Source organism: Brachybacterium sp. FME24, from assembly GCF_014897705.1.
In the GTDB taxonomy this organism is placed as follows: domain Bacteria; phylum Actinomycetota; class Actinomycetes; order Actinomycetales; family Dermabacteraceae; genus Brachybacterium.
In genome coordinates this window covers 1-50,409 of record NZ_JABUXV010000026.1, presented here as the reverse complement: position 1 = coordinate 50,409, position 50,409 = coordinate 1, and the positions used below count along the sequence as shown (strand labels likewise).

Here is a 50,409-nt window from a genome sequence, read left to right as displayed (position 1 = left end):
CCCTTGTCATCTCGACTCACCGCCTCGCGGCGGGACAACCTCCCTGGACATCACACTTAGCCACCGGCGCACGGTCCACGGGCGTCCAAAATCGGCTGAGGGGGGAACTGAAGTCACCACATCGGGAATTGCTACTGGCAGGTGTGGCGCGAGGATGGGGAGCACGTGGTCCTCTTTCTCGACCCCCGCGGAGTAGCCGTCGGCGCTCGGTAGGCGCGCGCAGTGGGTGTCCTGGATCCGGAAGGTGCGGTTGTCCCAGCCCTGGCGCGCCACAGGCGTCACTGGCAATCCCGCAAGCGCAGGCACGTGGCGGGCGATGAGTTCGGTGACCAGATCAGCGGTGATGTCAGGCATGCAGGCTCCCTCGACGGCGATGCTTTCTCTCTGCTCACGGGCCGAGTGGGCAGCACCCACTCGAGTATGCCTAGGTCGGTTTCTTCCAGTCCACGCGTTTTCTCGCCCGCGGGCGGCGCCGCGAGTTCCTGTACTGACCTAGAGCGTGTCTCCTAAGCTCGTGCCCGCTTGTGCGTGATTCTGGATAGATGAGCCGACGAAGCGTGTTGTCCGACGCCCAGTGGGAAACGATCCAGCCGCTGCTACCTGCCCAACAACCCTGGTCAGGGCGTCCGAGGCGGGATCACCGGCAGGTCGTCGAGGGAATCATCTATCGCTACCGCTGCGGGATCGCCTGGCGAGACCTCCCCGAGGATTTCGGGCCCTGGCAAACAGTGTGGAAGCGGCACCGTGCCTGGGCCGAGGACGGTGTCTGGGATCAGGTCCTCGACGCTCTCCTGGTGCGCGCCGACGACGAGGGGAAGCTGGACTGGTCAGTCGCGGTCGACTCCACGATCTGCCGCGCTCACCAGCACGGCACGAACCTCGAGCGCACCACAGGGGGCACTGTGGAACCACAAGAATCTCCGCGCTGAGCCGGCGGATCACGCGCTGGGCCGCTCTCGCGGCGGGCTCTCGACCAAGATCCACCAGCTCGTCGACGGCCACGGCCTGCCGCTGGTGATCCTCTGTGGCCCCGGCCAGGGCGGCGATTCACCGATGTTCGGCCCGCTACTGGACGCCCTCTCGGTGGACCGTCCTGGTCCCGGCCGTCCCCGCACCCGACCGGACATGCTGCGCGGCGACAAGGCCTACTCCTCCCGCGCCACCCGTTCCACCCTCCGTCGTCGCGGGATCAAGTGCGTGATCCCAGAGCCGCGTGACCAGCAGAAGCACCGCCGCAACCGGGGCTCACACGGCGGCCGTCCAGTCGGGCTGGACGCCGAGGCCTACCGCGGCCGCAACGTCATCGAACGCGGCTACAGCGACGTCAAGCAGTGGCGCGGACTGGCCACCCGCTACGACAAACTCGCCCTGACCTACCGCGCAGGAACAGTCCTGAGAGCCACGATCCAGTGGCTCAACCACCTGCTTTAGAGACATGCCCTAGAGGTGCAGGGGAAAGCGCACAAGCTCCTCGGCAGCGTCCTCCGACCACCAGGTGAGCGTCACCTCGTCTGCTGTCGAGCTGATTGGAAGCGACTCCCGGACACCCTCTTCGTCGGCGCTGGTGAGGCCTGCACCGATCGAAAGGTGAGGGACGATCTCGTCGAACGCCCCGTCGTACGGAGGCCACTTCGGGAAGGTGGCGGCGAGCATGTGCGTGAGTCGGACGAAGTGACCGGCTGGCTCCGGTGCCAGGTAGGTGAGCTCGCTGCCGAAGCGGCCCATCGTGGAGAGTTTAAAGTCGAAGGCTCGAACCTGTGCTAGCAGGTCGCGGAGGGTGTCGACGAGGTCCTCGTTGACGTCGCGCCGATCGACGAACGGCCCGAGCAACGTGATGTGCGGGCACACGGGCGGGCGCTCGAGGCGTTGAGTGATCGACTCAAGCTCTGGTACCGGGACCTGGATGACAGTGTGCGCCACGCCCACCATTGTGCCGGCACGCCTGACAAGTCGGCGAGAAACCTGACACGCGCTGGCCAAGAAAATGAGAACTGGCCAAGTGGCGCGAGAACCTGCAACAACCGTGTCGTCCGTCACAGCATGCCATGGCGGGAATGAACCTGGCCCGGCCAAGGTTGAGTGAGGTGTACTCAAGTTCGGACCCTCTAGATTGACAACGATCGCGACGGGTTTTCTACTTGAGTGCGTACAGCTCAAGTTTTGCCGTCGGCCGCAGTGGTCGGCAGCGCATGAACCCGTTGCGGCGCATCCGCCGCAGAAAGGCAGGCACCCATGTCCCGTGTCGTCGGAATCGACCTCGGTACCACAAACTCCGCCGTCGCCGTCCTCGAAGGCGGTCAGCCCACGGTCATCGCGAATGCCGAGGGTTCCCGTACCACCCCGTCGGTCGTGGCCTTCTCCAAGCAGGGCGAGGTCCTCGTCGGCGAGGTCGCCAAGCGTCAGGCAGTCACCAACGTCGATCGCACCATCTCCTCCGTCAAGCGCCACATGGGCACCGACTGGAGCCAGGAGCTCGACGAGAAGAAGTACACCGCGCAGGAGATCTCGGCCCGCGTCCTCGGCAAGCTCAAGAAGGATGCTGAGTCCTACCTGGGCGAGGCCGTGACCGATGCGGTCATCACCGTCCCTGCGTACTTCAGCGACTCCGAGCGCCAGGCCACGAAGGACGCCGGCACCATCGCCGGCCTCAACGTGCTGCGCATCATCAACGAGCCCACCGCCGCGGCTCTCGCCTACGGCCTGGAGAAGGGCAAGAACGACGAGCAGATCCTGGTCTTCGACCTCGGCGGCGGCACCTTCGACGTCTCCCTGCTCGAGGTGAGCAAGGACGACGAAGGTTCGACCATCCAGGTCCAGGCCACCGCCGGTGACAACCGCCTCGGCGGCGACGACTGGGACCAGAAGCTCGTCGACTGGCTGACCACTCAGGTCAAGAACAAGGACGGGGTGGACCTCTCCAAGGACCGCATCGCCCTGCAGCGCCTCAAGGAGGCTGCCGAGCAGGCGAAGAAGGAGCTGTCCTCCTCGACCTCCACCACCATCTCGCTGCAGTACCTGTCGATGACGGAGAACGGCCCGCTGCACCTGGACGAGAAGCTCACCCGGGCCCAGTTCGAGGACATGACCTCGGATCTGCTCGAGCGCACCAAGGCTCCGTTCCACCAGGTCATCAAGGACGCCGGCATCTCCGTCTCGGAGATCGACCACGTCGTGATGGTGGGCGGCTCGACCCGCATGCCGTCCGTCACCGAGGTCGTCAAGGCCCTGACCGGCGGCAAGGAGCCCAACAAGAGCGTCAACCCCGATGAGGTCGTCGCCGTGGGCGCCGCGCTGCAGGCAGCCGTCATCAAGGGCGAGCGCAAGGACGTCCTGCTCATGGACGTCACCCCGCTCTCCCTCGGCATCGAGACCAAGGGCGGCGTGATGACCAAGCTCATCGAGCGCAACGCGGCCATCCCCACCAAGACCTCCGAGGTGTTCTCCACCGCAGAGGACAACCAGCCCTCCGTGGCGATCCAGGTGTTCCAGGGCGAGCGCCAGTTCACCCGGGACAACAAGCTGCTGGGCACCTTCGAGCTGACCGGCATCGCGCCGGCCCCGCGCGGCATCCCGCAGGTCGAGGTCACCTTCGACATCGACTCCAACGGCATCGTCCACGTCACCGCCAAGGACCGCGGCACCGGCAACGAGCAGTCGATCCAGATCACCGGCGGTTCCGCGCTGTCCGATGAGGACATCGACCGCATGGTGAAGGATGCCGAGGCCCACGCGACCGAGGACGAGGAGCGTCGCAAGAACGCCGACGCCCGCAACACCCTCGAGCAGCTCGTCTACCAGGGCGAGAAGCTGCTCAAGGACAACGCGGACAAGATCCAGGACGCGGACCGCACCAAGGCCGAGGACGCCATCAAGGAGTCCAAGGAGGAGCTGGCCAAGGAGGATGCCTCCACGGAGGATCTCGAGGCCAAGCGCGACACCCTGAACGAGGCCCTGCAGGCCGTCGGCACCGCGATCTACTCGCAGGCCGAGGGCGCTGAGGGTGCTGAGGGCACGGATGGCGAGGCGGCGGCAGACGCGAGCGCATCGTCGGATGATGACGACGTGGTCGACGCCGAGGTCGTGGATGAGGACGAGGAGAAGAAGTGATGTCCGAGGGTCAGAGCACTCCGGACGACGCACCGGGACCTGAGGAAGAGCCCGGGTTCTCCTTCACCGACAAGCGCAGGGTGAACCCGGAGGACGGCAGTGTCCGTCCCTCTGGGGGTACCCCGGCGAGCGAGGGCCAGGGCTCTGCCGAGCCCGTCGATCCCATCGATGCCGAGGCCGCGAAGCTCTATGAGCAGGCGGCACAGGCCGAGGACGGGGCCGGCGGCTCCGCTCCGGCGGACGCCGGGCGGGTCGCCGAGCTGGAGGGCAAGGTCACCGAGCTCTCCGAGCAGCTCAAGCGCGAGCAGGCGGAGTACGTCAACTCGCGTCGGCGCATCGAGTCCGCGGCCGAGGTCAACACTCAGGCAGCGGTCGGTCGCGTCCTCGCCTCGCTGATCGGGGTCCTGGACGACGTCGAACTGGGCCGCCAGCACGGCGACATCGCCGAGGGAACCCCGTTCCACTCGATCGCCCAGAAGCTCGAAGAGGTCCTCAGCTCGCATGGGCTGAAGCGGTTCGCCGCCGTCGGCGAGGAGTTCGATCCGAACATCCACGAGGCGCTCATGCACGAGGACGCGGACGATGTCGCGACCGCGACCATCTCGCTGGTCATCCAGCCGGGATATGCGGTCAACGATCGGGTGCTGCGCCCGGCACGGGTCGGGACCCGCGGCCCGGCCTGATCGGCTGACCGACAACACCCAGACGGCGGCGTGGGGCCTGCTGGCCGAGAACCGGCCGGCAGGCCCCACGACCGTCCACTCCCAGAACACACGACGAAGAACCTGACGCTCCCGGAAGGAGACGCTCATGTCCTCACAGGACTGGCTCGACAAGGACTTCTACGCGGTCCTCGGCGTCTCGAAGGACGCGAGCGCGCCGGAGATCAAGAAGGCCTACCGCACCCAGGCCCGGAAGTACCACCCCGATCACCACCCCGGTGACCGCAAGGCCGAGGAGCGGTTCAAGGAGATCGGTGAGGCGTACTCGGTGCTCAACGACGAGGAGCAGCGCAAGCAGTACGACGCGATCCGGGCGATGGGCTCCGGCGGGGCACGCTTCGCCGCGGGCCAGGGCGGCGCCGGCGGTGCCGGCTTCGAGGACGTCTTCTCCTCCATGTTCGGCGGCCAGGGCGGCGGCTTCCCCGGGCCAGCGCCCGGTCGCGGCGGGCCCGGCGGCGCGGGCAATCCTGACCTCGACGACATCATGCGCATGTTCGGCGGCCAGGGCGGAGCAGGCCCTGCCGGCTTCCAGAGCAACGGGGGCGGCCGCGCCCCCGCGAAGGGCTCCGATATCTCCGCGCGCACCCGTATCAGTTTCCGGGACGCGGCGCTCGGCACCGAGATCCGCCTGACCGTCGACGGTCGTGGCCTCACCACCCGCATCCCCGCCGGCGTGCACGACGGGCAGAAGATCCGCCTGCGCGGCAAGGGCCGCCCCGGACAGGGCTCGGCGCCCGCCGGCGACCTGCTGCTGACCCTCGACGTCGACGAGCATCCCGTGTGGACCAGCGACGGCGCGAACCTGCGCCTGACCGTCCCGGTGTCCTTCGACGAGGCCGTGCTCGGGTGTACCGTCCCGGTGCCGCTGCTGGACGGCGGCTCCGTGAGCGTGAAGGTCCCGCCCGGCACGCCGTCGGGCCGAACCCTGCGCGTGCGCGGCAAGGGCCTGACCACGAAGAAGACCACCGGTGACCTCCTGGTCACCGTGCAGGTCGCGGTTCCCACCCATGTCGAGGGCGCCGCGAAGCAGGCAGTCGAGGACCTGCGCGAGGCCCTGGCCGAGGAGGATCCGCGCGACGGACTCGCCGAGGCCGCGGCCGGCTGAGCGCGGGGGCGCCCGCGCAGTGGCACAGTAGGAACGGCAGAACCGGAAAGGTCAGCAACGCCCGCAGGGTGAGCAGCGTCTGCAGGAAGGAGCGCTCGGTATGGCATCCCCGTATCGCTTCGACGAGCGCGCTCCCGCGTACGTGATCTCCGTGGCAGCGGAGCTCTCCGGGATGCATCCGCAGACTCTGCGCCAGTACGACCGGATCGGGCTCGTCTCCCCGCAGCGCACCCGCGGCCGGGGCCGGCGTTACAGCGCCCGTGATGTGGCGAGGCTCCGGGAGATCCAGCGGCTCTCCCAGGATCACGGCATCAACCTCGCCGGTATCAAGCGGATCTTCGAGCTGCAGGATGAGGTCGCCGTCCTCTCCGACCAGCTCGAGAACGTGCGCGAGAGCCTCGAGTCCATGACCCCGGCTCAGCGGCGCGTGTTCTCCGCGGACCGGGACGGGGAGATCAGCGCTCTGCGTCGGGGCGAGCGCCCTCAACGTCGCGGCGGGGGAGCGCTCGTGCTGTGGCGCCCCCAGCGCCGGCGGTGAGCCGGCGCGAGCGCCGGTGCGGCTGGACCCCGGTGAGCCGATAGATCTCCTGCAGCCGCTGTGCGACCTGGTCGAGGTCCACATCCTCGGCGGCGAGCCGCCCGGCAGCGGTGAGATCCTCCAGGTCACCTGCGAGCAGGGCCGAGAGCCGGGTCACGACATCCGCCGCGAACCCGGGGCCGGCGCCGGCGACCTGGTGCGTGAGCACGCCGTCGGGCATCCGGTCCCGGTACAGCGGAATCGCTCGCACCAGAGCCGGCACCTCGCAGGCCAGGGCCTCCCAGAGCACGATCCCCTCGGTCTCCTCCTGGGTGAGGAAGCAGAAGGCGTCCGCTCCGCAGTAGGCCTCGCGGAGCATCTCGGCGGAGATGTATCCCGGGAACAGAGCGTTCGCAGGGGCAGTGGCCAGAGCGCGCTGGACGTCGGCGGTCAGCAGACGCGAGTCGGTGCGGCCGTACCAGACGAAGGTCACCTCAGGCATGCGTCGGGCGACCTCCACCCAGTCCAGGATGCCCTTGCGCACGAGCTGCATCCCCACGCTGAGGACGACTGTGGAGTCCGCGTCGATCCCCAGGGACTCCCGAAGTCGCGGGCGAGCACCGGGATCGGGGCGGAAGAACGAGGTGTCCACCCCGTTGGAGAGCACGTGGATGCGCCGGGAGATCCCGTACTTGGGCGCCGAGACCAGTTCGCGTGAATACTCACTGGGGGTGACCACGGCGTCGCCGAGCCGGTACAGATGGGCGATCCAGCGACGGAACACGGGAGCGAGGCGGTTTGAGCCGGGGAAGGAGTCCCGGAAGTCGTCCTCCGTGGAATGCGCCCACACCAGGACCGGCCTGCGCCACAGTCGTGCCCAGCGCGCCAGCAGCGGGGTGTCGGGGAACGGCGTGTTCAGATGCACCACGTCGAAGGGTCGCAGCGGATTGGTGACCACCCGGTGCCCCAGCGAACGCACCGCGGACTCCTGATGACGGATCGCCGCGCCGATGCCCGATTCCTGCGCGAGCCCGGCGAGCCCACGGGGCATCAGCACCCGCAGCGGTTCTCGGGGGCCGACGTCCCGGCGCGGATGACGGCCGGGCAGGACGGTGTGCACCGCGCGATCGAGCCGGCGTGCGGCCCGGTCCCAGGGTCGGCGGGGGCGCCGTACGGCGCGGGTCTTCATGAGCATGATGGTCCTTCGTTCACCAGGGCAGGAATCGCAGCACGATGGCGCTGACGCCGAGTCCGTACGCGATCAGGGCCCAGGGCTTGCACAGCAGAATGATCAGGACGTACGTGCGCCAGCGCATGCGCGTGGTTCCGGCGATGTAGCACAGCAGGTCGTCGGGCGCGACGGGCAGGGCGATCGCCACGGCGAAGGCACGGGAGAAATGGGAGTTCCGGGTCCAGCCCAGGAACTTCTCCACCGTTCTGGGGCGGAAGATCCGCTCGATCAGGGCGAGGCCGACGTGGCGGGCGATCAGGAAGTTCAGCAACGAGCCGCTGCACACGGCGACGTAGTTGTAGATCGTGCCGTCGACGGCCCCGAACAGGACCGGGCCGGCGATGACCAGCAGACCGCCGGGCACGATCGGGAAGATCACCGAGGCGGTGGAGACGATCAGGAAGGCGAACGGCCCCCAGGCACCCAGGGAATCGATGAAGGCCTGCAGGTTCGCGAGCGACTGCAGGACGCCGGTCTCCAGGCCCCACCACACCAGGCCGATGCTGATCGCCAGGCCCAGCAAGGGGGACAGCTGGGCTGCCATGCGCACCGGATCGCGGGGAGCACGAACAGCGGGGACGACCGGCGCTTCCGCCCGACGGGCCGGGGACTCCGGTCGAACAGGTCGGGGGCCGCCGTGGAGGCCGGTGTGCTCGAGCGTGGAGCTCGAGGGGCGCAGCGGCAGGGTCTGGACGGGCACCGGCTGAGTGGTGGTGCTCATGCGGGCACTGCCAGTCGCGAGATGATCCGCGGGGTGCGGCGCAGGCGCGCCTGCTGGTACACGTCCAGCACTGCCTTGCCGAACTGGGGTGATCCGCAGGTCGCTGCGGCGTGATCGACGGCGGCCTGTGACATCTCGGCGCGCCGCGCGGAGTCGTCCAGCAGCGCCCCGAGCTGGTCGGTGAACTCGTCGGGGGTCTCGATCTGCCACCCGGTGCGGCCGTCGACGACGACGCCGTCGAGCGAGGGATCCCGGCGGCACAGCAGCGGCAGCCCGCTCGCAAGGGCCTCGATGAAGGTCAAGCCCTGCGTCTCGCTGCGGGAGGCGCTGACGAACACGTCGCCGATGCGGTACCAGCGCTGCACCTCCGCAGGGTCGACGACGCCGGCGAAACGGACGCGGTCGGCGATGCCGAGGGCCCGGGTACGGGCCTCGAGCTCCTCGCGGTACGGGCCGTCACCGACCAGCACCAGCACTGTGTCCTCCCGATCCGCGGCTGCGACCTGGTCGAGCACCTCGTCGAGGTTCTTCTCCTTGGCCAGGCGGGACACGGATATCAGGACCTTCTGGTCCGGGGTGATGTCGAGGCTCGCCCGCAGGGCGGCGACGTCGGCCCGCTCGGCCGGCGACCGGGAAGGGCGGAACCGCTGCAGGTCCAATCCGGTGGGGATGACATGGAGGGGCCGGCGCACTCCGTACCCGGTGAGCAGGTTCGCGACCTTGGTGGTCGGCACGACGACCGCGTCGGTGCCCTCGAGCACCCGGCGGGAGAAGGTCGCGACCACCTTCCTGCCGACGGTGCGGCTCGGGGAGTAGTAGTGCGTGTAGTCCTCGTAGATCGTGTGGTACGTGTGCACCAGCGGCACCGCCAGGGTGCGAGCGATCCGGCGGGCCCAGACGTGGGTGGAGAATTCGCACTGGGAATGGATGACATCCGGCCGCCAGTCCAGGATCTCGCGCAGCACGCGCCGACTGGCCGGCATGCCGATCCGGGCACGGTCGTAGAGCATCGCCGCGGAGACCGAGCCGATGCGGTAGACGCCCGGCTCGCTGCGGGTGCGGATCCCCTGGGAGAGCGTGAGCACGCGGACATCGCAGCCCAGTGCGATGAGCTCACGGCGCAGGGTCGCGACGGAGGCCACGACGCCGTTGACGACCGGTTCCCACCAGTCGGTGGTCAGCAGCACCCGCAGTGGGCGCTGCTCGGCGGAGGTCCGTTCGGCGGGGCGCATCGGAATCACGTTCACCCCTCGAGCCTCGCACCCGGTGACGCCATCGGCGTCCTCCGAGCGGATGAACGGGGTCAGACTACGGTCTGATCTTTTCCCCGCCCGCTCACTGTGGGTCCTCGTGTTGCTCATGTTTTGAGCCTACGACCGCCGCTCAACAGGCACGACGGGGCGCGCCCGACCTGTCGCGGAGTGTTTCCCCCTAGTGTTTCAGGGATTTACCTGATAGGGAGCAGGGAACGCGTGCTGGTGGGGCCCGCCTCGAGAGACCCCTCCCGGCTCAGAAGCCGTCGGCCGACGGGCGCGGATAGTGCTGCAGGAACTTCTTGACCTGGTTGATCGTCGCGGCGATGACATAGGCGCGGCGCTTGGCGCCCTCGACCTCGTAGGACAGGGGGTGCACGGTGCGCCGGCGACCGATCTCCTGCACCCGGGCACGAAGGTCCGGGTCGATGATGTAGCGGCGCAGCAGCATCCACGGCACGATCGAGTAGAGGATCTCCTCGCGCGGCACCATGCGGGTCAGCTCACGGTCCTCGATGAAGTCCGCGACCACGGGATCGGCGACATTGGCACCGGCCGCGGTCATGTAGTAGTTGTTGCGCCCGATACGGGGGTTGACCTCGAAGAATTTCGCCACGCCGTCGCGCGGGTCGATCTTCACATCGAAGTTCGCGTAGCCGCGGTACCCGGTGTGCTCGAGGAAGAGCACGGACTGCTCGAACACCTCGGGCAGATCGGTGGTGAACATCGCCGCAGGATTGCCCAGCGCCCCGGGGGTGTGCTCCTCCAGCAGCACCTGCGCGCCGCCCAGCAGCGTGACCTTCCCGGCAGTGTCCACGTACGCGGTCACCGACAGCATCGAGGTGTCGTCGCCCGGGATCATCTCCTGGACCACGAAGCGGTCCCGGTAGCCGGCCGTCGTCAACCGCTCCACCAGGTCCACCAGCTGCGCGCGGTCCGCGATCTCGAAGACCTTGCGCTTTCCGGGGAAGGAGACCGCGTTGTACGCCGAGGAGCGCGAGGCCTTCGCGACCAGCGGCCAGCCCAAGTGCTCGAGATCGGGCACCTCGGGGGCGTCGCCGCCGGCGAAGTCCAGGACGACGGTGCGCGGGGTGGGCACTCCGATCTCGAGGCAGGTCTCGGAGAAGGTCGCCTTATCGGCGACGGCCCGGAGCACATCGTCATCCAGCAGCGGGAGATGGAAGAGCTCGCCGAGCTGCTCGCGGTGCGCGGCCAGCAGAGCCACCAGGAAGTCCGCGTTGGCCAGCAGCACCGGACGGGTGCCGCCGGGGCGGGACGCCTTGTCGGCGCCGACCTTCAGCAGCGCCTGGATCATCTCGTCCTCGGTCGCGGCCATGCCGAGCTCGACCGTGCGCAGGATCTGCGAATCCGCGACGGGACCGGCGACCTTGCGCGTCACCACCGTGGCGATCGTCCCGTAGCGCTCGTGGAAGGCGCGCGCGAGTGCGTAGATCCCGATGTCACCGCCCAGCAGCACCAGATCGACCCCGGGGGTGGGAGCAGCAGCGAAGGGGTGGGCGGGGGTATCGGGCATCAGGGCAGGGTCCTTCCCAGGATCAGAAGCCGGTGTCGGTGGGGCGCGGGTAGACAGCGCGGTACTTGCGGACGAAGTTCAGCCCGGAGACGACGGAGTACGCCCGCATCCACAGACCTTCAGGACCGTACCGGAACGGATTGCGCAGCGAGGTGCGCGCCACGCGCCGGATCCGTGCGTGCAGCGCCGGGTCCCGCAGGTAGCGCAGCACCAGGCGCACCGGCAGGATCGAGTACAGGATCGGGGCGGTGACCACGACCTGGTCGAGGTCCCGGCCGTGGATGCGGTCCTCGACGACGTGGCGGGCCACCGATTCACCGGTGGCGGTGACGTAGTAGTTGTTGCGGCCGATGCGCGGGTTGATCTCGAAGAAGGCCTCGCGGCCGGTGCGCGGGTCGATCTTCACATCGAAGTTCGCGAAGCCCACGTAGTCCACCGCGTCGAGGAACCGTTCGGCGGCGGCGGTGAGCGTGGGGAAATCACCGGTGACCATCGCGGCGGGGCGGCCCAGGGCGTCGGGGGTGTGCTCGCCCAGCAGCACCTGGGCCGCGCACAGCAGGGTGACCTTCCCGCGGCTGGAGCGGTAGGCGGTGATCGACCGCTCGGCGGTGTCGTCGCCCTCGATCAGCTCCTGGAACAGGAAGCGCCCCGTGAAGCCGGATTCCCGCAACCGGCGCACGAGGTCCTGCTGCTGCTGCGCGGACTCCAGGAAGAACACCTTCTTCTTCCCGGGGAACTGCACGTGGTGGTATTCGGCGGTGTTGGCGGCCTTGCCGACGACGGGGTAGGTCCACGGCAGCTCGTCGGCGCCGTTCCAGTCGCTCTCGTGAGTCCGGGAGAAGTCGACGATCACCGTGGGCACAGTGCCGATGCCGAGCTCCTGGCAGATCTCGGCGAACTCGGCCTTGTCGGCGAGGCGGGCCAGAAGCCGGCCGTCCACCTGGGCCAGGAGGTAGTGCTCCTCGAGCTCCTCGCGGAAGCGGTCGATGAACTCGATCAGCGAATCCGCATTGGTCAGCAGCAGCGCCGGGCGACCCGTCGGGCGCCGGGCGGCCAGCTCGAGCAGCGCGTCGCGCATGTCCTCGTCGCTCGCGTCGGCGCCGAGGACCTCCAGATCGGTGGTCACGGAGTGCTCGTTCATGGCCACCGGGACCCGCACGACAGTGGTGGCCCGCATCCCGTACTGCTGGTGGAAGGCGATGGTGAGGTTCAGGGAATTCAGTCCGGCCCCGAGCACGACGACGTCGAACCCGGGATCGGCCGGCGAGGAGGGCGAGGGCATGCCGTGATCCTAGCGGCGACGGGCCGGACGATCGCGGCGCCACGGGGACGCCGCGATCGACCGTGACCGGTCAGACGTCGCGCAACCAGAGGGCGCCGTCGGCCGGGAGGGTGCCGGTGGCCGCGGCCGAGGAGCTCACGAGCTCCTCGGCGCCGGCCAGGCGGTGACCGGCCGGCAGGGAGACGTCCGTCTCGGAGGTGTTCACCAGGACGGTCAGATCGCCGCGCCTCACGCCGAGCACGCCGTCGGGCAGGCCGGGTTCGAAGGTGACGGGCTCCTCGGGGCGCCCCAGCCCCAGCTCCCGCCGCAGCCGCAGGGCGGTGCGATACATCTCCAGGGTCGACCCCTCCACTCCCTCCTGGGCATCGGCCGCGAGCGCGCCGAACTCGGCAGGTTGGGGCAGCCAGCTCTTCCCGGTGCGGGAGAAGCCGAAGGCCGGCGCGTCCTGCTGCCACGGCAGGGGGACCCGGCACCCGTCGCGGCCAGGGACTCCGGCGCGCAGATGGGAGGGATCCTCGCGCAGCTCGTCGGGGATCTCGCGAACCTCCGGCAGTCCGAGCTCCTCACCCTGGTACAGGTAGGCGGCGCCGGGCAGGGACAGCATCAGCAGGGTCGCGGCGCGCGCCCGGCGCAGACCCAGCTCGGCGTCGGGCACCTCATCGCGGCGCAGGCCCTCGCCGAAGCGGTGATCCGGGGGGAAACCGTAGCGGGAGGCGTGGCGCACCACGTCGTGATTGGAGAGCACCCAGGTGGTGGGTGCGCCGACGGCGTCGGCCAGGGCCAGGGGCTCCTCGATCGCTGCCCGCATGGTGTCCACGCCCCAGCGGGCCTGGAGGAATCCGAAGTTGAAGGACTGGTGCGCTTCCTCGCGGCCGATGTACAGCGGCAGCCGGTGCTCGGGGATCCATGCCTCGAGCACCATCATCCGATCGCCCTCGTACGCGTCCAGGATGGGTCGCCACTGCCGATAGATGTCCAGCACGCCGTCATTGTCGAAGTAGATCGGCACCTCGCCTTCGGGGATGTCGAGCAGCCCGTCGGCGTTCACGGTCGCATCCGGCAGGCCCTCGGGCTTGACCATGCCGTGGGCGACGTCGACCCGGAAGCCGTCGGCCCCGCGGTCCAACCAGAAGCGCAGCACGTCCTGGAACAGCGCGTGCACCCGCGGGTTCTCCCAGTTCCAGTCCGGCTGGCTGGTGTCGAAGATGTGCAGGTACCACTGCCCGGGGGCGCCGTCCGCCTCGGTGATCCGGGTCCAGGCCGGGCCGTGGAAGATCGAGGTCCAGTTGTTCGGCGGCAGCTCGCCGTTCTCGCCCCGGCCCTCGGCGAACATGTACATATCCCGCTCCGGGGAGCCGGGGGCGGCGGCCAGCGCCTGCTGGAACAGCACATGGTCGCTCGAGGAGTGGTTGGGCACGATGTCGACGACGACCTTCAGCCCCAGCTCGTGGGCGCGCGCGATCATCTCGTCGGCGTCGGCCAGGGACCCGAAGCGGGGGTCGACGTCGGTGTAGTCGGCGACGTCATAGCCGCCGTCGTGCTGCGGGGAGGTGTAGAAGGGCGAGAGCCAGATCGCGTCGACGCCGAGGTCGCGCAGGTAGGGCAGGTGCGCGGTGACTCCGGGGAGGTCGCCCATGCCGTCGCCGTCCGCGTCGGCGAAGGAGCGGGGGTACACCTGGTAGACCACGGCGTCGCGCCACCACTGCTGGGATGCCGCCTCATCGGCCGTGCGGGTGTGCGCGTGCGTGGTCGTGCTGGGCGCGGGGGTCGAGATCGGGGAGGTCATGCAGGTCCTTCCGAGGGTGCTGTGCTGGTGGGTCGGATGCCGTGCTCCGGCCGGGCGCTGCAGGTGCAGGCGCTCCCGGGTGGGCTGCGGCGGGGTCGAGGGGCGGTCGGGTTCAGGGCGAGGGGACGTCAGAGGCGGTGCGGACGACCTTGATCAAGGTCGCCCCGGCATGGGCGGCCGAGAGCTCGAGCGAGCGCCCCAGCCGGCGGGCCCGGGCGCCGCCCTCCTGATGGAGGACCTCGACGGACGCCGGAGGTTCCGCGGACCCCGCGGGGAAGCCCGGCAGGGCCGCGAGGTCCAGCGTGAGCTCCGCATGGGCGTCCCGAGCGAGATGCACGATCACCTCCCCCTCCGGGTGGGTCCGGGCGAACACGAGGGCGTCAGGGCCGATGGACAACCATCGCAGACCACCGCGGCGCAGGGCCACTTCCCGCCGGCGCAGGCCCAGCAGGGCGCGGGTCGCCGCGAGGATCGCGAGGTCGATGCGCTCGCCGTCGGCCTCCTCGATCGCGGGCCACGGCATCGGCGTGCGGGAGTGCTCGCCGTTGGTGCCGACGGCCCCGAGCTCGTCCCCCGCGAACACGGTCGGCACTCCGGGCAGCGTGGCCAGGGCGGCGATCGCCGTCAGCTGCCGGCCCCGGGAGCCGACGACCGTGCGGGTGCGGGGCGTGTCATGGCTGGACAGCTGGTTCTGGGAATGGGTGCGCGCCTCCCAGGACATCTGCGCGTTGTAGTCGCGCAGGGTGCGGGAGATGACGGTGCCGCTCAGCCGGGGCAGCGTCATGGGGAGGCCGAGCCAGTTGAGGTCGCTGCCCGGGTCGGCGAGCCACGCCCACAGGGGACGGGTGAAGCCCGCGTAGTTCATGGTTCCGTGCCAGCCGTCCCCGGCGAGATCACCGGTGGCGTCATGGCCGTGCTCGGCGATCAGCCAGGTGTCCCGGCCGGTCTCGGCGGAGACCTCGCGCTGGGTGGAGCGGATCTCCTGCGCCACCTCGTGGGTGAGGTCCACCGCGCCATGGCGGCCGGTCATGTTCGCCACGTCGATCCGCCAGCCGTCGGCGAGGACGGGGCCGGCGAGGTACCGGCCGACGACGCTGCCTGCGCCGCGGGTGAGCCGCTCACGGAGCACGGCGCCGCGCTGGTCGAGCTTGGGCAGGGTCGGCACATCGAGCCAGCAGACGTATCGATCAGGATGCTCGTCGAAGAGGTAGAAGCCCGCCTCGGGGGAGTCAGGATCGGCCTGGGCGGCGCGGAACCACTCGTGGGTGTCGCCGGTGTGGTTCGTGGTCAGATCCAGCACGAGTCGCATCCCGCGGGCGTGGAGAGCGCCGGAGAGCCGTACCAGGGCCTCGTCGCCTCCCAGCAGGGGATCCACGGCGTCGAAGGTCGAGGCGTCGTAGCGGTGCACCGACCCGGCCGGGAACACGGGGGTGAGATAGACGGTGTCCGCGCCGAGGGACGCGATGTGGTCCAGCCGGTCGATCACCCCGTCCAGGTCGCCACCGTAGAACTGCTGCCCGGTGATGATCCCCTGCGTCGCGGGTTCGTCCTCCCAGGCCATCGGGATCGCCCACTGAGGGAGCTCCTGCGGGGCGGGACGGCCGAGGTCATCCAGCGGCGTCCTCGCGCTGCGGGAGAAGCGGTCGGGGAAGACCTGGTAGACGATCGCATCGTCCACCCAGTCCGGGGCGGCCTCATGGACCACGAGCCGGAAGTCGGTCGCATCGGACACGTCCCAGGGGATCAGCCCGGCCGCGGTGAGCCAGGCATAGGCGGGGACCGGAGCGCCCGTCGCGGTCACGGCGCCGTCCGCGGCGAGCACGCAGAAGCGGTAGCCCACGACGGGGTTCGAGACGCTCAGCGTCGTCTCCCACCAGGCCCCGGCCGCCTCGCAGGCGGCGAGGGTGAGCCGGGCGGTGCGGATCTCTCCATCGACCACCGTGCGCAGGGCGAGGACGTCGGCCGGATAGGAGTCCGGCACCCACACCCGCAGCAGGACCGCGTCCCCGATCCGGCGGGGCCGGGCCGGGACGTGGAGCGGACCGCTGTCGTGGTGGGGCTGTTCGAGCAGCGGCACCCCCGAGGCGTCGACGGGCGCAGGCAGGGCGGTGGTCAGCGCGGCGGTGCGAGCGGCAGACGCAGCGGCATTCACAGGAGCAGTCATGGAGGCGGGATCAGCCCTTCACGGCGCCGGCGGTGGAGCCGCCGACGATGTAGCGCTGGAGGAACTGGTACAGGATGATCACCGGGATCATGATCATCACGGACCCGGCGGCGAAGACGCCCAGGTTGTTCGACCGGTCGCCCTGGAGCAGCCCGTACAGGCCCACCGCGAGCGTCTTCTTGTCGTCGGCGGTCAGGAAGATCGAGCCGAGCAGGAACTCGCTGAGCACGCCGACCAGGGCGAGCAGCACCGTGGTGGCGAGGATCGGGGTGAGCGTGGGCAGCAGGATCTTCGTGAAGACCTGCCAGTGGCTGCAGCCGTCGATGATCGCCGCCTCGTCGAGCTCCTTGGGCACCGTGTCGAAGAATCCCTTGATCAGCCAGACCTGTCCCAGCGAGCCGCCGAGGAGCACCACGATGTAGCCCGGCAGAGAGTTCAGGCCCAGCACGGGGATGACCTGCCCGAGGTCGGAGATCATGGTGTACACGGCGATCATCGCGAGGATGGCCGGGAACATCATCACCAGCAGCAGGGACAGCAGCCCGATCCGACGGCCGGCGAAGCGGAAGCGGCTGAACACATAGGCCGCGAGCGTGGACAGGAACACCTGGGTCACGGCGACGACGCCGCAGACGATGAGGGTGTTGAGGTACCACTGCAGGAACGGTCCGCGGGATCCGCTGATCAGCGCCTCGTAGTGGACCAGGCTGAACGCCTTGGGCAGCAGCCCCGAGGAGGACACGGTCCCCAGCGGGTTCAGCGAGGCGGAGACCACGAACAGGATCGGGAAGACGGCGAAGGCCATGGCTGCGAGGCCGACCAGATGGCGCCAGCCGATCTCGGCCATCCAGCGGCGCGGGGACATCCGGCGCGGGATGGCGACCGGGGCGAGGGGCGCGGTGGGGATACGGGGCGTGGTGGAGGTGCTCATCGCAGGTCTCCTCTCAGTTGACGTCTTCGAGGACGTTGGTGAACCGGAACTGGATCGCCGCGAGCACGCCGGTGAGCGCGAACAGGGCGACGGAGACCGCCGAGGCGAAGCCGAAGTCGGCCCCGGATCCGCCGAAGGCGATGCGGTAGATCATCGAGATCAGGATGTCGGTCCCGCCGCGGGTGTATTCGCCCGGGAGGAACGGACCGCCCTCGGTGAGCAGCTGGATGGCGTTGAAGTTGTTGAAGTTGAAGGCGAAGGACGCCACCAGCAGCGGGGCCACCGCCACCATGAGCAGCGGGGTCACCACCTTGAGCGTGGTCTGCAGCCGGCTGGCACCGTCCATCCGGGCGGCCTCCGTGACGTCGTTCGGGATCGCCTGCAGGGCGCCGGTGGAGACGATGAACATATAGGGGAAGCCCATCCACAGGTTCGTCAGCAGCACGGCGGCCTTGGCGAGCGTGGGGTCGCCCATCCAGTCCAGGTTCAGGCCCAGCGTCTCGTTGATCAGGCCGAAGTCACGGTTGTAGAAGTTCGACCACACCAGCAGGGAGATGAAGCCGGGGACCGCGTAGGGCATCAGAAGCACGGAGCGGTAGAGGCGGCGGCCGCGCATCCGCTCGTCGTTGAGCACCAGGGCGAGGGCGAAGCCCACCACGAAGGTCAGCAGCACCGAGCCGAGGGCGAAGACCAGGGTCCACACGAAGGCCGCGCCGAACTGCTTCGCGATGCCCGCGTCGGTGAACAGGCGCTCGTAGTTGCTCGCCCCGACGCTCTGCAGCCAGGACTGGCTGAAGGCGCGCTTGCCGTCCGCGTCCACGAAGTACTCGGTGTCCCCGACCTTCCCGACGGTGAACTCGTCGCCGGTCAGGGAGTCGGTGAGCGTGTCGGTGGCGTCGTCATAGCTGAGCATCGTGGTGCCCTCGAAGGCCTGGTTCGCGCCCTGGACCCGCACCGCGGAGGTGTCCGAGATCGGGACGGCGAAAGCCTGCAGCGCATCATAGGCGGCGTTCACCTCGCGGGCGTCGAGGATCGTGTAGCCCTCGGCCTCGGTGACGAAGCCGGAGGTCACCGTGACCTCATCGGCGGAGATCTCCTGCACCGGCGCCGTCTCGTCGCCCCGATAGACCGTGCCGGTCTCGGGGTCCACGAGGAAGAGGGTGAAGGGACCCTCGACCGGGTCTCCCTGAGTGGCGACGGCCAGGTTGTACCAGGTGGAGTCCTCGGTCTGCTGCACGGAGTTCGCGACGATCGAGTCGACCGCCTGCTCCTTCGTGCCGCGCGTGCCGTCACCGAAGTTCGTGAAGGAGTACCCGATCGTGAGGATGATCGGGGTGATCAGGAAGACCACGAGGAAGAAGGTGCCCGGGAAGAGGTACTTGCCGGGCACGAAGCGCTTCGTCGAGTACAGGACGAAGATCGCGACCGTGGCCAGGACCATGACGGTCAGCCACATCCACTGCTTCAGCTCGATCATGAGCGGCACGGTGAAGGCGGCCACGGCGAGCACGGCACCGAGGAACAGCACACGCACCACGATCGCGGGGATCGTGGTGGTGCGCTCTCGGTGCGCAGGCGCGTGGGTGGAGGACATGGCGACGCTGCCTTTCGGGGATCAGGGCGGGGGAGAGGGCCGGGCACGAGGCCGCGGCGGGCCCGGCTGCGCCGGGCAGGGACGTGCACGGACGTGCAGATGCGCTGGGAGGGGCAGCGCGCGGGCGGGGTGCGGCGCGTGCGCGCCGACCCCGCCCGAGGGTGTCGGGATCAGCCGCTGATCTGGCCGGTGATCTCCTCGCCTGCGGAGACCATCGTGGACTCCGGATCCGCGCCGCCGACGATGTTCGCCTGCGCCTGGCCCAGCGGCTGCCAGATGGCGGCCATCTCCGGGATGGCGGGCATCGGGTCGCCGTCGGCGGCGAGCTCCGCGATCTTCACGATCTCGGGAAAGTCCTCGGCGAGCTTCTTCTGCAGCTCGAGGCTCACCGGCGGCAGCTCGTTCTTGGGGAACATCTGCTCGACGATGTCCGGGGAGGAGGCCACAGCGGTGGCGAACTGCTGCGCGAACGCCGGGTTCTTGCCGCCGGCGGCGACGTAGAAGGCGTTGACACCGGCGAAGGGGACCGCCGGATCCAGGCCCTCGAAGCCGGGGACGGCACTCATCGCATAGTCGATCTCCGCGGTGCGGATGTCCTCGAGCGCCCAGGGCCCGGAGACCAGGTAGGCCGCCTTGCCGTCGGTGAACAGGGAGATCGCGTTGTCGCCGGTGATGGATGTGGACAGCACGCCGCTCTCACCGAGCTCCTTGAGCTTCTCGCCGGCGGTGATCGAGCCCTCCTGGCCCACGCCCACGTCGGAGGGATCGAGGTTGCCTTCGGAGTCCTTGCCGAAGAGGTAACCGCCCGCGGAGGTGTAGAAGGCCTCCATGTGGTAGGCGTCGCCCTGCTCGCCGACGGGGAGCGCGAGCACGTTGTCGGCGCCACCGGCCGTGGCCGCCTCGACCATCTCCTCGACGGTCTTCGGCTCGGGAGCATCGGTGAGCGCCTTGTTGGCGAACAGCACCAGGGTCTCCACCGCGTAGGGAACGCCGTAGGTCTGGCCGTCGTAGGTCACGGCCTCGATCCCGATGGGAGCGATGTCCTCGGTCGCGTTGCCCGGCAGCTGCACGGGGGAGATGGAGCCGTTCTGCACCAGGTTCCCGATCCAGTCGTGGGCCGCGAGGATCATGTCGGGGCCGTTGCCCGCCTGGTTCGCGGTGACGAAGTTGCCCTGCAGATCGTCGGCGACGATCTGCACCGCGACGGTGAGGCCGTTGGCCTCGCCCCACGCGGCGGCGGGCTCCTCCAGGGAGACGGCCTTCTCCTCGTCGGTCCAGATCACGAGGTCGGCGTCGGCTCGAGCGGGGGCCGCGCCTTCCTCGGCGCCACCGGCATCCGAGGCGCCGCCGGCGTCGCTGGCACCGCCTCCGCCGGTCTCGTCCCCGCCGCCGCAGGCGGCGAGCAGGGCGGTGCCGGCGGCGACGCCGCTGAGGGCGAGGAAACTCTGTCGACGGATCTGCACGTCTTCTCCTTTGAATCGTGGAGCGACCGGCGTTCGATGGCGGTGCTCGATGGGGCAACAGTAGAGCAGGAAGCCCCTCCTGTGCAAGAATGCGCAAGAACTTGCAGGTATCGATTCGGCCACGGCCGGCGGCGCCGCCCTCGCCCACCCTCTGGAAGGATGTGTGGCATGACACGACTCATCGACATCGCCCGGAGCGCCGGGGTCAGCGAGGCGACGGTCTCCCGCGTGCTCAACGGCAAAGCAGGGGTCAACGGGGCCACGCGCAGCACGGTCCTGGAGGCGGCGCGACAGCTGGGCCGCGACCTGGGTCCACGTGCGCTCTCCTCGGGCCCACTGGTCGGTGTGCTCGTGCCGGACCTCGACAACCAGGTGTTCGCCGCCTGGGCGGAGCGGCTCGAGGCCGAGCTGTTCGAGCGTGGGGCGTCCACTCTGGTGGGTCTGCGAGCCCGCACCGTGGAACGCGAGCGAGAGATCTTGCAGAGGCTCTTGCACAGCGATGTCGACGCGATCATCGTCGTCTCCGGGCATCATGCGCAGCAGCGCGGCCCGATCGAGCACTACCGCGAGATCACGGCGGCCGGTACTCCGCTCGTGCTCATCAACGGGGTGCGGGACGATCTCGATGCCGCGTTCCTCTCGACGGACGACGAGCATGCGATGCGGCTGACCCTCACCCATCTGCAGGACCTCGGGCATCGTCGGATCGGACTCGCCGTGGGCGATGAGCACACCTGGCCGGTGCGGTCCAAGCTCGGAGTCTTCGAGGAGGTCGCTGCCTCGTCGCTCGAGGGGGAGTGGCCGGTCTCCTTCACCGACTTCTCCTACGCCGGCGGGTATGAGGCCGCGCGCGACCTCATCGCCCACGACGTCACCGCCATCGTCTGCGGATCCGACGTGATGGCCGCCGGGGCGCTCGAGGGTGTGCGCTCACAGGGTCTGTCCGTGCCGGAGGACATCTCCGTGGTCGGCTACGACGACGTGTTCTGGGCCGGGCTCACGGATCCGCCCCTGACCACGGTCCGCCAGGCGGTGAACTCCATCGCCCGCGCCGCCGTGCGCGCTGCGCTCGGCGGCGGCGAAGAGTCCCGTCGACCCGCACGGACCGAGGTCGTCGTGCGGCCCCAGCTGATCGTGCGCGGGTCCACCGCGGCCGCGCCGGAGGGCTCTGCGGGGTGAGGGCGCACAGGCCGCTAGCATGGTGGGGTGAACGATGAGACCCTCGCCCCCAGCAGCTATGACACCTCCCAGCGACGCAGCGACGCGCTCTGGTCCAGGATCGAGAAGGATCCTTCGGGTCTGCGCATGCTCACCGGCGACCGTCCCACCGGGGCCCTGCATATCGGCCATTACTTCGGCTCCCTGCGCAACCGGGTGCGGCTGCAGGACCTCGGAGTCGAGTCCTGGGTGCTGGTCGCCGACTACCAGGTGATCACCGATCGCGACGTCGTGGGTGACATCAAGGGGTCCGTGCGCGAGCTGCTGACCGATTACCTCGCCATCGGCCTGGACCCGGAGCGCTCGACGTTCTTCGCGCACTCCGCCGTCCCGGCCCTGAACCAGCTGATGCTGCCGTTCCTGTCGCTGGTCACCCAGCCGGAGCTCGAGCGCAACCCGACCGTGAAGGCGGAGCTCGCCGCGGCCGGCAAGTCCGCCATGGGCGGCCTGCTGCTGACCTATCCCGTCCACCAGGCCGCGGACATCCTGTTCTGCGGCGGCAACGTGGTGCCCGTGGGTCGTGACCAGCTGCCTCACATCGAGCAGACCCGCGTCATCGCCCGTCGTTTCAACGAACGCTATGCCGGCGGTGAGCAGGTCTTCACGGAGCCCGACGCCCTGCTCTCCGAGGCGCCCACGATCCTGGGCCTGGACGGCGAGCACAAGATGAGCAAGTCCCGCGGGAACACCGTGATGCTGCGGATGGACGAGGCCGAGACCGTCAAGAAGATCAAGAAGGCCAAGACGGACTCCGAGCGCGTGATCACCTACGATCCCGAGAACCGCCCGGAGGTCGCGAACCTGCTGACCATCGCCTCGCAGTGCGTGGGGCGCACGCCGGAGGAGCTCGCCGAGGAGATCGGCGACAAGGGGTCCGGCACCCTCAAGATCATGACCGCCGACGTGCTCAACGAGCACCTCGCGCCGATCCGTGCCCGCCGCCGTGAGCTCGAGCAGGATCCCGAGCACCTCTTCTCCGTGCTCCGCGCCGGCAACGAGCGGGCCAACGAGGTCGCCGAGAAGACCCTCGCCCGCGTGCGTGAGGTCATGGGGATGGTGTACTGAGCGCCTGAGCGCCTGAGCGCCTGAGCGCCTGAGCGCCTGAGCGCCTGAGCGCCTGAGCGCCTGAGCGCCTGAGCGCCTGAGCGCCTGATCGGGACCGGCCGGAGCAGCTCAGGACCGGCCGGAACAGCTCAGAACCGGCTCGAGCTGCCCGCTCCGGAGAAGCCGCCCGAGCTCGCCGAGTAGCCCGAGGTGCTGCCGCCCGAGCTCGACGGATTCCGGTGGGCCTCCAGGTCGCTGTCGGCCTCGGCGTGCCAGGTGGAGTACCACAGCAGCGGGCTGAGGTGCCAGAAGCCGCCCGAGCCGCTCGAGCCGCTCGAGCCGCCCGAGCCGCCGGAGGCCGCCGCGTTCAGCGCATGGCGACGTCCCCGCACGGAGCGGTAGCCCTGCTCCTCGTGCTCCAGGTCGGCGTCCCAGGAGGCGTCCCGCATCACCTCGGCCTCCTCGTCGTCGGCGGCGAGATGCGAGATCCGCAGTCGTTGCAGTGCGGCGACCGCCGCGGACAGCTCCGTGGTGAGGGTGTCCAGACGACGCAGGGCGCTGTCGGGGTCGATCTGATCCGCCTCGAGCTGCGAGGTCAGCGTCTGCATCTCCTGGGCGACGTCTCCGCCCATCTCGCGCAGGTCGGCCGCGGCGGCGGCCTCCTCGGGGGAGACGTCCTCCCCGTCCTCCAGCGCGGAGTCGATCGAGTCGATCGAGTCCTGCAGCGGGGCCAGCTCACGCTCCCAGGCCGCACGCCAGTCGCCGAGGCGGTGGAGCAGATCGTTCGTGCCGATGATGTCGTCGTCGATGTCGTCGAGATAGACCACGACGTTCTCGAAGTCCCGGGACAGCGTGCGCTCGGGACCCTTAAGGCCCCACGCCCAGCTGCGTTCCTGCGGCGTCGGGAGCTGCGTGCGCAGCTGCGTCGCCTCGTCGATCTTCGTGCTGTACGTCTCATGGTCGGCGAGCGCCGCCTGCGCGTAGACGGACTCGGCGGGGAGCGAGCGCGCCGCCGCATCGGTCAGCCGACGTCTGGCCAGGACGTCCTCGAGGCGGGGGAGGGACTCGTCGACGCGACGGCGCGCCGCGCGGCGCAGGCCGATGAACGACAGGGCGGTGACGGCGGCGCCGCCGAGGGCGACGAGACCGACCACGAGCGTCGCGGGGTGCTGCCACCAGGGGCGATCCAGCAGGTCGGCGTACTTGTCGACCCCTGCCTGGAGCGAGCCCTCCCAGTCGCCGTCGGCCGCGTCATCACGCATCGCGTCCTGCACGGCCTCGAAGCCGTCGTCATCGAGCTTCACGTCCTCCCCGGCGTAGGTGCCCACGAAACGGTTCTCGGGATCCAGGGCGATGATCACCGTGCCGTCGGCCCAGTGGTCGCCGTCCGGCGCGAGCAGCTCGGGGGCCGCGTCCCGCGCGTGGGCGAGCACGGCATCGTTCAGCGCTGTGTCCTGGGACTCCTCGAAGCCGTAGTCCGTCACGTCGAGGACCAGCACCGCGAGATCCACCTCGCGGCGGAAGTCGACCTCCGCGAGCCGGCCCTCGAGGATCTCGGGATCGACGGTGCCCGTGGTGTCGGTGTCCGTGACGGAGACGGAGCGCGGGGTCTCGGCGATCGCTGGGGCGGGAAGCAGCACGAGCAGTGACAGCAGCGCGACGAGGGCGAAGGCTGCGAGCGCGGTCAGCGGCGATGTCGAACGGTCCGGCGTGGCGGCGGCGGGGACGGCGGTCGAGAAAGGCATGGGGCGAGACTAGAGGGGGCGAGCTCGCGAGCTCGTCGACCTTGGTCGATGCGCGCGTGTCGGAACGGTGGGACCTTGGGAGAGCGCGAGTCGGCACCGTGTCGAGGCGAGCCGAGGGGATCCGTAGGGAGCAGCGCAGCGGTCCGTGGGTCCGGGAGGTCCCGGAGGATCCCGCAGGATGTCCGCAGATGTCGGGCGTCCCAGCATCGCGATGCTCTGCCCAGTTATGCTCTGTCCAAGCGCACCTTTGGGTTATGTCGCGCGTGACCCGTCCACCGAGGAGGAACACATGGCTGTCTACGAGAACATCTCCGAACTGATCGGCGGCACGCCGCTGGTGAAGCTCAACCACCTGGGCGACGACGTGAAGGCCACCGTGCTGGCCAAGCTCGAGTTCTACAACCCCGCCAACTCGGTCAAGGACCGCATCGGCGCGGCCATGATCGATGCCGCGGAGAAGTCCGGCGAGCTCCAGGCCGGCGGCACCATCGTCGAGGCGACGAGCGGCAACACCGGCATCGCGCTCGCGATGGTGGGCAGCTCCCGCGGATACAAGGTCATCCTCACGATGCCCGAGTCGATGTCCAAGGAGCGGCGAATGCTGCTGCGCGCCTTCGGCGCCGAGCTGGTGCTCACCGAGGCGGCCAAGGGCATGAAGGGTGCCGTGGAGAAGGCCGAGGAGATCGCCGCCGAGAACGGCGCGGTCCAGGTCAAGCAGTTCGACAACCCCGCGAACCTCGAGGTGCACCGTCGCACCACCGCCGAGGAGATCTGGAAGGACACCGAGGGCTCGGTCGACGCGCTGGTCTCCGGCATCGGCACCGGTGGCACGATCTCCGGTGTGGGACAGGTCCTCAAGGAGCGCAAGGGTGAGGTGAAGGTCTTCGCCGTCGAGCCGCAGGAGTCCGCGATCCTCAACGGCGGTGCTCCCGGCCCCCACAAGATCCAGGGCCTCGGCGCGAACTTCGTGCCCAGCGTGCTGGACCGCGAGGTCTACGACGAGGTCGTCGACATCGACGCCGAGACCTCGATGGAGCGTGCTCGCAACGTGGCTCGCACCGAGGGTCTCCTGGTCGGCATCTCCTCCGGCGCCGCGATCGAGGCCGCCGCGCGCATCGGTGCCCGCGAGGAGTTCGCCGGGAAGACGATCGTGGTGATCGTGCCGGACTTCGGCGAGCGCTACCTCTCCACCCCGCTGTTCGCCGAGTACGCGGATTGAGCACCTCGGAATCTCGCAGCGCGCGTCCGGAGCAGGGCTCGTCGCGGGGCCTCCGGCCCCTGGCACGAGGCCTGACGGACCGCGTGATGGGCGCCGTCGCGACCGTCCGGGAGGACGTCGCGGCGGCGCGCCGTCGTGACCCCGCGGCGACCGACGACCTCTCGGTGGTGCTCACTTCCCCGGGGCTGCATGCGATCTGGACCTATCGCGTGGCGAACCGGCTGTGGGAACGGGGAGCGCGGCTGCCCGCCCGCATCATCGCGCAGGGTGCCCGCTCGGTCACCGGGGTCGAGATCCATCCGGGGGCGACCATCGGCCGCCGCTTCTTCATCGACCACGGCATGGGCGTCGTCATCGGCGAGACCTCCGAGGTCGGCGACGACGTGATGCTCTACCACGGGGTCACGCTCGGAGGGCGCTCCATGGAGCGGACCAAACGTCACCCCACGGTCGAGGACGGCGTGACGATCGGCGCCGGGGCCCGCGTGATCGGCCCCGTCGTGATCGGACAGGGCGCCCAGATCGGCGCCAACGCCGTGGTGGTGCGGGACGTCCCCGACGGGGCCACCGCCGTCGGCGTCCCGGCGAAGGTGCGCGCCGGCGCCGCCCACCCCGAGCACCAGGTGGATCCCGCGATCTGGATCTGACCCGGCTGCTGGATCAGAACGGGTCGAGGAAGGAGCTCCGCCCGACCTGGTTCAGCGTGCGCTCCCAGTCCGGGAGCACCTCGTGGGCGTCCTCGGCGATGATGTGGTCGAAGATCGCCCGCAGGGCCGGATCCGGCGGCGGGTCGATGTCGATCAGCACGGTCGTGGCCCCGTGGGCCTTCGCCGTCGGAGCGAGCTGGGCGGCGGGGAAGACCACGCCGCTGGTCCCGACGGCCACGAACAGATCGGCTCGCCGCGCCAGCCGCACCGCGAGCTCGAGCGCGTCCGCCGGCAGGTTCTCGTCGAACAGCACCACATCGGGGCGCGTGGGCTCCCCGCAGTCCGGGCAGGCCGCCGGGACCCCGTGATCCTCCGCGCGGCTCCCGGCGCCGGGCACGACGGTGGCCCGCCATCGGCACTCCGGGCCCAGGCATACGGCCTGCAGGGCGCTCCCGTGCAGCTCGGCGACGACCTCGCTGCCGGCGGCCTGGTGGAGCCCGTCGATGTTCTGGGTGATCACCGGGGCACCGAGGCGCGCGATCGCCCGGTGTCCCGGGGTCGGGCCGTGGTCCAGGGCGATCCGCGCCATGCGCCCCCAGACGGACCACAGCATCGGCAACGAGCCGGGCAGCAGCTCGGCATGCATCGCCTGCTCCGTCTCCGGCTCCATCGCCCAGAGCCCGTCCGGGCCGCGGAAGGTGCCGAGGCCGGTGCGGGCGCTGAGTCCGGAGCCGGTGAGGAACACGATCTCCCCGTGCTCCTCACCGGGGCAGACGCGGGCGTGGCCGCCCGCCGTCACCACTCCTCGTGCTCCCGCGAGTCCCAGGCGGCCTCCTCGCCGAGGTCCAGCGTCGCGAGCAGCTCCCGGTCGGCGTCGTCGAGCGCGACGTGGTCCAGGGAGGCGTTGTCGAGCTGGCGCTGCGGATCGCCGGACTTCGGGATCACGACGATGCCCTGATCGATGGTCCAGCGCAGGGTCACCTGGCTGGTGGTGGCACCGTGCTTGTCGGCCACCTTGCGCAGCGCGTACTGGGTGCTCAGCCCGTCGCGGCCGCCGAGCGGTCCCCACGCCTCGGTGACGATCCCGTGCTCGCGGTGGAAGGCGATCGCCTCGTGCCGCTGCAGGGCGGGGGAGAGCTGGATCTGGTTGACCTCGGGCCACACCCCGGTGGCGTCGACGAGCTCCTGGATCTGCTCGGGACGGAAGTTCGAGACGCCGATGTGCAGCGCCTTCCCCTGCTCCTTGAGGTCGATCAGCGTGCGCCAGGTGTCCAGCGCGAGGCCGCGGGAGGGGTTGGGCCAGTGGATCAGCACGAGCGCGGCACGCTCGAGGCCGAGCCGGCGCAGGGACTCCAGGTAGCCGGTGCGGGCCGCTTCGCGTCCCTGGTCGTCGCCGGCGATCTTCGTGGTCACCAGGACCTCGTCGACGTCGACGCCGCTGCGGCGCACCGCCTCGCCCACGGCGGTCTCGTTGCCGTACTGGGCGGCGGTGTCCAGCAAACGGTAGCCGGCTCGGATCGCGGTCGCGATCGCCTCGGCGCCGTCGGGACCCTTCAGACCACCGGTGCCGAAACCGATCAGCGGGAAGGCCGTGCCGTCGGCGAGCGACGTGCTGGGAAGGGAGAGCGTGGTCATGGAGACCTCCTGCAGGAACGGAAGCGGACACCACCAGCGTAGTCACCGCCGGCCCGGAGCGGGCGAAGGAGCCTGCCCGGAGCGCGCGCAGGGGCGGGCCGGAGCGGGCCGGAACTGGCTGAAAGGTCTGTTAGCGTGCATCCACCTGACGTCTCGACGAGGAGAGTCCGCATGACCGATACGCCGCCCCGGTATCACGGGGTGCACGATGAGATCTCTCCGCTGCGGAGGGTGATCGTGCACCGACCGGGACCCGAGCTGGAACGGCTCACCCCGGACAGCCGGGAGGATCTCCTCTTCGACGAGGTGCTCTGGCGTGACCGGGCAGAGGCGCAGCACTCCGAGTTCACCGCCCTGCTCACCGGCGAGGGTGTCGAGGTGCTCGAGCTGACCCAGCTGGTGACCGACCTGCTGGAGGACGCCGACGTCCGCTCCCGGCTGCTGGACCGCGCGCTGGACCCCGCGGCGCTGGGCGACATCGCCGCGCAGGACCTCCGCGAGGCGATCGCCGACCTCCCGGCGGCCCAGCTGGTCGACATCATGATCGCCGGGATCACCGTCTCCGAGCTCCGTCGGCTCGGGGTCGCGCCCCGGTCGATCTCCCTGCAGCACGTGCCGGGGGAGCACCTCGTGCTCGACCCCCTGCCCAACCATCTCTTCACCCGCGACTCCTCCGCCTGGATCGGCGACGTCGTCTCGGTGAGCCCCATGCGGCGATCGGCCCGACGACGAGAGAGCCTGCACCTCGAGGCGATCTACCGGTATCACCCCGCGTTCGCCGGGGCCTCCGCGCCGCGTCGGATCCTGGGGCCGGGCGCGGGCGGTGCGGCCACCGTCGAGGGCGGGGACGTGATGCTGCTGTCGCCGCGCGTGCTCGCCGTGGGGCTGTCCGAGCGCACCACCGCGGTGGGCGTCGAGCGCCTGGCAGCGGATCTCCTCGAGGACGGCACGGTGGACACGGTGATCGCCATCGCTCTCCCGCATCAGCGCTCGATGATGCATCTGGACACAGTGACCACGGTCGTCGACCAGGAGTCGATGCTGAGATACGGGCCCCTGGGGTCGCTCGAGACCTTCGAGATCCAGCGGCGCGGCGGCCGTCTGGTGTCGCGGGCGCGCGCGGCCGGTGAGATGGACGAGGTGCTCGCGCGCGGGCTCGGCGTCGAGTCGTTGCGCGTGCTGAGCGCACCCCTGGATGCCTATGCGGCGGCGCGCGAGCAGTGGGACGACGGCTGCAACGTGCTGGCGATCGCACCGGGGAAGGTCGTCGCCTACGAGCGGGCCGCGGCGACCAACGAGTACCTGCGGGCCCAGGGGATCGAGGTGCTCGAGTTCACCGGGGACGAGCTGGGCCGCGGCCGTGGCGGGCCGCGATGCATGAGCTGTCCGGTCGCCCGCGGCTGATCGGGCTGCGGACCGGCCCGCGCGGTCGGTGGCTCAGCGCCGGGTGGGTGGCGGCGGGTCCGCTTCGGTCTGCAGCTCCAGCGCCTGCTCCGGCAGCGGATCACGGAGCGAACGCTCCAGCAGCAGCTGCTGCGAGCCGAACTCCTCGAGCCCCTTGCGCACGGTGAAGCCGAGCTTGCGCAGCAGGGCGACGCTGCGCTTGTTCCGGGTCTGGCTGATCGCGATCACGTGATCGTCCTCGAGGGCATGGCGCGCCCAGGAGAGCAGCGCGATGCAGGACTCCGCGGCGTACCCCTGCCCGGTCCATTCCGGGAGCAGGGCGTAGGAGAGCTCGAGCTCCCCGCGGTCGTAGTCCAGGGTGATCGACCCGATCATCGTGTCGTCCTCATGGCGGACGAGGGCCCAGCGGCCCCACGTGAGATCCAGCGGCGAGAGCTCCAGCGCCTGCCGCGACGCGTAGTCCACGGCACCGCCGAGGTACTCCCGGGTCACAGGATCGGTGAGCAGACGGATCACCGCCTCGCGGTCGCCGTCGCCCGGCGGGCGGATCATCAGCCGAGGGCTGGGGATCCGGACCGGCCATTCGCTCGTGCCTTCCTTCGTCACGGGTCCACCGTACAAGGTCCGGGTGCTGCGTCCTTCGTTTTCCTGGCCAGTTGCACGGGGTTTCCGTGCAGATGTCCGCGGGTGCCACGAGGCGCGGGGAGCAACGGTATGGTGACTTCTGCGGCACGCCGAGGTGACGCACCCTGTCGGCTCACGAGCACGTGCCGTGTGACGCAGCCGGGCGGTGATCCCGCCCCGTGACGAGAAGGAGCATGATGGTCGAGCAGGCTCTGCGCAGCACCATGCTGGAGACGGTCCACGAGTCGCTCGGAGCGACGTTCACCGATTTCGCGGGCTGGCGCATGCCGGTCCGCTACGACTCGGATCTCGCCGAGCACGCGGCGGTCCGGGAGCGTGCGGGGCTCTTCGATCTCAGCCACATGGGCGAGATCCATCTGCGCGGCCCGCAGGCGGCCGACGCCCTCGACCATGCGCTCGCCGGGAAGCTGTCGGCGATGTCCGTCGGACGCGCGAAGTACTCGCTGCTGCTGACGCAGGACGGCGGCGTGATCGACGACGTCATCACCTATCGCCTGGCCGAGGACCACTTCATCGTGGTCGCCAACGCCTCCAACGCGGAGGTCGACGCCCAGGAGCTCACGACGCGTGCCGCCGGCTTCGACGCGGAGGTCGACGACGCCTCGGACCGCACCGCCCTGATCGCCGTGCAGGGCCCGGCCAGCGAGGAGATCCTGCTGCGCGCCCTGACCACCGGTGACAGCGGTGTCGAGGGCATCGGCGCCGAGGATCTCCGGGAGATGAAGAACTACCGCTTCGCCGAGGGCACCTACCGCGGGGAGCAGCTGCTGATCGCCCGCACCGGCTACACCGGGGAGGACGGCTTCGAGCTGTACGTCCCCGACGAGCTCGCCGCAGTCCTGTGGGAGCAGCTGACCGTTGCCGGCGGCGAGGACCTCACCCCATGCGGCCTCGCCTGCCGCGACACCCTGCGCCTCGAGGCCGGGATGCCGCTGTACGGCCACGAGCTCGGCCGGGATCTGTACCCCGCCCAGTCGGGCATGGCACGGGTCGTGGCCCTGACGTCCAAGGGCGATTTCGTCGGCCGCGAAGGCGTCGAGGCGGCGGACCTGTCCGATCGCCCCGTGCTGGTGGGCCTGGTCGCCGAGGGCCGACGAGCCGCCCGCGCCGACGCGAAGGTGCGCGACACCGAGGGGCGCGAGGTCGGGGCCATCACCTCCGGGGTGCTCTCGCCGACCCTCGGCCACCCCATCGCCATGGCCTTCGTGCGCCCGACCGTGACCGAGGTGGGCACCGAGCTGATCGCTGATGTGCGCGGCAAGGACCTCCCGGTGCGCGTCGTCGCCCTGCCGTTCTACTCCCGCGCCTGACCTCTCATCTCCCGGGCCTGACCTCAGCCCTCCACCCCTCGCCTGAATCCGGTCCCCGACCGGTCGCTCCAGAGTTTCCCGTTCGATCCCCGTTGTGTCTCCCGGAAGGACCATCCTCATGACCGCAGAACTCCTCTACAGCAAGGACCACGAGTGGGTCCGCGTCGACTCCGACGGCGTGGCCGTCGTCGGCGTGACCGACTACGCGGCCGAGCAGCTCGGCGACGTCGTCTACGTCGATCTGCCCGAGGCCGGCGCCGACATCTCCGCCGGCACCGAGATGGGTGAGATCGAGTCCACCAAGTCCGTCTCGGACCTGTTCTCCCCGATCGACGGCACCGTCACCGAGGTCAACCAGGCCGTGGTCGACGCCCCGGAGCTCGTGAACTCCTCGCCGTTCGACGAGGGCTGGCTGGTCAAGGTCAGCTTCGCCGCGCTGCCCGAGGATCTGCTGAGCGCCGAGGACTACACAGCCTTCACCCAGTCCTGACCGACCGGGAGGCGGCCGCATCGTGTGCGCGGTCGCCCCGGCCGTCGGGCCCACGCACCCACCGAGAACCGCGACACCCCAGGGGCACCTCTTCATGACCGCTTCGTCCGTGCATGCGCACGACTCCTTCGTCCGCCGCCATGTCGGCACCGATCCCGATGCGCAGCGTCGCATGCTCGAGGTCCTCGGCTACGAGACCGTGGACGAGATGCTGACGGCCGCCGTGCCCAGCACGATCCTGCTGGAACCGGAGGGCCGGGACGCGGTCTCCTCGGTGCCGGCAGGGATCACCGAGACCGCTGCGCTGGCCGAGCTGAAGGCTCTCGCCGATCGCAACACCGTGCGGCGCTCCCTGATCGGTCTGGGCTACCACGGCACCCACACGCCCGCCGTGATCCAGCGCAACGTCCTGGAGAACCCGGCCTGGTACACCGCATACACGCCGTACCAGCCGGAGATCTCCCAGGGCCGGCTCGAGGCGCTGCTGACCTTCCAGACCATGATCTGCGACCTCACCGGGATGGATGTCTCCAATGCATCGACCCTGGACGAGGCCAGCTCCGCGGCCGAGGCGCTCATGCTCGCCCGCCGCACCGCCAAGCGCAACGGGAACGTGTTCCTGGTGGACACCGATGCGCTGCCCGCCACGAAGGCCGTGCTGCGCGGCCGCGCCGACGGACTCGGCATCGAGCTGCGCGAGGTGGACTTCGCCCGCGACGGCGCTCCCGAGGGCGACTACTTCGGGGCCTTCATCCAGTATCCCGGGGCCTCCGGCCGCATCTGGGATCCCCGGGACGTCATCGCCGAGGTGAAGTCCACCAAGGCCGTCGCGATCGTCTCCGCCGATCTGCTGGCGCTGACGATGCTCGCCTCGCCGGGCTCGCTCGGGGCCGACGTCACCGTGGGCAGCTCCCAGCGCTTCGGCATCCCGCTCGGCTTCGGCGGCCCCCACGCGGGCTTCGTCGCCGTGCGCAAGGGCCTCGAGCGCCAGCTGCCCGGCCGGCTCGTGGGGGTCTCCGTCGACGCCGAGGGCAACCCCGCCTACCGGCTCTCGCTGCAGACCCGCGAGCAGCACATCCGCCGCGAGAAGGCCACCAGCTCGATCACCACCGCCCAGGTGCTGCTCGCCGTGATGGCAGCCATGTACGCCGTCTACCACGGCCCCGAGGGGCTCACCCGGATCGGTCGCCAGGTCGCCGATCGCACCGCGACCCTCGCCGCCCATCTCGTGGCCAGCGGCTTCGAGCTCGTCGGGGACTCCTTCTTCGACACCCTCGAGGTGCGCGCGACAGGACAGGCCCAGGACATCGTCGCGGCCGCGGGGGAGGCAGGCTTCCTGGTCCATGCCGTGGGCGACGACCTCGTGCACCTCTCCCTGGACGAGACCATCACGTCGGCCGATCTGCAGGCGATCGCCGCAGTGTTCGCGCCCTACGCCCAGAACCCCGGCCAGGAGCTGGCCGAGACCGCCTCGGGCGGAGCCTGGGGAGGGCTGGCGCGCGAGGACGCCTTCCTCCAGCACCCGGTGTTCTCCTCCTTCCGGTCCGAGACCGCGATGATGCGCTACCTGCGCCGTCTCGCGGACCGTGACTTCGCCCTGGACCGGGGGATGATCCCGCTGGGCTCGTGCACCATGAAGCTCAACTCCGCCACCGAGATGGCAGGCGTCACCTGGGCGGGCTTCAACGCGATCCATCCCTTCGCCCCGCGCGAAGACGTCGAGGGCTATCTCGAGCTGATCACCCAGCTGGAGACCTGGCTGACGGACCTCACCGGCTACGACACCGTGTCCCTGCAGCCCAACGCCGGCTCGCAGGGCGAGTTCGCGGGGCTGCTCGCGATCCGCGCCTATCACGCCTCCCGCGGCGAGAGCGGCCGTGAGGTGTGCCTGGTGCCGAGCTCCGCGCACGGCACCAATGCCGCCAGCGCCGTCAACGCCGGCCTGCGGGTGGTGGTCGTCGCCTCCGATTCCCGCGGCAATATCGACCTCGAGGACCTGAAGCAGAAGATCAAGGACCACGGCGATGAGCTCGCCGCCCTCATGATCACCTACCCCTCCACGCACGGCGTGTACGAGGAGGAGGTGCGCACCGTCTGCGAGCTGGTGCACGACGCCGGCGGCCAGGTCTACGTCGACGGGGCGAACCTCAACGCCCTGCTGCAGGTCGCCCGTCCCGGTGAGTTCGGGGGCGATGTCTCGCACCTGAACCTGCACAAGACCTTCTGCATCCCCCATGGCGGCGGCGGGCCGGGCGTGGGACCGGTGGCAGCCAAGGCGCACCTGGCCCCGTTCCTGCCCGGCCATTCCGCGATGCAGCAGCAGGAGCACCCGGTGACGGGCCAGGGTCTGCAGCCCCACGGCGGCTCCGCGGTCTCGCAGGCCCCCTACGGCTCACCGTCGATCCTGCCGATCTCGTGGACCTACATCCGGCTCATGGGACCGGAGGGGCTGCGCCACGCGACCGCCTCGGCGGTGCTCGCGGCCAATTACATGGCCCACCGCCTCTCCGAGGTCTACGACGTGCTGTACACCGGGGAGAACGGGCTGGTCGCCCACGAGTGCATCGTCGATCTGCGACCCTTCACAGCCCGCACCGGGATCACCGTCGACGACGTCGCCAAGCGACTCATCGACTATGGCTTCCACGCTCCGACCATGTCGTTCCCAGTCGCCGGGACCTTCATGATCGAGCCGACGGAATCCGAGGACCTCGCCGAGATCGACCGCTTCGTCGACGCGATGGTGATGATCGCCAAGGAGGCCGAGGAAGTGCTCGCCGGCACCTGGCCTGCCGACGACAATCCTCTGGTGGGCGCTCCGCACACGGCAGCGTCGATCGCGACGGGGGAGTGGACCCACCCCTACTCCCGCGAGATCGCGGTGTACCCGGGCAGCTGGACGACGCCCGAGGACCTGTCCACGCACGACAGTGCACAGATGCGGATCCAGTCGAAGTACTGGCCGCCGGTGCGCCGCATCGACCAGGCCTACGGGGACCGGAATCTGGTCCCGACCTGGCCCGGTGACGAGCAGTGATGCAGCACGAGCGCGCGTGATCTCGCACGGTCCTGTGTGAACAGCTGTGACGCCCCGGTTTCCGGCCGGGGCGTCGCAGCTCCTAACCTCGGGGCATGACGAAGATCCTCACCACCCACGCCGGTTCCCTTCCCCGCAGCCCGGAGCTGATCGCGGCCAACGCCGCGCGCCCGGTGGGGGAGGACGGGCTGACCCCAGCGCCCACCGCCGAGTTCCGCGAGGTGCTGCAGCGCGCCGTCGCCGACGTCGTCGCCAAGCAGCGTGCGATCGGCATCGCGATCCCCAACGACGGGGAGTACGGGCATCTGATGGGATCAGCCGTGAACTACGGCGCGTGGTGGTCCTACATCTTCGACCGCGTCAGCGGCCTGGAACTGACCGGCAGCGATCACTTCTCCAGCGAACCCGTGCGCTCGGGACCCGGGGACGTGCGCCTGACGACCTTCCCCGACCGTCGCGACTGGACGATCTTCGCCGACGCCTACCAGGACCCGACCTCGGGCATCACGGTCGGCGCCCAGACCACGTTCCCGGCGGCGACCGGCGCGGTCGCGTTCTCGGACGTCGGCCGCGAGCTCGTCGACCAGGACACCGGGAACATCACGGCAGCGCTCGCGACCGCCGGCTACGAGCACGGCTTCCTCAACTCCCTCTCGCCGGGCTCCGGCAGCCGCATCAACGATGATCACTACGGCGACGAGGACGCCTTCCTCGATGCCTGGGTCGAGGTCATGCGGCCCGAGTACGAAGCGATCGCGGCGGCCGGGCTCACCGTCCAGATCGATGATCCCTCGATCGCCGAGAACTGGGACCAGATCAACCCCGAGCCCTCCGTCGAGGACTACCTCGCCTTCACCCGCAAGCGAGTGGACGCCGTCAACCGTGCCCTGGTCAACGTCCCCACCGAGCAGACCCGCTTCCACCTGTGCTGGGGCTCCTGGCACGGCCCCCACACCACCGACATCGAGTTCCGTCACATCGCCCCGCTGCTGCTGAAGATCGACGCGAAGTACTACAGCTTCGAAGCCGCCAACGTGCGCCATGAGCACGAGTGGACCGTGTGGCAGGACCTGGAGCTGCCCGAGGACAAAGTGCTCGTGCCCGGCATCGTCTCCCATGCCACCAATGTCGTCGAGCATCCCGAGCTGGTCGCCCAGCGCCTCGAACGCTTTGCACGACTGGTGGGCCCGGAGCGGGTCATCGGCTCCACCGACTGCGGCCTCGGCGGGCGGATCCACCCGCAGATCGCCTGGGCGAAGCTCGACTCCCTCGTGCAGGGCGCCGAGATCGCCTCGCGTCGGCTCTGAGCGGACTGCGCACCGGGCTCGTTCCCCCTCTCGCCCCAAGAATTCACCGTCCTGTCGCCGGGAGGTCACGCAAGTGGGGGAGCGACGTCAACGGAGGGGGTCACGCTCAGGAGCGTGAGGATTCTTGTTGTAGCCGAATCGTTCCTGCCACACATGAACGGGGTCACCAACTCGGTGCTCCGTGTCGTGGACCATTTCGCCGCAGCCGGTGACGATGTCGCGATCATCGCTCCGCAGTGGCCCGGTGCCGAGAAGTTCGTACGGACCTCCTGCGGGCGCAAGATCCGGGTTCGCCGCATCGCCTCGGCCCCGTTGCCCGGCTACGCCGATGTGCGTGTCGCCGCCACCAGCGCCGCCACGATGCGCCGGCATATCCAGGACTTCCAGCCCGACGTCATCCACCTCGCCTCGCCGACCATCCTGGGCGGCCGCGCCGTGGTCGCGGCCCAGAAGGCGGGAGTTCCCACGGTCGCCGTCTACCAGACCGACATCCCGGGGTACACGGCCCGTTACGGCATGCCCTTCCTCGAGAGCGCCACCTGGCAGCTGCTCAAGGATGTCCACCATCGCGCCACACTCACCCTCGCCCCCTCCACCGCGACCCGCGATCAGCTGATCGAGCACGGTATCGAGCGTGTGCACCTGTGGCGACGCGGCGTGGACACCTCGCTCTTCTCGCCCTCGCTGCGCAGTGCGGAACTGCGGGCCACCTACGCGGACCCGGGGGAGAAGCTCGTGGTGTACGTGGGTCGTCTCGCCCCGGAGAAGCAGGTCGGGGATCTCAAGGTCATCCACGACATGCCCGGAGTGCGCCTGCTGATCGTCGGAGACGGCCCGGACCGGGAGGCGCTGCGCCGGCTGATGCCCCGGGCGCGCTTCGCCGGCTTCCGCTCCGGCACCGACCTGGCGGCACACCTGGCCAGCGCTGATCTGTTCATCCATCCCGGCGAGCTCGAGACCTTCGGGCAGACCATCCAGGAGGCCATGGCCTCGGGCCTGCCGGTGATCGCACCCCGCCGCGGCGGCCCGGTGGACCTCATCTCGCCCAGCCGCACCGGGTGGCTCTACACCCCGGGAATGCTCGACGAGCTGCGGGAGCAGGCCAGCGACCTGCTGTTCGACGATGCCAAGCGGCTCGCCTTCGGGCAGGCGGCCCTGGAATCCGTGCACAAGCGCACCTGGCCCGTGCTCACCGAGCAGCTGCGCGGCTACTACGCCAGGGCCATCGAGCAGCACCTGGCGACCCGCCCCGCGCACCGGAGTGCCGGCCTGTCACATTCGGCCACATAGCTCGCCCCGGCCCCTGCCCGCAGGGTGAACTGTGGTTGTCGCCGACCCGGCGGCTCGGTTCTCCGCGGAAAGGAACACCATCATGGCGCAGCGCTCCACCCGTCGCCCGCTCATCGGCGTGACCGCAGGGACCAAGGCCATGATGACCGGCGCCTGGGCGGGCCATGACGCCGTGGTGGTCACTGAGCACTACGTGCGGGCACTGCGCGAGGCCGGCGCCCGCCCCGTGATCATCGCCCCGCAGGACGCCTGGAGCGACGAGGAGATCGCAGAGCTCGACGGACTCGTGCTCACCGGCGGCACGGACCTCGATCCCGCTGCCTGGGGCGAGGAGGCGCTGGTCACCGATATGGATCCCGATCCGGAACGAGATGCCTTCGAGACCGCGCTGTACCGCGCCGCTCGTCGTGCGGACGTGCCCGTTCTCGGGATCTGTCGCGGACTGCAGATCATCGTCATCGCCGAGGGCGGCGAGCTGCACCGCCACCTGCCCCACGACGTCCCGGCGCACCCCACCACCTCCGAGCGCCCCACCCGCGTCGAAGCCGGCATCGACGCCGCCAGCGACCTCGCCGTCGCCCTGGGCACGCGCGCCGACGTCACCGCGTACCACCATCAGGGGGTGCGCTCGGTCGGCGGAGACCTGCGGATCGTGGCGCGTCACGACAGCGGGCTCCCGCTCGCCGTCGAGGCGGGCTCGGGGTCGAGCGTGCTCGCGGTGCAGTGGCACCCCGAGGTCGACGGGGAAGGCGGTGCCGCCGTCTTCGAGAGCCTGCTCACGGCCGTCCGGCACCGCGACGCGGCCGCACCTCTGCCCGCGCTGGTCTAAGATGGTGCTGACTGTTCGCGCCTTCGGAGCGAACGGAGCAATCGGGTGACACGGAGGAATATCCACCATGAACGACCAGCAGGCGACACGTGCTGCCGAGGCCGAGGTCATGGCCGAATCCGCGGAGCAGCGGGAGGGCAACCAGACGTCGAACGGCAATAACCTGGCGCTGAGCATCGTGCTGTTCATCGTGCTGTTCGCCCTCTTCGCCGGGGGGCTCTACGTCATGAGCCTGTTCACCGCGGTGACCTTCGTCGTCGGTCTGGGCATGTGCCTGCTCGCCCTGCTCGGCACCTTCGACCTGGTGCCGCGCTTCCTCACCTGATCGAGCAGATCTGACTTCGACTCATGCCCGGCGCCTCACGGCGGCCGGGCATGAGTCGTTCCGGGGCGGGATCCCGCCCGACCTCACCTGGTCAGCAGGTCACGATCCGTGCGCACGGTCGAGACGGACGATCGACTCCAGCGCCACGACGATCATGTCCTCGAACGTCTCCTGGCGTTCGTGGGCGCTGGTCTCCTCGCCGGTGACCAGGTGATCCGAGACGGTGCAGACCGCCAGTGCCCGTCGCGAGAACTGCGCGGCGAGGGTGTAGAGCGCGGCGGCCTCCATCTCCACACCCAGCACCCCGTACTCGGCGAGCGTCGAGGTGATCTCGGGATCAGGGTTGTAGAACTGATCGCCGGAGAAGAGACCACCGGGAACGATCGGCAGCAGCTTCTCCTCGGCCACGTCGGCCGCGATCCGCAGCAGTTCGAAGTCTGCAGCCGGGGCGTAGGACACGTGGCGGAAACGCGGCACGTTCATCGCGGAATCGGTGGAGGCGGCCACGCCGAGGATCACGTCGCGCACCTTCACCCGCTCGGAGAGACCCCCGCAGGTTCCGACCCGGATGATGGCCTGGACGTCATGGTCGTCGAAGAGCTCCTGGGCGTAGATGGCGATCGAGGGCTGGCCCATCCCGGAGCCCTGGGCGGAGATGCGGACGCCGGCGTAGGTGCCGGTGTACCCGAGCATCCCGCGCACATCGTTGTACTGGACAGGGTCCTCGAGGAAGGTTTCGGCGATCCAGCGGGCGCGGTAGGGATCGCCGGGCATGAGCACGTACGGGGCGATCTGGTCGGGTGAGGCACCGATGTGTGTCGACATGGCCACAGGCTACGGCGGGCCGCAGTGCCCGGCGCGCAGCCGGGCGGGGTGTTGGCGAAACGGGTTGGTTTCCTGCGACGGCTCCCGGACAATAGGTGATCGTGAACGTTCACTCCTCGGCTGGCGCGCGTGCATCCGCCCTCCCCGCTGACGTCCGTCGGGCGCGGTGGGCGGTCTCCCTGGTCTTCTTCCTCAACGGCGCCTCGTTCTGCGCGATCCTGCCCCGATACCCCGAGCTGGTCGAGAGCATCGGACTGTCCAACACGGCGTTCGGGCTCGCCGTCGGGATCGGACCCATCGGCGGTCTGGTCGCCGGTCTGGGAGCGGCGACCCTGATGTCCCGTTTCGGCTCCGCACGGGTCGCCGTCATCGCGCAGATCATCGCCTCGACGACGCACCTGGCCGTGTACCTCTCGGGCTCCTGGCTCTGGCTCGCCGCCTCCCTCGTGCTCGCCATGGCGGCCGACTCGATCACCGATATCGCCATGAATGCCCACGGCATGCGCGTGGAGCGCCGGTACCGCCGATCCATCATGAACAGCTATCACGGCTGGTGGTCCCTGGGCGCCGTCTGCGGCGGCCTGGTCGGTGCGGCCTGCGCCCAGCTCGGCATGCCGCTGTGGATCCAGGGGATCATCGGGCTGGTCGCCTTCGGCGTTCTGGCCGCTGCGTCGCTGCGGTTCATGCTGCCCGGCCACGATGCCACCGAGCGCCCCTCGACCGCCGGTGCGACCGCCGCCTCCAGCGGGGAGGTGCCCGCGAACGTGGCCGCGGCAGGATTCCGCATCGCCGGCATGAGCCTGCGAGCGCTCGGCCTGGTCGCCGCGCTCGGCATGATCCTGGTGTTCGCCGGCTCCACCGAGGACGCCGGCAACACCTGGGGCGCCCTGTTCATGCACTCCACCTTCGAGGTCACTCCGTTCGTGGCAGGCATGGCCTTCGTCGCCCTGCAGGGAGCTCAGACCATCGGCCGCTTCACCGGTGACGTCGTCGTGGACCGGCTCGGGGATCGCACCACGGCGCGGCTCGGAGCACTGGTGGCCGCGCTCGGTATGACCTTCGCGCTGCTGCTGCCCAGCCCGGTCACCGCGATGATCGGCTTCGCCGCCGCCGGCTGGGGCGTGGCCACCCTGTTCCCGGCTGCCTACCGCGCGGCCGACGACATGCCTGGCGTGCCCCACGGCGTGGGCATCACGGTGGTGGGCTGGTTCGCGCGCCTGGGCTTCTTCGTCACCCCGCCGCTGATCGGTGCGCTCGCGGACGCGCTGACGCTGCGCTATGCGCTGTGGATGATGCCCGTGTACGCCCTGGGGATCCTGGTCTTCTCCGGCGTTCTCAGCACGCGTTCGCGCCGAGCCGCGACCGGGGCGGTCAGCGAGTGAGGAGGGATCGCGCAGTCAGAAACGACTGATGTCCCCGGCCCCCTCGCGGGCGATCTCGACGTCGCCGCCGGAGAGGTCCACGACCGTGGTCGGCTCGATGCCGACCTCACCGGAATCGATGATCACGTCGACCTGATCGCCCAGCAGGTCCTGCACCATCCATCCCTCCGAGGGCGGGTCCTCCTGGCCGGGCAGCAGAAGAGTGGAGGAGACGATCGGTTCGCCGAGCGCCTCGACCAGGGCATGGGCGACGCGATGGTCAGGGATCCGCACGCCGACGGTGTGCTTCTTGGGGTGCGCCATCCGCCGCGGAACCTCTTTGGTGGCGGGCAGGATGAACGTGTACGGCCCCGGAGTGGCGTTCTTGACCAGCCGGAACGTCGGGTTCGAGACGATGACGAACTGGCCGAGCTGCGCGAAATTCGCGCACACCAGCGTGAAGTGGTGATTCTTGTCGACCTGCCGGATACGGCGGATCCGCTCGAGGCTCTCGGTGGCGCCCAGTGAGCAGCCCAGGGCGTAGCAGGAGTCCGTGGGGTAGACGATCAGCCCACCGTTCTTGAGCACCTCGACCGCCTGATCGACGAGGCGCTGCTGCGGATCCACAGGATGGATGTCGAGATACCGGGCGGATGGTGCGGATCTGGCCATGCTCGATGCTACGTCGCGGGATCGGGGTCCGCCATGATGAAACGCGGCTCGGCCCCTCGGCGAGGCAGAAGGGCGGGGGCGGCAGCAGGAATCGGGCGGGGTCGAGCGCGAGGCGGGGCTCAGGCGACGACGACGAACTCGCGACCGATCCACTTGGTGCGTCGCAGTCGCAGCACGGCGCTGACCGGCAACGGGCCCTTGATGTGCGGATAGCCGCGGCCCTTGCCGTCCTGATCGGCTTCGATGTCCACGGCGATGCCTGCGGCCTCCACCCGTGCGGCATCGATCTCGAGGATCACGAGGTTCGACGGGCGATCCGGGTAGACGCGTTTGGCGACGACCGACACCTGTTCGGGCCAGGACGCATGGATATATCCGACCTCAGCCAGGTCGCGACCTCGGGTGGCTTGGGTATACGAGCCCTGCCGGGCTGCCGCCTCCCAGGCGGGCAACTCGGTGATGTGCCAGATCAGGGGCGCGGGCATGGGTGGCAGTGTACCGTGACCGGCATGGATGAGACCTCCGCCGGGCCGGGCGCGGTACGCCTGGTCCACGACGACGACCGCGACCGCTACAAGGCCATGGATGGCAGCGAGGTGGTCGGCGTCCTGTACTACGGAGACGAGGCGACGGACCCCGGCGCGACCGGCACCGACGTGACACGGGTCGTCCGTGATCTCCGCTCGACCGTGGTCGCCCCCGACCGCAGTGGCCACGGCGTCGGCTCGGCCCTGGTCCGGCTCGCCCTCGACGATGCCCGGGAGCACGAGCTCCGAGTGCGCGCCACCTGCTGGTTCGTCCGTGGCTGGATCCAGCGCCACCCCGAGTACGCCGATCTGCTCGAGACACCCGTGACCGACGAAGGGAAAGGGCCCCGATGACCTACCGCATCCTCGCCGTGTGCACCGGAAACATCTGCCGATCCCCGATGGCCGAGTACGCCGTGCGGGAGGCCCTCGAGCACGCAGGACTCTCCGATCGTGTCGACGTCGCCTCCGTGGGCACCACGGGCGAGGAGGTCGGCAGGCCGATCGACCCGCGAGCCGGGGCCCTGCTGCGCACCCACGGCATCGACGCCTCCGCGCACCGGGCCCGCCAGATGGGCGCGAAGGAGATCCTGCAGGCCGACCTCGTGCTGGCTCTGGATCACGATCACGTCGCTCCCGTGCAGCGCGTGGTGGGGGAGGAGAACCCCGAACGGCTGGCCATGGTGCGGGACTTCGCACCCGAGCCCGTCGCGGACACCGGCATTCGCGATCCCTGGTGGGGTGACGAGGGCGACTTCCAGATCGCCTGGGAGCAGATCACCGAAGCCACCGCCGGGATCCTCGCCCACGTGCGCGGCGAACTCGAGCGAGCCCAGGCGCCCGGAGCTCGTCGATGACGGAGCACGCAGCACCTGAACCGCTCGGGGCCCTGGAGACCGCGGCCACGATCCGTACCGGGGAGATCGACCTCCTCGAGCTCACCGAGCGCACGCTGGAATCTGCACGGGGGGTCGGCGCCGATGTCGGCGCCTTCGCCCATATCCTGGAGGACCTCTCCCGCGAGCAGGCCCGTGCTGCCGCCGACCGGTTGGCCCAGGCCCGCCGCACCGGTGGTCTCGACGAGCTCACCGCGAGGTCTCCGCTGCTGGGGGTCCCTCTGCCGATCAAGGACCTCACCCAGGTCGCCGGCGCCCCTTTCGAAGCCGGGAGCACGGCGCTGCGCGGGAACATCGCCCAGGTCACTGATGGGGTTGCCCAGCGGATCCTGGACGCGGGCACCGTCACGATCGGGAAGACCACCACCCCCGAGTTCGGCATGCCCTGCTACACCGAGCCCGCCACCGGCGCCCCGGCCCGTACTCCCTGGGATCTGCGCCGCACCGCCGGGGGGTCCAGCGGGGGCGCGGCCGCGGCGGTCGCGAGCGGCATCGTGCCGCTGGCCCATGGCTCCGACGGCGGAGGGTCCGTGCGGATCCCCGCCGCCTGCTGCGGCATCGTCGGGATCAAGCCGTCGCGGGGACTGGTCTCTCCTGGGCCGTACTCCACCGAAGGCATGGGCCTGGTCACCGATGGGATCCTCGCCCGCAGCGTGCGCGACGCCGCCGCGGGCCTCGACCTCGTGGCCGGGTCTCGGCCCGGCGACTACATGCCGCTGGCCCGAGGCGGCTCCCGCTACCTCGACCTGGTCGGTGACGCCCCGCGCCCCCTGAGGATCGCGATCCTCACCGAGCCGATCGCGGCCGACACCGAGGTGCATCCGGCCGCCCTGCGCGGCCTCGAACGTGCTGCGGAGCTGCTGCGGGGCCTCGGCCATACGACCGCGCGGATCCCTGCCCCGTTCACGGCCCAGGAGTGGTTGTCCTTCATGCCCCTGTGGACCGTCGGCGCTGCCACGATCCCGCTGACGGAGGAGCAGGAGGGGCAGCTGCTGGAGCTGACCCGATGGCTGCGGGAGCGGGGCCGTACCTACAGCGGCGTCGATCTCGCCCTCGCCCTCGGAGGAGTGCAGTCCCTCGCGCGCCGCACGGCAGAGGTGTTCGCCCCGTACGACGTGGTGCTCACCCCGTCCCTGTCCGGGCCGCCGGCCTTTCCGGGAGACCTGCAGCTGCCCGATGGCTCGAAGGACTTCGCGGCCCAGTGCGCTTTCACCCCGTGGACCAGCACCTGGAACATGATCGGCAATGCCGCGATCTCGGTGCCGCTGCACCGCGAGCACCTCGAGGGGATCGAGCTGCCCTTCGGTGTGCACCTGGGGGCGACCGGGCCCGGGCAGGACGCGCTGCTGCTGGCGCTGGCCGCGCAGCTCGAGGCGCATGATCCGTGGCCGCTGGTGCGCGAGCCCGACCTCGCATGACCGCGACCCCCGAGACGGCTGGACCCCAGTCGGTGCGATTGGACATCTGGCTGTGGAGCGCGCGGCTGATGCCGACCCGCTCGGCGGCCACAGCTGCCTGCCGCGGCGGCCACGTGCGCCGCAACGGCGAGGCCACCAAGGCCGCGCAGCGCATCGTGGTGGGCGACGAGCTCCGGCTCCGCTCACCGGGCCGGGAGCGGATCGTGATCGTCACGAAGGTCCTCGTCAAGCGGGTCGGGGCCCCGATCGCGAGGGAGGCCTACGAGGATCACAGCCCGCCGCCCCCGCCGCAGTTGGCGGCCGCTCCGCCTCGCCGTGAACGCGGTACCGGTCGACCCACCAAGCGGGAGCGTCGCGCCTTCGATCGGCTGCGCGGACGGGACGAGGATCCGCAGCCCTGAGGCCGTCGCCGCCAGGTCTCACCCGGCGTGCGAGAGCAGTTCCTGGCGGTTGCTGGTCAGGCGGCCGAGCAGTTGCGTCTCGGTGGAGACGACCTTCGGATTCGCGCCGTCGGCCAGCAGGCGCTGCCGGATCGAGGCGAGGTCCGCGCTCTCGCGGATGAATCTCTTCATCACGGGCTTTGCGCCGATCTGGTTCGCCCAGCGCTTGCCCTCGCGGCGGCCCTTCCAGGTCGCGAGCATGTCGACCTCCTCGTGGGTGAGCCAGCCCTGGTTCGCGTAGTCGCCCAAGCGGATCCGGGTCAGCCGCGACTCGTCCCAGATCAGCAGGACGATGAAGACCAGCCACAGCAAGGACAGGAGCGCCTCGGCACCGAACATGAGGATCGTGATGCCCAGACCGCTGCCGCCGATGGTGGCGGTGAGGTTCCAGGCGCAGTGGAGGGCGATGCCGGGGATCAGTGCCGGCACGAACACGAGCAGCCCCATGACGGTGCCCCACTTGCGCGCGACGAACGCGATGATGACGCCGGTCAGCGAGGTGTAGATCGCGTGGCCGAAGATGTTCAGCACGCCGCGGAAGAGGAACGAGAACAGCACCCCCCAGACGCCGGAGGCCTCGAGGCCGCGCGTGTAGTACAGGATGTTCTCGGTGAAGGCGAAGCCGCCGCCGATGAGGGCGCCGTAGATGAGCCCGTCCAGCGGACCGTTGAAGTAGCGCCGGGCCAGGAGCATGAGAAGGAGCAGTCCCAGTCCCTTGGTGATCTCCTCGACCAGGGGTGCGCTGACCACGGGGCCGACGAAAGCTGCGGCCTCCTCGCTCCCGGTGAGGATGAACGTCAGGATCCCCGCGCCGGTGTTGAGCCAGTAGCTGATGAAGGATGCCAGGGCCGCGCCCCACAGCACCGCGATGATCAGCAGCGGTATCGGCTGCGGATCCCAGCGATCGGCGAGCAGCATGACTCCGGTGATCAGGATCAGGGAGATCAGGGCGATGAACGCGGTGACGGGCCACCAGAGGGGATTCGCGCTGGAGTTCACCACGAACAGCAGGAAGAAGAACCCTAGGACCAGGAGCAGGAGGAGGCCCAGCACCACGACGGCGAGCCAGACGATGATGCTGACCGTGGGGAGCCTCGTGCCGTGCTGCGCGACCTCCTGCACCCGGCGCATCTGGGTGGACCAGGCCGACGGCGGCTGTGGTTGCCCGGGTCGTTGGATCTGCGCCGGCGCGAATCGCGCGGCGGTGAGACCGGAGGCGGGGCGCACCGAGGTGTCGTAGGAGCGTGGATTGCCGTAGTCGACATATCGCGGCTGTGAGGGGGAGCCTCCGCCGGAGGAGGGCGCACCGGGGCGCGGTCGCCCGTTGGGCATGTACTGGCCGTTCTGCGGCTGGTACGGGGGCTGTGACATGAGGGCCTCGGTTTCGGCTGCAGGGTGGTCAGGAGTGGTGTGGAGCTCGGAGCGTCGTCAGCGTCTGATCCCCCATCCGCGACGGCGCTCGTGTCCGGTGCGATGCTACAGGGGTCCGGACTCATCATCTCGGATCGCGGTGCCGGCGGGGAACGATTGTGGACAGACGCCGGCTGGTCGGTCCGGCAACATCAAGAGTTGAGCGGAATAGACTCAATCCTCGGCTCGTTGGACAGATCGACGCACCGCACAGACCCAGGAAGGGAGCATCGTGGAGTTCCAGTTCACCACCCGCTCGCAGGAGGCCGTCGCGACGGCCGCGGAGTCGGCCGCGCAGCTCGGCAACCCCCAGATCAGCTCGATGCATCTGCTGTGGGCGCTGGCGGCCCAGCCCGACGGCATCGGCCGAGCCGTGCTCCGCGAGGTCGGCGCCGATCCGCAGGACGTGGCTCGGCGCGCCGAGCAGGCCGTCCAGTCGCTGCCACAGGTCAGCGGCAGCGGAGCGACAGAGGCTCCGACCTTCGTCGGCACCGGCTTCGACGCCCTCGAGGCAGCGCGGCGCGAGGCCGATGCACAGCAGCGCACGTACCTGTCGACCGAGCACCTGATGATCGGCATCGCGCTCGGCAAGGACGCGGCCGCCCGCCTGCTCTCCGCGGTCGGCGCGACGCCGGCCGCCCTTCGCGAGGCCGTATCCCGACTGACTCCAGGAGATGATCGTATGAACCAGATGGATTCCCAGAACCCGGAAGGCACCTTCCAGAGCCTCGAGAAGTTCGGCATCGACCTCACCGAACAGGCGATCGAGGGTCGCTTGGATCCGGTGATCGGTCGCGACGCCGAGATTCGTCGCGTGGTCCAGGTGCTCTCGCGTCGCACCAAGAACAACCCGGTGCTGATCGGCGAACCGGGCGTCGGCAAGACGGCCGTCGTGGAGGGGCTCGCCCAGCGCATCGTCGCCGGTGACGTGCCGGACTCGCTGCGCGGCAAGAAGCTGATCTCGCTGGACCTCGCCTCGATGGTCGCGGGCTCGAAGTACCGCGGCGAGTTCGAGGAGCGCATGAAGGCCGTGCTCGACGAGATCCGCACCAGCAACGGTCAGATCATCACCTTCATCGACGAACTCCACAACGTCGTCGGTGCCGGCGGCAGCGGTGACGGGTCGATGGACGCCGGCAACATGCTCAAGCCCATGCTCGCCCGCGGAGAACTGCGGATGGTCGGCGCGACCACCCTGGACGAGTACCGGGAGAACATCGAGAAGGACCCGGCGCTGGAGCGACGGTTCCAGCAGGTGTTCGTCGGCGAACCCAGCGTCGAGGACACGATCACCATCCTGCGCGGACTCAAGGACAAGTACGAGGCGCACCACAAGGTGTCCATCACCGATGCCGCCCTGGTGGCCGCCGCGACGCTGTCCTCGAGGTACATCTCGGGGCGCCAACTGCCCGACAAGGCCATCGACCTCGTCGACGAGGCCGCGTCCCGACAGCGCATGGAGCTCGATTCCTCGCCGGAGGAGCTGGACATCCTGCACCGGCAGGTGGACAGGTTGAAGATGGAGGAGCTGGCGCTGAGCGGCAGCGAGGACCCGGGCAGCATCGCCCAGCTGGAGTCGGTGCGCTCCCAGCTCGCGGACCGCACCGAGCAGATGACGAGCCTGTCGTCCCGCTGGGATCGGGAGAAGGCCGGTCTGAACCTGGTCGGCGATCTGAAGGCGCGCCTCGAGAAGCTGCGCATGCAGGCCGATCGTGCTCAGCGCGAAGGCGATCTGACCGCCGCGTCGAAGATTCTCTACGGTGACATCCCCGAGCTGAAGATGCAGCTCGTGGACGCCGAGGAGAAGGAGGCCGCAGGCGGCCTGGAGGGCGAGCGGCCGTTGGTCTCCGATCATGTCGGGCCGGACGACATCGCTGATGTGGTGGGCAGCTGGACAGGGATCCCTGCTGGGCGCCTGCTGCAGGCGGAGAGCCAGAAGCTGCTGGAGATGGAGGACCTCATCGGGCAGCGGCTGATCGGTCAGCAGCGGGCCGTCGGCGAGGTCTCCGATGCGGTGCGACGTGCTCGCGCAGGGATTGCCGATCCCGACAGGCCCACGGGATCGTTCCTGTTCCTGGGCCCGACGGGCGTGGGCAAGACCGAGCTGGCCAAGGCCCTGGCGGATTTCCTCTTCGACGATGAGCGGGCCATGGTCCGTATCGACATGTCGGAGTACGGCGAGAAGCACACCGTGTCCCGGCTGGTCGGGGCGCCACCCGGCTATGTCGGCTATGACGAGGGCGGTCAGCTCACCGAGGCCGTGCGGCGCAGGCCGTACTCGGTGGTGCTGCTCGATGAGATCGAGAAGGCCCATCCCGATGTGTTCGATGTGCTGCTGCAGGTGCTGGACGACGGCCGGCTGACCGATGGGCAGGGCAGGACCGTGGACTTCCGCTCCTCGATCCTGATCCTCACGTCGAACCTCGGCGCGCATGCACTGCAGGATCCGACGCTCACGGAGAAGGAGAAGCATGAGCGCGTGATGCAGGTGGTGCGGGCCTCCTTCAAGCCGGAGTTCCTGAACCGACTGGACGACGTGGTGATGTTCGATGCGCTCTCCCGGGAGCAGCTCTCGCGGATCGTCTCCCTCCAGATCGCGGAGGTCGCGACCCGGCTCGAGGACCGGCGGATCTCTCTGGAGGTCGACGAGGCGGCGACGCTGTGGCTCGCCGCAGAGGGCTTCGACCCGATGTACGGGGCGCGGCCCCTGAAGCGACTGGTCCAGAAGCAGATCGGCGACGGGCTCGCGAGACTGATCCTCATGGGGGAGGTCCACGACGGCCAGAGAGTCCTGGTTCGAGCGCGCGAGGACGGCGCCGGGCTCGAGCTCGCAGTCGCCCCGGACGATGCCGACACCGCGACGGGACCCGGCGAGATGCCCTCCGAGGCGCTCTGAGCAGGAGCCTTCGCTGGGGACTGCCGCGGCAGGACCGGAGCACCCGGACCTGCCGCGGCTTCGTGCGGGTACGACGACTATCCCGACGTTGTCCATGTCACTCCTGCGGATCCCACGGCAGCGGAACGGCTCGACGGCGGGCGTCATACCAGTTCTCGGAGTCCAGGGCCTCCTGACGTGCAGAGGTCACGTACTCGCCCAGGGCATGGCCCTGTTCCTCCCCCTTTCGCAATTGTTCGGCAGCGAATGGGCTGATCGGTTCGAGGGCGTCCGCTGCGTGGCCCGCGATGTCGCCACTCGTGTCCGGAATATTCCAGATCGGGCTGGCTGTCGCGATTCCGGCCAGCCCCTCGTACTGGCGGTACGCGCCACGCTCACCGGCCCGTACGGCGCCGCCGATATCGCCACGCCCCAGGGCATCGGTCACCTCGCCGGTGGTGTGACCGGCGTTCGCCAGCAGAAAGTCGATCTCGCTGGTCACCTGACCGATCGTCGAGCCCTCCCCGACCACGAGGGAGGAGTTCGCGCGGGAGATCCGAGCCATGTCCACGACGGGAACGAACGAATCCAGGCCGTTGTCGACGAGAGTACTCTCGGTGCTGTCCAGCATTCCTTCCTGTGAGGAGTGCAGATCCATCAGCATCTGGACGCCGGCCGTGTACGGATTGAATCGCAGTGCTGCGCGGCGCAGGCTCTCCCCGTCCGCAAGGGCGTCGCGGGGGATGTCGTGGTCCTCGCCTTCCGGCAGCGGGCGACGGGTCTGTCCGAACGGTCCGCCGATCATGGGCCCGAGGTCGGGCATCTCGAACTCATCGATGAGATCGCGCAGTGTCGGCATCTTCTCGACGTCGATCGGGTGGGAGAACCCGGGCTGGAACGGATGGAACTCGGGAAAGTCCGGCCCGTCAGGGCTGTGGCTCGGGCGCAGGTCCGGCCATTCCGCCCGCACTCGTTCGAGCGGACCCATGCCCCCGTCGGCCCGGGAGGCGGCGGTCTGCTGTGTGCTTTCCTCCTGCAGCTGTTCGGCGCGTTCGCGGAGCACGCCGCACAGATCGGCGGCTGCTGTCGTCACCGCGCTGGTCCGGGCCCGATGAGCATCGGCGTCCGGGCCCGTCCACGTGACGGCGACTGAGGCGCCGCGCAGCACCTCGATCAGCCGGCGCAGGCGCTTCGCGCTCCTGACGATCCGCTCGACCAGCTCGTCCATGTCTTCGGTATCGCATCCCCACAAGGTGTCCATGCCGCGACCGTAGAGAGGGGACGGTGCCGCCGTCCCGGTCGAGGACCTCTTTGTGGACGCAGCACCATTGTGGAGGAACGATGTGCGACTCCGAGCCCGAGCCCGTGCCGGAGCCCTAGCTGTATGAGGTCATGACGTTGTCGACACGTTCGTGGACTCGGGTGGCCGG

The 50,409-nt window shown here is 69.7% G+C and carries 44 protein-coding genes; 23 read left to right on the top strand and 21 right to left on the bottom strand.

The features are described from left to right. Nucleotides 1–6: 6 nt before the first annotated feature. Nucleotides 7–354, bottom strand: a complete 348-nt coding sequence (locus tag INT51_RS22875; protein WP_370540844.1) for a phosphotransferase — start codon at nt 352–354, stop codon at nt 7–9. 188 nt (nt 355–542) lie between these two features. On the opposite strand from INT51_RS22875, the gene INT51_RS20455 reads away from it, so the two are divergent. Next, a protein-coding gene (locus INT51_RS20455) for an IS5 family transposase (RefSeq protein ID WP_226985995.1) occupies nt 543–1,431 on the top strand; the annotation gives its coding sequence in 2 pieces (ribosomal slippage) (nt 543–893 and nt 895–1,431; 888 coding nt in all). Between the two features lie 9 nt (nt 1,432–1,440). On the opposite strand, the gene INT51_RS20450 is transcribed toward INT51_RS20455, so the two are convergent. Then, nucleotides 1,441–2,037, bottom strand: coding sequence for a 2'-5' RNA ligase family protein (locus tag INT51_RS20450; RefSeq protein WP_304502274.1), 597 nt, complete (start codon nt 2,035–2,037; stop codon nt 1,441–1,443). Between the two features lie 195 nt (nt 2,038–2,232). Between INT51_RS20450 and dnaK the strand changes: the two genes are divergently transcribed. The 4 genes from dnaK (at nt 2,233) to INT51_RS20430 (ending at nt 6,472) form a co-directional block, all read left to right on the top strand. Continuing rightward, complete coding sequence (gene dnaK, locus INT51_RS20445) at nt 2,233–4,107, top strand: molecular chaperone DnaK (protein WP_193107260.1); 1,875 nt, start codon at nt 2,233–2,235, stop codon at nt 4,105–4,107. Then, nucleotides 4,107–4,790: a nucleotide exchange factor GrpE gene (locus tag INT51_RS20440; protein WP_193107259.1), complete on the top strand. Its 684-nt coding sequence runs from the start codon at nt 4,107–4,109 to the stop codon at nt 4,788–4,790. Before dnaK ends, INT51_RS20440 begins: the two co-directional genes overlap by 1 nt. Nucleotides 4,791–4,917: 127 nt before the next feature. Next, entirely contained in the window at nt 4,918–5,934 is a 1,017-nt protein-coding gene (locus INT51_RS20435) for a DnaJ C-terminal domain-containing protein (protein ID WP_193107258.1), read from the top strand. Nucleotides 5,935–6,034: 100 nt separating this feature from the next. After that, entirely contained in the window at nt 6,035–6,472 is a 438-nt protein-coding gene (locus INT51_RS20430) for a heat shock protein transcriptional repressor HspR (RefSeq protein WP_193107257.1), read from the top strand. Here INT51_RS20430 and INT51_RS20425 read toward each other — a convergent pair. The 10 genes from INT51_RS20425 to INT51_RS20380 all read right to left on the bottom strand — a co-directional run bounded on the left by INT51_RS20425 (nt 6,390) and on the right by INT51_RS20380 (nt 20,410). Next, on the bottom strand, nt 6,390–7,646 hold the full coding sequence (locus tag INT51_RS20425) for a glycosyltransferase (RefSeq protein ID WP_193107256.1): 1,257 nt from the start codon (nt 7,644–7,646) through the stop codon (nt 6,390–6,392). The two genes, INT51_RS20430 and INT51_RS20425, sit on opposite strands and share 83 nt — an antisense overlap. A 13-nt stretch (nt 7,647–7,659) precedes the next feature. Then, the gene (locus INT51_RS20420; RefSeq protein ID WP_193107255.1) at nt 7,660–8,403 is read right to left on the bottom strand and encodes a TVP38/TMEM64 family protein; all 744 of its coding nucleotides are present in this window, start codon (nt 8,401–8,403) and stop codon (nt 7,660–7,662) included. Then, nucleotides 8,400–9,650, bottom strand: a complete 1,251-nt coding sequence (locus tag INT51_RS20415) for a glycosyltransferase family 4 protein (protein WP_304502273.1) — start codon at nt 9,648–9,650, stop codon at nt 8,400–8,402. Before INT51_RS20415 ends, INT51_RS20420 begins: the two co-directional genes overlap by 4 nt. Nucleotides 9,651–9,912: 262 nt before the next feature. Next, nucleotides 9,913–11,190 carry a carboxylate--amine ligase gene (locus INT51_RS20410; RefSeq protein WP_193107254.1) on the bottom strand — a complete coding sequence of 426 codons (1,278 nt, stop codon included), beginning with the start codon at nt 11,188–11,190 and terminating at the stop codon, nt 9,913–9,915. A gap of 22 nt (nt 11,191–11,212) precedes the next feature. Continuing rightward, nucleotides 11,213–12,472 carry a carboxylate--amine ligase gene (locus tag INT51_RS20405; RefSeq protein WP_193107253.1) on the bottom strand — a complete coding sequence of 420 codons (1,260 nt, stop codon included), beginning with the start codon at nt 12,470–12,472 and terminating at the stop codon, nt 11,213–11,215. 70 nt (nt 12,473–12,542) lie between these two features. Then, a complete protein-coding gene (locus INT51_RS20400; protein ID WP_193107252.1) occupies nt 12,543–14,258 on the bottom strand; it encodes a glycoside hydrolase family 13 protein in 1,716 nt (571 codons plus the stop codon). 112 nt (nt 14,259–14,370) lie between these two features. Beyond that, entirely contained in the window at nt 14,371–16,422 is a 2,052-nt protein-coding gene (locus INT51_RS20395) for a glycoside hydrolase family 13 protein (RefSeq protein WP_193107251.1), read from the bottom strand. A 10-nt stretch (nt 16,423–16,432) separates the two neighbouring features. Continuing rightward, a complete protein-coding gene (locus INT51_RS20390; protein ID WP_193107250.1) occupies nt 16,433–17,353 on the bottom strand; it encodes a sugar ABC transporter permease in 921 nt (306 codons plus the stop codon). Nucleotides 17,354–17,366: 13 nt separating this feature from the next. Continuing rightward, nucleotides 17,367–18,947, bottom strand: coding sequence for an ABC transporter permease subunit (locus INT51_RS20385; RefSeq protein ID WP_193107249.1), 1,581 nt, complete (start codon nt 18,945–18,947; stop codon nt 17,367–17,369). A 170-nt stretch (nt 18,948–19,117) separates the two neighbouring features. Next, nucleotides 19,118–20,410 (bottom strand): extracellular solute-binding protein, encoded by a 1,293-nt coding sequence (locus INT51_RS20380; protein WP_193107248.1) that lies wholly within the window; start codon nt 20,408–20,410, stop codon nt 19,118–19,120. A 168-nt stretch (nt 20,411–20,578) separates the two neighbouring features. Between INT51_RS20380 and INT51_RS20375 the strand changes: the two genes are divergently transcribed. Together INT51_RS20375 and trpS are read left to right on the top strand one after the other, a co-directional pair. Next, on the top strand, nt 20,579–21,589 hold the full coding sequence (locus INT51_RS20375) for a LacI family DNA-binding transcriptional regulator (RefSeq protein WP_193107247.1): 1,011 nt from the start codon (nt 20,579–20,581) through the stop codon (nt 21,587–21,589). 27 nt (nt 21,590–21,616) lie between these two features. Beyond that, on the top strand, nt 21,617–22,693 hold the full coding sequence (gene trpS, locus INT51_RS20370; protein ID WP_193107246.1) for a tryptophan--tRNA ligase: 1,077 nt from the start codon (nt 21,617–21,619) through the stop codon (nt 22,691–22,693). 128 nt (nt 22,694–22,821) lie between these two features. Here the strand turns inward: trpS and INT51_RS20365 are convergent, their stop codons facing one another. Beyond that, the gene (locus INT51_RS20365; protein ID WP_193107245.1) at nt 22,822–24,417 is read right to left on the bottom strand and encodes a DUF5129 domain-containing protein; all 1,596 of its coding nucleotides are present in this window, start codon (nt 24,415–24,417) and stop codon (nt 22,822–22,824) included. A 289-nt stretch (nt 24,418–24,706) separates the two neighbouring features. Here INT51_RS20365 and cysK point away from each other — a divergent pair, with 289 nt between their 5' ends. Both cysK and epsC read left to right on the top strand, forming a co-directional pair. Then, complete coding sequence (cysK, locus tag INT51_RS20360) at nt 24,707–25,636, top strand: cysteine synthase A (RefSeq protein WP_193107244.1); 930 nt, start codon at nt 24,707–24,709, stop codon at nt 25,634–25,636. 86 nt (nt 25,637–25,722) lie between these two features. After that, the gene (gene epsC, locus INT51_RS20355) at nt 25,723–26,283 is read left to right on the top strand and encodes a serine O-acetyltransferase EpsC (protein ID WP_193107243.1); all 561 of its coding nucleotides are present in this window, start codon (nt 25,723–25,725) and stop codon (nt 26,281–26,283) included. 13 nt (nt 26,284–26,296) lie between these two features. Here epsC and INT51_RS20350 read toward each other — a convergent pair whose 3' ends face one another. Beyond that, complete coding sequence (locus INT51_RS20350) at nt 26,297–27,082, bottom strand: Sir2 family NAD-dependent protein deacetylase (protein ID WP_193107242.1); 786 nt, start codon at nt 27,080–27,082, stop codon at nt 26,297–26,299. Beyond that, nucleotides 27,079–27,918: an aldo/keto reductase gene (locus tag INT51_RS20345; protein ID WP_193107241.1), complete on the bottom strand. Its 840-nt coding sequence runs from the start codon at nt 27,916–27,918 to the stop codon at nt 27,079–27,081. The genes INT51_RS20350 and INT51_RS20345 overlap by 4 nt, the downstream gene beginning before the upstream one ends. A 171-nt stretch (nt 27,919–28,089) precedes the next feature. Between INT51_RS20345 and INT51_RS20340 the strand changes: the two genes are divergently transcribed. After that, nucleotides 28,090–29,322 (top strand): arginine deiminase, encoded by a 1,233-nt coding sequence (locus INT51_RS20340; RefSeq protein WP_193107240.1) that lies wholly within the window; start codon nt 28,090–28,092, stop codon nt 29,320–29,322. 33 nt (nt 29,323–29,355) lie between these two features. Here the strand turns inward: INT51_RS20340 and INT51_RS20335 are convergent, their stop codons facing one another. Then, nucleotides 29,356–29,928 carry a GNAT family N-acetyltransferase gene (locus INT51_RS20335; RefSeq protein WP_304502272.1) on the bottom strand — a complete coding sequence of 191 codons (573 nt, stop codon included), beginning with the start codon at nt 29,926–29,928 and terminating at the stop codon, nt 29,356–29,358. A gap of 215 nt (nt 29,929–30,143) precedes the next feature. Here INT51_RS20335 and gcvT point away from each other — a divergent pair, with 215 nt between their 5' ends. The 7 genes from gcvT (at nt 30,144) to INT51_RS20300 (ending at nt 38,555) form a co-directional block, all read left to right on the top strand. Beyond that, nucleotides 30,144–31,277 carry a glycine cleavage system aminomethyltransferase GcvT gene (gene gcvT / locus INT51_RS20330; RefSeq protein WP_193107239.1) on the top strand — a complete coding sequence of 378 codons (1,134 nt, stop codon included), beginning with the start codon at nt 30,144–30,146 and terminating at the stop codon, nt 31,275–31,277. Between the two features lie 118 nt (nt 31,278–31,395). Then, on the top strand, nt 31,396–31,767 hold the full coding sequence (gene gcvH, locus INT51_RS20325; RefSeq protein WP_193107238.1) for a glycine cleavage system protein GcvH: 372 nt from the start codon (nt 31,396–31,398) through the stop codon (nt 31,765–31,767). A gap of 94 nt (nt 31,768–31,861) precedes the next feature. Then, nucleotides 31,862–34,804 carry an aminomethyl-transferring glycine dehydrogenase gene (gene gcvP / locus INT51_RS20320; protein ID WP_193107237.1) on the top strand — a complete coding sequence of 981 codons (2,943 nt, stop codon included), beginning with the start codon at nt 31,862–31,864 and terminating at the stop codon, nt 34,802–34,804. 95 nt (nt 34,805–34,899) lie between these two features. Beyond that, a complete protein-coding gene (locus INT51_RS20315) occupies nt 34,900–36,111 on the top strand; it encodes a cobalamin-independent methionine synthase II family protein (protein ID WP_193107236.1) in 1,212 nt (403 codons plus the stop codon). Between the two features lie 114 nt (nt 36,112–36,225). Continuing rightward, nucleotides 36,226–37,401 carry a glycosyltransferase family 1 protein gene (locus INT51_RS20310; RefSeq protein ID WP_193107235.1) on the top strand — a complete coding sequence of 392 codons (1,176 nt, stop codon included), beginning with the start codon at nt 36,226–36,228 and terminating at the stop codon, nt 37,399–37,401. A gap of 82 nt (nt 37,402–37,483) precedes the next feature. Then, nucleotides 37,484–38,230 (top strand): gamma-glutamyl-gamma-aminobutyrate hydrolase family protein, encoded by a 747-nt coding sequence (locus INT51_RS20305; RefSeq protein WP_193107234.1) that lies wholly within the window; start codon nt 37,484–37,486, stop codon nt 38,228–38,230. A gap of 67 nt (nt 38,231–38,297) precedes the next feature. Then, nucleotides 38,298–38,555, top strand: a complete 258-nt coding sequence (locus INT51_RS20300) for a hypothetical protein (RefSeq protein WP_226985994.1) — start codon at nt 38,298–38,300, stop codon at nt 38,553–38,555. 99 nt (nt 38,556–38,654) lie between these two features. Here the strand turns inward: INT51_RS20300 and deoD are convergent, their stop codons facing one another. Then, nucleotides 38,655–39,380, bottom strand: coding sequence for a purine-nucleoside phosphorylase (gene deoD, locus INT51_RS20295; protein ID WP_193107233.1), 726 nt, complete (start codon nt 39,378–39,380; stop codon nt 38,655–38,657). 101 nt (nt 39,381–39,481) lie between these two features. Between deoD and INT51_RS20290 the strand changes: the two genes are divergently transcribed. Beyond that, nucleotides 39,482–40,762: an MFS transporter gene (locus INT51_RS20290; RefSeq protein ID WP_304502271.1), complete on the top strand. Its 1,281-nt coding sequence runs from the start codon at nt 39,482–39,484 to the stop codon at nt 40,760–40,762. Between the two features lie 15 nt (nt 40,763–40,777). On the opposite strand, the gene INT51_RS20285 is transcribed toward INT51_RS20290, so the two are convergent. Both INT51_RS20285 and INT51_RS20280 read right to left on the bottom strand, forming a co-directional pair. Next, nucleotides 40,778–41,413, bottom strand: coding sequence for an L-threonylcarbamoyladenylate synthase (locus INT51_RS20285; RefSeq protein WP_193107232.1), 636 nt, complete (start codon nt 41,411–41,413; stop codon nt 40,778–40,780). 119 nt (nt 41,414–41,532) lie between these two features. Next, entirely contained in the window at nt 41,533–41,898 is a 366-nt protein-coding gene (locus tag INT51_RS20280; protein ID WP_193107231.1) for a DUF952 domain-containing protein, read from the bottom strand. A 24-nt stretch (nt 41,899–41,922) separates the two neighbouring features. On the opposite strand from INT51_RS20280, the gene INT51_RS20275 reads away from it, so the two are divergent. From INT51_RS20275 to INT51_RS20260, 4 genes are read left to right on the top strand one after another with little or no spacing between them, the layout of a single operon-like run. Next, a complete protein-coding gene (locus INT51_RS20275; RefSeq protein WP_193107230.1) occupies nt 41,923–42,294 on the top strand; it encodes a GNAT family N-acetyltransferase in 372 nt (123 codons plus the stop codon). Beyond that, nucleotides 42,291–42,797: a low molecular weight protein-tyrosine-phosphatase gene (locus INT51_RS20270; protein ID WP_193107229.1), complete on the top strand. Its 507-nt coding sequence runs from the start codon at nt 42,291–42,293 to the stop codon at nt 42,795–42,797. Before INT51_RS20275 ends, INT51_RS20270 begins: the two co-directional genes overlap by 4 nt. Then, the gene (locus tag INT51_RS20265; RefSeq protein ID WP_193107228.1) at nt 42,794–44,254 is read left to right on the top strand and encodes an amidase; all 1,461 of its coding nucleotides are present in this window, start codon (nt 42,794–42,796) and stop codon (nt 44,252–44,254) included. Before INT51_RS20270 ends, INT51_RS20265 begins: the two co-directional genes overlap by 4 nt. Continuing rightward, complete coding sequence (locus tag INT51_RS20260; RefSeq protein WP_193107227.1) at nt 44,251–44,655, top strand: RNA-binding S4 domain-containing protein; 405 nt, start codon at nt 44,251–44,253, stop codon at nt 44,653–44,655. Before INT51_RS20265 ends, INT51_RS20260 begins: the two co-directional genes overlap by 4 nt. An 18-nt stretch (nt 44,656–44,673) precedes the next feature. On the opposite strand, the gene INT51_RS20255 is transcribed toward INT51_RS20260, so the two are convergent. Further along, the gene (locus tag INT51_RS20255) at nt 44,674–46,065 is read right to left on the bottom strand and encodes a PrsW family intramembrane metalloprotease (RefSeq protein WP_193107226.1); all 1,392 of its coding nucleotides are present in this window, start codon (nt 46,063–46,065) and stop codon (nt 44,674–44,676) included. A gap of 271 nt (nt 46,066–46,336) precedes the next feature. Here INT51_RS20255 and INT51_RS20250 point away from each other — a divergent pair, with 271 nt between their 5' ends. Continuing rightward, the gene (locus INT51_RS20250; RefSeq protein WP_193107225.1) at nt 46,337–49,000 is read left to right on the top strand and encodes an ATP-dependent Clp protease ATP-binding subunit; all 2,664 of its coding nucleotides are present in this window, start codon (nt 46,337–46,339) and stop codon (nt 48,998–49,000) included. Nucleotides 49,001–49,097: 97 nt separating this feature from the next. Here the strand turns inward: INT51_RS20250 and INT51_RS20245 are convergent, their stop codons facing one another. Beyond that, on the bottom strand, nt 49,098–50,240 hold the full coding sequence (locus tag INT51_RS20245) for a WXG100 family type VII secretion target (RefSeq protein WP_193107224.1): 1,143 nt from the start codon (nt 50,238–50,240) through the stop codon (nt 49,098–49,100). Nucleotides 50,241–50,409 lie beyond the last annotated feature (169 nt).

Bases quoted from the DNA above. Each gene is read 5' to 3' on its own strand.
- INT51_RS22875 (WP_370540844.1), bottom strand. From the start codon at position 354: ATGCCTGACATCACCGCTGATCTGGTCACCGAACTCATCGCCCGCCAC.
- dnaK (WP_193107260.1), top strand. From the start codon at position 2,233: ATGTCCCGTGTCGTCGGAATCGACCTCGGTACCACAAACTCCGCCGTC.
- INT51_RS20440 (WP_193107259.1), top strand. From the start codon at position 4,107: ATGTCCGAGGGTCAGAGCACTCCGGACGACGCACCGGGACCTGAGGAA.
- INT51_RS20435 (WP_193107258.1), top strand. From the start codon at position 4,918: ATGTCCTCACAGGACTGGCTCGACAAGGACTTCTACGCGGTCCTCGGC.
- INT51_RS20430 (WP_193107257.1), top strand. From the start codon at position 6,035: ATGGCATCCCCGTATCGCTTCGACGAGCGCGCTCCCGCGTACGTGATC.
- INT51_RS20425 (WP_193107256.1), bottom strand. From the start codon at position 7,646: ATGCTCATGAAGACCCGCGCCGTACGGCGCCCCCGCCGACCCTGGGAC.
- INT51_RS20420 (WP_193107255.1), bottom strand. From the start codon at position 8,403: ATGAGCACCACCACTCAGCCGGTGCCCGTCCAGACCCTGCCGCTGCGC.
- INT51_RS20410 (WP_193107254.1), bottom strand. From the start codon at position 11,190: ATGCCCGATACCCCCGCCCACCCCTTCGCTGCTGCTCCCACCCCCGGG.
- INT51_RS20405 (WP_193107253.1), bottom strand. From the start codon at position 12,472: ATGCCCTCGCCCTCCTCGCCGGCCGATCCCGGGTTCGACGTCGTCGTG.
- INT51_RS20400 (WP_193107252.1), bottom strand. From the start codon at position 14,258: ATGACCTCCCCGATCTCGACCCCCGCGCCCAGCACGACCACGCACGCG.
- INT51_RS20395 (WP_193107251.1), bottom strand. From the start codon at position 16,422: ATGACTGCTCCTGTGAATGCCGCTGCGTCTGCCGCTCGCACCGCCGCG.
- INT51_RS20390 (WP_193107250.1), bottom strand. From the start codon at position 17,353: ATGAGCACCTCCACCACGCCCCGTATCCCCACCGCGCCCCTCGCCCCG.
- INT51_RS20385 (WP_193107249.1), bottom strand. From the start codon at position 18,947: ATGTCCTCCACCCACGCGCCTGCGCACCGAGAGCGCACCACCACGATC.
- INT51_RS20375 (WP_193107247.1), top strand. From the start codon at position 20,579: ATGACACGACTCATCGACATCGCCCGGAGCGCCGGGGTCAGCGAGGCG.
- INT51_RS20365 (WP_193107245.1), bottom strand. From the start codon at position 24,417: ATGCCTTTCTCGACCGCCGTCCCCGCCGCCGCCACGCCGGACCGTTCG.
- cysK (WP_193107244.1), top strand. From the start codon at position 24,707: ATGGCTGTCTACGAGAACATCTCCGAACTGATCGGCGGCACGCCGCTG.
- epsC (WP_193107243.1), top strand. From the start codon at position 25,723: ATGGGCGCCGTCGCGACCGTCCGGGAGGACGTCGCGGCGGCGCGCCGT.
- INT51_RS20345 (WP_193107241.1), bottom strand. From the start codon at position 27,918: ATGACCACGCTCTCCCTTCCCAGCACGTCGCTCGCCGACGGCACGGCC.
- INT51_RS20340 (WP_193107240.1), top strand. From the start codon at position 28,090: ATGACCGATACGCCGCCCCGGTATCACGGGGTGCACGATGAGATCTCT.
- gcvT (WP_193107239.1), top strand. From the start codon at position 30,144: ATGGTCGAGCAGGCTCTGCGCAGCACCATGCTGGAGACGGTCCACGAG.
- gcvH (WP_193107238.1), top strand. From the start codon at position 31,396: ATGACCGCAGAACTCCTCTACAGCAAGGACCACGAGTGGGTCCGCGTC.
- gcvP (WP_193107237.1), top strand. From the start codon at position 31,862: ATGACCGCTTCGTCCGTGCATGCGCACGACTCCTTCGTCCGCCGCCAT.
- INT51_RS20315 (WP_193107236.1), top strand. From the start codon at position 34,900: ATGACGAAGATCCTCACCACCCACGCCGGTTCCCTTCCCCGCAGCCCG.
- INT51_RS20305 (WP_193107234.1), top strand. From the start codon at position 37,484: ATGGCGCAGCGCTCCACCCGTCGCCCGCTCATCGGCGTGACCGCAGGG.
- INT51_RS20300 (WP_226985994.1), top strand. From the start codon at position 38,298: ATGAACGACCAGCAGGCGACACGTGCTGCCGAGGCCGAGGTCATGGCC.
- deoD (WP_193107233.1), bottom strand. From the start codon at position 39,380: ATGTCGACACACATCGGTGCCTCACCCGACCAGATCGCCCCGTACGTG.
- INT51_RS20285 (WP_193107232.1), bottom strand. From the start codon at position 41,413: ATGGCCAGATCCGCACCATCCGCCCGGTATCTCGACATCCATCCTGTG.
- INT51_RS20280 (WP_193107231.1), bottom strand. From the start codon at position 41,898: ATGCCCGCGCCCCTGATCTGGCACATCACCGAGTTGCCCGCCTGGGAG.
- INT51_RS20275 (WP_193107230.1), top strand. From the start codon at position 41,923: ATGGATGAGACCTCCGCCGGGCCGGGCGCGGTACGCCTGGTCCACGAC.
- INT51_RS20270 (WP_193107229.1), top strand. From the start codon at position 42,291: ATGACCTACCGCATCCTCGCCGTGTGCACCGGAAACATCTGCCGATCC.
- INT51_RS20265 (WP_193107228.1), top strand. From the start codon at position 42,794: ATGACGGAGCACGCAGCACCTGAACCGCTCGGGGCCCTGGAGACCGCG.
- INT51_RS20260 (WP_193107227.1), top strand. From the start codon at position 44,251: ATGACCGCGACCCCCGAGACGGCTGGACCCCAGTCGGTGCGATTGGAC.
- INT51_RS20255 (WP_193107226.1), bottom strand. From the start codon at position 46,065: ATGTCACAGCCCCCGTACCAGCCGCAGAACGGCCAGTACATGCCCAAC.
- INT51_RS20245 (WP_193107224.1), bottom strand. From the start codon at position 50,240: ATGGACACCTTGTGGGGATGCGATACCGAAGACATGGACGAGCTGGTC.